The organism is Pseudomonas parafulva NBRC 16636 = DSM 17004 (genome assembly GCF_000730645.1).
Lineage (GTDB): Bacteria > Pseudomonadota > Gammaproteobacteria > Pseudomonadales > Pseudomonadaceae > Aquipseudomonas > Aquipseudomonas parafulva.
Map to the genome: position 1 here is coordinate 1 of NZ_BBIU01000029.1, position 55,439 is coordinate 55,439.

The following is a 55,439-nucleotide window of genomic DNA, read 5'->3' on the forward strand; positions in this document are numbered from 1 at the left end:
TCCTTGGGCCTGCCTAGACACAAGCGCCTCCCACAAACCCAGCCAAGGCCACTAGAATAACCCCACCCACCCAGTCAGAAGCACCCTATGCCCAACCCTGCCGAACCAGAAGCACTGGCCGACCTGCCGCTGGACGAACTGGTCGCCTGCCATGAATGTGATCTGTTGCTGCGCAAGCCTGTTCTACACAATGGTGAAAAGGCGTTATGCCCACGCTGTGGATACGAGCTATACGCCCACCGGCACAACGTGGTGAACCGCAGCCTGGCCCTGGTGCTCACTGCGCTGCTGCTGTTCATCCCGGCCAACTTTCTGCCGATCATGCAGTTGCACCTATTGGGTCAAACCTCGGATGACACGGTCTGGAGTGGCGTACTGGGCCTGTACGACTCGGGCATGCGTGGGGTGGCCATTGTCGTGTTCCTGTGCAGCATGGCGGTTCCGTTGTCCAAGCTGCTTTGCCAGTTGGCTGTATTGCTGGCCATTCGGCTGAACGTTGGGCGCAAGTTTGGGTTGCTGTTCTATCGCATCTATCACCACCTGCGAGACTGGGGCATGCTCGAGGTGTATTTCATGGGTGTATTGGTGGCCATTGTGAAACTCGTGGACCTGGCCGAGATTACCGTTGGCCTTGGCCTGTTCTGTTTCATCAGCCTGTTGCTGGTTCAGGTGTGGCTTGAAGTGGTGATGTCACCGCACCAGATCTGGAGTGCGTTAGCGGGGGAGGACCTGCATGCGGGCGATTGATGCAGGCATTGTTGTCTGCAATGAGTGCCATGAACTGAACCGGCAGGTGCCTGGCGACACCTCACAAACCTGCACCCGGTGTGGTGCCTTGGTGCACGCACGCAGGCCCAACAGCATCGTGCGAACCTGGGCGCTGCTGGTGGCGGCGTTCATTCTTTACATCCCTGCCAATGTGCTGCCGATCATGACGGTCAGCTCATTTGGCCAGGGCAGCCCCGACACCATCATGTCGGGCGTCATTGCCCTGCTCAAACACGGCATGGTGCCGATCGCTGCGGTAGTGTTCGTTGCCAGCATCCTGGTGCCGACGTTCAAGCTGGTGGGTATTGCCTTGCTGCTGTATTCGGTCCAGCGTCGCCAGCCACTGTCAGCACGGCAACGCATCTGGATGTACCGCTTCATCGAATTCATAGGGCGCTGGTCCATGCTCGATATCTTCGTCATTGCCATCCTGGTGGCAGTGGTGAATTTCGGGCGGATAGCCAGTGTCGAAGCCAATTTGGGCGCTGTCGCCTTTGCAACTGTGGTGATTCTGACGATGCTTGCTGCTTTGACCTTCGATCCCCGACTGATTTGGGACAATACGGAGTCGGATGACGACCATGAGTGACCTGCCAACGGCCAAAACCCGCCCCGCTTCCAACTGGTCGGCCATCTGGATCCTGCCCCTGATCGCCTTGATGATCGGCGGCTGGCTCGCGTGGCAGGCCTACCGCGAAGCTGGCGTGCAGATTGAAGTGCGCTTCGAGTCGGGCGAAGGCATCGTCGCCAACAAGACCGAGGTGATCTACAAGGGCATGCCGGTCGGTAAGGTGAAAAGCCTGGTGCTGGATGCCAAGGGTGAGAATCAGGGCGTTATCGCCACTATCGAAATGAACCAGGCGGCAGAGAACCACCTGAACAAAGGCACCCGCTTTTGGCTGGTGAAGCCGAGCGTCAGCCTGGCAGGTATTACCGGGCTAGAAACGCTGGTATCAGGTAACTACATTGCCGTCAGCCCAGGGGAGGGCGAGCCGACCAAGCGCTTCACCGCACTCAAGGTTGCGCCCCCGCTCTCAGACTCCGAACCGGGGCTGCACCTTGTGCTGAAGGCCGAGCGGCTGGGGTCACTCAACCGCGACAGCCCGGTGTTCTACAAGCAGATCCAGGTTGGGCGGGTGAAAAGCTATCGCCTGTCCGACGACCAGAGCACGGTCGAGGTAAAGGTCTTCATTGAACCTGCCTACGCCAACCTGGTGCGCAAGCATACGCGCTTCTGGAACGCCAGCGGCGTCAGCATCGATGCCTCGCTCTCTGGCGTGAAGGTGCGCAGCGAGTCGTTGTCCAGCATCGTTGCCGGCGGTATCGCCTTCGCGACGCCGGAGCATCGCAAGGACAGCCCGCCAACCGACCCGAGCCTGCCGTTCCGGCTTTATGAGGACTTCGATGCCGCCCAGGCGGGCATCCGTGTGAAGGTGAAGCTCAGCGACTACGAGGGCCTGCAGGCTGGCCGTACGCCGGTCATGTACAAAGGTATCCAGGTGGGGTCGCTGAAAACCCTGAAAATGGAAGACAACCTTTCCAGCGCCACCGCCGAGCTCACCCTGGACCCGCTGACCGAGGATTACCTGGTGGAGGGCACCCAGTTCTGGGTGGTCAAGCCGTCGATCTCGCTTGCCGGGATCACCGGCCTGGAAGCGCTGGTAAAGGGCAACTACATCGCCATTCGCCCTGGCGAGAAGGGTGCGAGGCCTGAGCGTGAATTCGAAGCGCGGGCCAAGGCGCCTCCACTGGACCTGAAAGCGCCCGGCCTGCACATGGTGCTGTTCGCCGATACCCTGGGCTCGCTCGAAGTGGGCAGCCCGGTGATGTACCGCCAGGTGAAAGTGGGCAGCGTGCAAAGCTACCAGTTCGCCCGCGACAGCAACCGTATCCTGATTGGCGTTCACATCGAAAAGGAATACGAAAAGCTGGTCAATGCATCGTCACGCTTCTGGAATGCCAGCGGCATTACCCTTACCGGTGGCCTCTCGGGTATCAAGGTGAAGAGTGAATCCCTGCAGACCTTGATGGCAGGGGGTATCGCCTTCGACACGCCACGGGCGAATGCACCGCTCAAGCGCCACATTCCGCGCTTCCGCCTGCATGAGAACCAAGAGGCGGTGAACCGAGCGGGCACCCTGGTTACCATCCGGGTGCAGCGGGCTGATGGGTTGAAGCCAGGTACCGCCATCCGCTTCCGTGGGCTGGATGTGGGTAGCATCGAGAGCGTCGACCTTACAGCAGACCTTCAGGCCGTGCTGTTGCGCGCGCGTATCACCGAGGCGGCTGACAAGATCGCCCGCGTCGGCACCCAGTTCTGGGTGGTCAAGCCGGCCCTGGGCCTGGTGCGTACAGAAAACCTTGATACCTTGATCAGCGGGCAATACCTGGAAGTGCAGCCTGCCGCCAAGGACCGGGGGCCGCAGCGGGATTTCATTGCCCTGGCTGATGCGCCGGAGGTGGCGGGCCCCGAAATAGGCCTGCCGTTGACCCTCAGTGCGCCGCGCCGTGGCTCTATCAAGGCTGGTGTGCCGGTGACCTACCGCGAGGTCGCAGTGGGCAAGGTTACTGGCTTCGAGCTTGGCCAGAGCGCTGACCGCGTGTTGATCCACATCCTGATCGAGCCCCGTTATGCCAGCCTGGTACGCAGCGGCAGCCGCTTCTGGAACAGCAGTGGCTTCGGTTTCGACTGGGGCCTGTTGAAAGGGGCGACCGTGCGTACCGAGTCGCTGGAAACCCTGATCGATGGCGGCATCGCCTTTGCCACGCCGGATGGCGAGCGTATGGGCAACCCTGCGCGGCCGCAGCAGACCTTCGCCTTGTTCGACAAGGCCGAGGATGACTGGCTGCAATGGGCGCCGAAAATTCAGCTGGGCAAGTGACCCATCGAGGGGCCGTTGGCAGCGGCCCCTTGATGAAAAAGGCTCACACGAAAACTGCAGGCAACAAAAAACCGACCCTAGGGTCGGTTTTTCGACTAGCACGTCGCTTAGGCAGCTGCAGTTTCTTTCAGCGCCTTGATGTGGCCATTCAGACGGCCTTTGTGACGAGCAGCTTTGTTCTTGTGGATGATACCCTTGTCGGCCATACGGTCGATTACAGGCACAGCCAGAACGTAAGCAGCTTGTGCTTTGTCGGCGTCTTTTGCGTCGATGGCCTTGACTACATTCTTGATGTAGGTGCGGACCATGGAACGCAGGCTGGCGTTGTGGCTGCGACGCTTCTCAGCCTGTTTTGCACGTTTCTTGGCGGAAGGTGTGTTGGCCACCGTCGAGCTCCTCGAAAGACTTTAGGTAAATAGCAAACAAAATAGGCCGCGAATCATGCCGATGAGTCGACCGGATGTCAAGGCCACTTGCAAGGTTCCGCCGAGCGGTGCACCAACAGGCGGGAAAGATTCCTTTCTGCTGCGCGACCTGTAAACTCGGGAATTTTTGGCTCCCCTGCGAAGGCGCGGGAGTATCGCACATTCGGACGCTGTCTGGCAGCGTCCTCTGTCATTGGCGTGAATCTTTTCGATGAACCTGCTCAAATCACTGGCTGCGGTCAGCTCAATCACCATGATTTCCCGGGTGCTGGGCTTTGTCCGCGACACCATCCTTGCGCGCATCTTTGGCGCCGGGGTGGCCACCGACGCCTTCTTCATTGCTTTCAAACTGCCCAACCTGCTGCGGCGCATTTTTGCCGAAGGCGCGTTTTCCCAGGCATTCGTGCCCATCCTGGCCGAGTACAAGAGCCAGCAGGGCGAAGAGGCCACGCGCACGTTCGTGGCTTATATCAGCGGGCTGCTGACGCTGGTGCTGGCCGTGGTCACCGCCATCGGCATCCTGGCCGCACCCTGGGTGGTGTGGGCCACTGCCCCAGGTTTCGTCGACAGCGCCGAGAAATACCAGCTCACCACCGACCTGCTGCGAGTGACGTTTCCTTATATATTGCTGATCTCGCTGTCGTCCTTGGTGGGGGCCATCCTCAATACCTGGAACCGCTTCACGGTACCGGCCTTCACGCCCACGCTGCTGAACGTGGCCATGATCGCCTTCGCCGTGTGGCTGACGCCGTACTTCAACCCGCCGATCATGGCCCTGGCCTGGGGTGTGCTGGCGGGCGGCCTGGCCCAGTTGCTGTATCAACTGCCGGCGTTGAAGAAGATCGGTATGCTGGTGCTGCCGCGGCTGAACCTGCGCGACGCCGGGGTGTGGCGAGTGCTCAAGCAGATGCTGCCCGCCATCCTTGGGGTGTCGGTGAGCCAGATCTCGCTGATCATCAACACGATATTCGCGTCGTTCCTGGTAGCCGGTTCGGTATCGTGGATGTACTACGCCGATCGCCTCATGGAACTGCCATCGGGCGTGCTGGGCGTAGCGCTGGGGACCATTCTGCTGCCGACCCTCGCCAAGACATACGCCAACCGGGACCGTGAGGAATACTCGCGGATTCTCGACTGGGGGCTGCGCCTGTGTTTCCTGCTGGTACTGCCCTGCACGTTGGGCCTGGCCTTGCTGGCTGAGCCGCTGACGGTTGCGCTGTTCCAGTACGGCAAGTTCAGTGCCGTAGATGCGGCCATGACTCAGCGTGCCTTGGTCGCCTATTCGGTAGGGTTGCTGGCAATCATCCTGGTCAAGGTGCTGGCCCCCGGCTTCTATGCCCAGCAGAATATCCGCACACCCGTGAAAATTGCCGTGTTCACCTTGGTGTGCACACAACTGTTCAACCTGGTACTGGTAGGCCCCCTGGCACACGCCGGGCTGGCCCTGGCGATCAGCCTGGGCGCCTGCCTGAATGCCGGCCTGCTGTTCTGGAAGCTGCGCAGCCATCAGCTGTTCCAGCCGCAACCGGGTTGGGTGTTGTTCCTGTGCAAGCTGGTGCTGGCGGTCAGCCTGATGTCGGCGGTGTTGCTGGCCGGCCTTCATTACCTGCCCGCCTGGGAGCAGGGCAACATGCTTGAGCGCCTGTTGCGGTTAGGGGCGCTGATCATGGCAGGGGTGGTGACCTATTTTGGCTGCCTGTACCTGTGCGGCTTCCGGCCCCGGCATTTCGCCCGCAAAGCCTTGCACTGAAGCACGGCCGGGCCAGGTGTCGGTTTTTCACATTCCATGCCGCCCTTGGGCGCTGTTGCCTGTTACCGGCGCCCGGGTGTGGTTATAATCGGCCACTTTATGAGCAAGAAGCGCGTTATGCAGCTGGTTCGAGGTCTTCACAACCTGCGCCCCGAACACCGGGGGTGTGTCGCCACCATTGGCAACTTCGACGGGGTTCACCGCGGCCACCAGGCTATCCTGGCGCGCCTGCGTGAGCGCGGCCAGGCACTGGGCCTGCCCACCTGCGTGGTCATCTTCGAACCGCAACCGCGCGAGTACTTTGCCCCCGATACCGCACCCGCCCGCCTGGCCCGCCTGCGCGACAAGGTCGAGCTGCTGGCCGGCGAGGGCATCGACCGGGTGCTGTGCCTGGCGTTCAACCAGCGCCTGGGTGAACTCGGCGCCGATGACTTCGTCAAGGCCATCCTGGTCGATGGCCTGGGCGTGCGGCACCTGGAGGTGGGCGACGACTTCCGCTTTGGCTGCGACCGCGCAGGTGACTTCGCCTTTTTGGTCCAGGCCGGCCAGCAGTACGGTTTTACCGTCGAGGCCGCCAATACGGTGATCCAGGACGGCCTGCGGGTCAGCAGCACCGAAGTGCGCAAGGCCTTGGCCGATGGCAACTTCGAACTGGCCGAACACCTGCTGGGCCGCCCTTACAGCATCACTGGCCGCGTGTTGCACGGCCAGAAGCTGGCCCGCCAGCTCGGTACTCCCACTGCCAACATCCAGCTCAAGCGCCGCCGCGTGCCGCTGTCCGGGGTCTACCTGGCCAGCATCGAGATCGACGGCAAGGCCTGGCCGGGTGTCGGTAATATCGGCGTGCGCCCCACCGTTGCCGGTGATGGGCGCCCGCACCTGGAAATTCATCTTCTGGATTATGCCGGCGACCTGTATGGCCGGCGCCTGACGGTGGTGTTCCACCACAAGCTGCGTGAAGAGCAGCGATTCGCCTCCCTGGAGGCGCTGAAGTCGGCGATCGATGCGGATATCGCCGCCGCACGTGCACATTGGCACGCTCAACCGCTAACCAAGAGCCTGAAATGACCGACTACAAAGCCACGCTAAACCTTCCGGACACCGCCTTCCCCATGAAGGCCGGCCTGCCTCAGCGCGAACCGCAGATCCTGCAGCGCTGGGACAGCATTGGCCTGTACCAGAAGCTGCGCGAAATTGGCAAGGATCGTCCCAAGTTCGTGCTGCACGACGGCCCGCCCTATGCCAACGGCAAGATCCACATCGGTCACGCGCTGAACAAGATTCTCAAGGACATGATCGTCCGCTCCAAGACCCTGTCCGGCTTCGATGCGCCGTACGTGCCGGGCTGGGACTGCCACGGCCTGCCGATCGAGCACAAGGTCGAGGTTACCCACGGCAAGCACCTGTCTGCCGATCGCACCCGCGAGCTGTGCCGCGAGTACGCTGCCGAGCAGATCGAAGGGCAAAAAACCGAGTTCATCCGCCTGGGCGTGCTGGGTGACTGGGGCAACCCGTACAAAACCATGAACTTCGCCAACGAGGCCGGTGAAATCCGCGCCCTGGCCGAGATGGTCAAGCAAGGCTTCGTGTTCAAGGGCCTCAAGCCCGTGAACTGGTGCTTCGACTGCGGTTCAGCCCTGGCCGAGGCCGAGGTGGAATACGCCGACAAGAAGTCCCAGACCATCGATGTGGCGTTCCCGGTCGCCGACGAAGCCAAGCTGGCAGCTGCCTTCGGCCTGCCGGCACTGGGCAAGCCCGCTGCCATCGTGATCTGGACCACCACCCCGTGGACCATCCCGGCCAACCAGGCGCTGAACATCCACCCGGACTTCACCTACGCCCTGGTCGACACCGGCGAGCGTCTGCTGGTGCTGGCTGAAGAACTGGTCGAGCCGTGCCTCGCCCGCTACGGCCTGGAAGGCGCGGTCATCGCCACTGCCAAGGGCCAGGCGCTGGAACTGATCAACTTCCGCCACCCGTTCTACGACCGCCTGTCGCCCATCTACCTGGCCGAGTACGTCGAGCTGGGTGCCGGTACCGGCGTGGTTCACTCCTCGCCAGCCTACGGTGAAGACGACTTCGTTACCTGCAAGCGCTATGGCATGGTCAACGACGACATCCTCACCCCCGTGCAGAGCAACGGCGTGTATGCCGAGTCGCTGCCGTTCTTCGGCGGCCAGTTCATCTGGAAGGCCAACCCGGCCATCGTCGAGAAACTGAGCGAAGTCGGTGCGCTGATGCACACCGAAACCATCAGCCACAGCTACATGCATTGCTGGCGCCACAAGTCGCCGCTGATCTACCGCGCCACAGCGCAGTGGTTCGTTGGCATGGACAAGCAGCCAAGCACCGGTGAGCCGCTGCGCGAGCGCGCCCTCAAGGCCATCGAAGACACCAAGTTCGTCCCGGCCTGGGGCCAGGCACGCCTGCACTCGATGATCGCCAACCGCCCTGACTGGTGCATCTCGCGTCAGCGCAACTGGGGTGTACCGATTCCGTTCTTCCTCAACAAGCAGACCGGCGAGTTGCACCCGCGCACCGTCGAGCTGATGGAAGAAGTGGCCAAGCGTGTGGAGCAGGAAGGTATCGAGGCCTGGTTCAAGCTTGATGGCAGCGAGCTGCTGGGCGCTGAAGCCGACCAGTACGAGAAGATCGCCGACACCCTGGATGTGTGGTTCGACTCCGGTACCACCCACTGGCACGTGCTGCGCGGCTCCCACGACATCGGCCACGCCACCGGCCCGCGCGCCGACCTGTACCTGGAAGGTTCCGACCAGCACCGTGGCTGGTTCCACTCGTCGTTGCTGACCGGTTGCGCCATCGACGGCCACGCGCCGTACCGCGAGCTGCTGACCCACGGTTTCACCGTGGACGAGAACGGCCGCAAGATGTCCAAGTCGCTGGGTAACACCATCGAGCCAGAGAAGGTCAACAACACCCTGGGTGCCGACATCCTGCGCCTGTGGGTTGCTGCTACCGACTACTCCGGTGAAATGGCGGTTTCCGAGCAGATTCTGCAGCGCAGCGCCGATGCCTACCGCCGCATCCGCAACACCGCCCGCTTCCTGCTTTCCAACCTGTCTGGCTTCGACCCTGCGCGCGACCTGCTGGCGCCGCAAGACATGCTGGCGCTGGACCGCTGGGCGGTTGACCGTACCCTGCTGCTGCAGCGTGAGCTGGAAGAGCACTACGGCGAGTACCGTTTCTGGAACGTCTACTCCAAGGTGCACAACTTCTGTGTGCAGGAGCTGGGCGGCTTCTACCTCGACATCATCAAGGACCGCCAGTACACCACCGGCGCCAACAGCGTGGCGCGTCGCTCCTGCCAGACCGCGCTGTACCACATCAGCGAAGCACTGGTGCGCTGGATTGCACCGATCCTGGCCTTTACCGCCGACGAAATCTGGCAATACCTGCCGGGCGAGCGTAACGAGTCGGTCATGCTCAACGGCTGGTACGAGGGCCTGAGCGAGCTGCCTGAAGGCACCGAGCTGGACCGCGCCTACTGGGGCCGCGTGATGGCGGTCAAGGCGTCGGTCAACAAGGAGCTGGAAAACCAGCGCACCGCCAAGGTCATCGGTGGCAACCTGCAAGCCGAAGTCACCCTGTACGCCGACGAAGGCCTGAGCACCGACCTAGCCAAGCTGGGTGACGAACTGCGCTTCGTGCTGATCACCTCAGCCGCCAGCGTGGTGCCGTTCGCTCAGGCACCGGCCGAAGCCGTGGCCACCGAAGTGGAGGGCCTGAAGCTGAAAGTGGTGAAGTCCGGCTACACCAAGTGCGGCCGTTGCTGGCACTTCCGAGCCGACGTTGGCAGCCACCCGGAGCATCCGGAAATCTGCGGGCGTTGCGTCGAGAACCTGACCGGCCAGGGCGAGGTGCGCCACTATGCCTAACCCTGCAGCGGGGCGCTTCGGGCGCCTTGCATGGCTGTGGCTGAGCTTGCTGGTGCTGGTTCTGGACCAGGCCACCAAGCTGTATTTCGACAACGCCCTGACCATGTACCAGCAAATCGTGGTAATCCCTGATTACTTCAGCTGGACGTTGGCCTACAACACCGGCGCTGCCTTTAGCTTCCTGGCAGACGGGGCAGGCTGGCAGCGCTGGCTGTTCGCCCTCATCGCCGTGGTGGTAAGTGCCGTGCTGGTGGTGTGGCTCAAGCGCCTTGGGCGTCACGAAACCTGGCTGGCCGTGGCGCTGGCGCTGGTGCTGGGTGGCGCTATCGGCAACCTGTGGGACCGTGTGGTGTTGGGCCATGTGGTCGATTTCATCCTGGTGCACTGGCAGAACCGGCATTACTTCCCGGCCTTCAACCTGGCCGACAGTGCAATCACGGTCGGTGCGGTGATGCTGGCGCTGGACATGTTCAAGAGCAAGAAGACCGAGGAGCCGGCCCATGACTGACATTCGTATCGGCCAGAACACCGAAGTCACGCTGCACTTCGCCCTGCGCCTGGAAAACGGCGACACCGTCGACAGCACCTTCGACAAGGCCCCGGCCACCTTCAAGGTGGGCGATGGCAACCTGCTGCCCGGTTTCGAAACCGCACTGTTCGGTTTCAAGGCCGGTGACAAGCGCACGGTGGTGGTGGCCCCGGAGAACGCCTTCGGCCAGCCCAATTCGCAGAACGTGCAAGTGATGCCGCGGTCCCAGTTCGAGGGCATGGAGCTGTCCGAAGGGCTGCTGATCATTTTCAAGGATGCCGCCAACGCCGAATTGCCCGGTGTGGTCAAAGCGTTCGATGATGACCAGGTGACCATCGACTTCAATCACCCACTGGCTGGCAAGACCTTGACGTTCGAGGTGGAGATCCTCGAAGTGAAGGCCCTGTAAGCCTGGAGCCGAGCATGCAAATCAAACTCGCCAACCCCCGCGGATTCTGCGCGGGGGTCGACCGGGCGATCGAAATCGTCAACCGTGCCCTGGAAGTCTTCGGCCCGCCGATCTATGTGCGTCACGAAGTGGTGCACAACAAGTTCGTGGTCGAAGACCTGCGCAACCGTGGCGCTATTTTCGTCGAAGAGCTGGACCAGGTGCCGGATGACGTCATTGTCATCTTCAGCGCCCACGGCGTTTCCCAGGCCGTACGCCAGGAAGCAGCAGGCCGTGGCCTGAAGGTGTTCGACGCTACGTGCCCGCTGGTGACCAAGGTGCACATCGAGGTGGCCAAGTACAGCCGTGATGGCCGCGAATGCATCCTGATCGGCCACGAAGGGCATCCGGAAGTGGAAGGCACCATGGGGCAGTACGATGCCAGCAATGGCGGTGCCATCTACCTGGTCGAAGACGAGAGTGATGTCGCCAGCTTGCAGGTCAGAGACCCTGACCACCTTGCCTTCGTGACCCAGACCACGTTGTCCATGGACGACACCAGCCGGGTGATCGACGCCCTGCGTGCACGCTTCCCGAACATTGGCGGGCCGCGCAAGGATGACATCTGCTACGCCACGCAGAACCGCCAGGACGCTGTGAAGCAACTGGCCGACGAGTGTGACGTGTTGCTGGTAGTGGGCAGCCCTAACAGCTCCAACTCCAACCGCCTGCGCGAGTTGGCCGAGCGCATGGGTACACCGGCCTATCTCATCGATGGTGCCGAGGACCTGCAACAGGGCTGGTTCACCGAGGCTGCGCGGGTTGGCATCACGGCGGGTGCGTCGGCCCCCGAGGTATTGGTACGGGGTGTGATCGAACAGCTCAAGGCCTGGGGCGCAACCGGTGCCGAGGAGCTGGACGGGCGTGCAGAGAACATCACCTTCTCCATGCCCAAAGAGCTGCGCGTGCGCTCGCTGCTTTAAAGCAAGCCTCAAGGCAGTGCAAGGCTCGCAGGACGGGCCTCAACTGCCGCCTTTGGTCAGGCGCCCCGGCACTGTGGCGTCTCATTCACTTCGGTCGCCACCCTGACCCTGCCGCTTGAAGCCAGCACCACCTGATGCCGGCTTAGCGCGGTGCCCCGCTCGCAAATGTCCAGCGTGCCCCCCAGCCAGCCGCCGCCAGGCCTCATGGGGATGCCCACCGCGCTGAACTTCAGGGTTGCGCCAATGTTGCCCGCAATGCGCAGTGGCCGTGGCAGGCGGTGTTCGCGCAGCACCTGCCCATTGTGATCGAGCATCACCACCCAACCATTGCCCCACGCGTTGTCCAGTGCCTGCACCCGTACCGGCTGGCCCTGCAGCATGGCGTGCCCGCGAGCGCTTCGCAGGGCTTGTGCCAGGTCCCGCGCGGCAGCGGCCCGGTGTAGGTCGTCGCTGAACGTGGCGTAGGCCGGCATGCCCAGCTGTGACAGCAGCATCGCGATGGCCAGTGCCGACAATATTTGTATCAGTGTTGCACCGCGTTGCTTCACCGTGCATTCCTCCCGGGAAGTGCTTGGCTGTAGCTTCACGGGCGTTGAGCAACCCTGCCAGTCGCAGGTGTACACCACACCTGCGCGAAAAGTCACAGGAGGTGCAAGGATGCACGCAAGGCAACAAGGCATGACCCTGCTGGAAGTGCTGCTGGCAGTGCTGGTGCTGGGCGCCGGCCTGTTCGCGGCAGCGGCGCTCCAGGTAAAGGCACTGCAGGCCACCGACAGGGCCAGGGTCGACGTGCAGGCGGCGCTGGCGGCTCACAGTGATCGTGAGCGGGCGCAACCATGAGGCGCGTCGAACGGGGCTATGGCTTACTGGAGCTGCTGCTGGCGCTGGCGATTGGGCTGATGTTGCTCACAACTGCCAGCCAACTGTTCGCTTCTGCCCATCAGGTGTGGCGGTTGCAGGGCGCTGCCTTGCGCATGCAGGAGGACGCACGCCTGGCGTTGCTGCGCATGGCCCAGGATATTCGCATGGCCGGCATGTTCGGTTGCCTGCGCTTACTGCCTGGCGACTTTCCCGACAGTGCCACCCGCCTGGCTTTCACCCGGCCAGTGGAGGTAGGCCCGTCGAGCCTGAACCTGATCGTGGCGGATGTGGCCGGCCATGTTCTGCACCCGGACTGGACCGTGCTTACCAATTGCCGGGACCACGCCCAGGTTGCCGTGGGGCAGGTGCAGGGCAGCGGTGAACTGGCTATTCCCATCAGCCGGCACCGTTATGAGCTAAGGGGCAGCACGTTGTATTTCACTCGCAGTAACAGCACCCAGCCGCTGATGGAGCACGTGCGGTCGTTGGATATCGCCTACCTCACAAGCGCTGGCAGCCCGCGTATCGACCTGGACCTTGCGCTGCATGACCCCGCCTTGCAGCTGCAGCAGCGGCACCGCTTGAGTGTTGCCCTGCGCAACCCAGTTTTGCCATGAAGCGTCAGCGCGGGGTGGTGCTGTTGTTGGCGCTGGTCATCAGCCTGTTGCTGGGCGTACTCGCAGCCTCGGCCTTGCGTGCCGCGCTGGTTGAGACGCAGATGGCCGGGGTGCTGCGTGATGGCTTGCTGGCGTTTGAGCAGGCCGAGGCAACGTTGCTGGCAGGGCAGGGGGCTTTGCATCACCAGGCGCCTGCACCGTGCCAACCGTGCGCCCCGCCTGAACGCCCCCATGCACTTGGGGGCCACTGGCACAAAGCGCCGGAGGGGTTCTATCAGATACAGCAGTTGGGTATCAGCATGCGTGCCGCCCATGTGCCGGAGGGGCTGCCTGTCACATTGTTCAGGGTCACGGCCGTAAGCCTGCAGGCGCGGCCGCGGCAGGTGCTGGAGGCGGTCTACGCCATCAACGGCGATCAAACCCGCCGCATCGCATGGCGGCAAAGAGTGCAGGGAGACTGACATGCAGCAAGGCTTGAGCTTGATCGAGCTGTTGATTGTGCTGGCCGTGACCGGCATTCTGGCAGCCATTGCCTACCCCGCCTACAGCGACCACCTTCGGCAGGCCGCCCGTAGCGAAGTGGCCGGCCTGCTGCACGACGCTGCGCTACGGCTTGAGCGGCATCGTATGCTCACCGGCCAGTATGCCGAGGGCGAGCTGTACCTGCCCGCCGGTAACCGTGACTACAGCCTGCAGGCCCTGCGTGGCAGCGATACCTTCACGCTGCGCGCCCTGCGGCTGCCGCAGGGGCGCATGGCCGACGACCGTTGTGGCGACTTCCAGCTTGACCATGCTGGGGTACGCGGCAACCCAGGTGCCATCGACAGCACGCATTGCTGGGGAAGCTGAAGGTTCAATGATGCCCGGTGCATCGCAGTTTAACTTCAGGTGTTGGATCTACACATGAGCAAGCAAGTAGTGGTGGTCGGGGGCGGGGTGATCGGCCTGCTGACCGCATACAACCTGGCGGCGAGCGTCGGGCAGGTAGTGGTGTGCGATCAGGGCGAAGTTGGCCGTGAGTCGTCCTGGGCCGGCGGTGGCATCGTGTCGCCGCTGTACCCGTGGCGGTACAGCCCTGCCGTCACCGCGTTGGCGCACTGGTCGCAGGATTTCTATCCACTGCTGGGCCAGCACCTGTTCGCCACCACCGGCGTTGACCCGCAAGTGCACACCACCGGCCTGTACTGGCTGGACCTGGACGACGAGGCCGAGGCACTGGCCTGGGCAGCGCGTCAGCAGCGGCCCTTGAATGCCGTGGATATTGCAGCGGTTTACGCTGCAGTGCCGGTGTTGGGGCCGGGCTTTGGCCGGGCCATCTACATGGCCGGCGTAGCCAATGTGCGCAACCCGCGCCTGGTGAAATCGCTTAAGGCAGCGCTACTGGCATTGCCCAATGTAACCCTGCGTGAACACTGCCAGATCTCAGGCTTCGTCCAGCAAGGCGGGCGGGTTACCGGTGTGCAACTGGCCGACGAAGTGCTGGCAGCGGATGATGTGGTGCTCAGTGCCGGTGCCTGGAGTGGCGACCTGTTGCGCACCTTGGGCCTGGCATTGCCGGTGGAGCCGGTGAAGGGGCAGATGATCCTGTTCAAATGCGACGAGCATTTTCTGCCGAGCATGGTGCTGGCCAAAGGGCGATATGCAATCCCCCGGCGAGACGGCCACATTCTGGTGGGCAGCACGCTCGAACACGCCGGCTACGACAAAACCCCGACGGAAGAAGCGCTGGCCAGCCTGAAGGCGTCGGCGGTGGAGTTGCTGCCCGAGCTGGAAGGGGCGCCCGTGGTGGCGCATTGGGCGGGGCTACGGCCCGGTTCGCCTGAAGGCATTCCGTACATCGGGCCAGTGCCCGGCCATGATGGGTTGTGGCTGAACTGTGGGCATTACCGCAACGGGCTGGTACTGGCGCCTGCGTCCTGCCAGCTGCTTGCAAACCTGCTGACCGGGGCCGAGCCCATCATCGACCCGGCACCGTATGCCCCGCAGGGGCGCTTGGGTTAGCAGCCCGGGCGCAGTTTCAGCCCTGACGGCCAGGCCCCTGTTGCAGATGGGCCTGGCTGCAATACCACTCGTTGCCTTGGGTGAGCGCACGGTCGGTGGGCAAGTGCACGCCGCAATGGGCGCACCGCACCATTTTCAGGGGCGCATCCAACTTCGTTTCGGGGCGGGGTTGCTGGCTGACTTTGAACTTGCGCCACAGCCAGAACGCGGCGGCGATCAGGACGATCCAGAAGAGTAGGCGAACCATGGTGTTCAGCTTGTCGAATGATGAAGCCGACAGTCTAGGACGGCGCCAGAGAAAAAGGGAGGCCTAATTCGGGGTCACCCCAGGCCTCCCTCTCGGCAGATCAGTCAAACATGCCGAAGGTCATGTAGCTGAACCACGAACGATCTTTCTCGGCTTCCTTCGGCCCTTGCGGCTCGATCGGGTCGCCGTTCTCGTCCTTGGGCAGCAGCTCTTTCGGGATTTCGTCGCGCGCGTCCTGGAACTGCTTGACCACGTCCTGGTTGGCGCGGGTTTCTCCTGGCGGCAGCGGCGTGTCGGTTTCGATCAGGCCCAACGTGGCCTTGGACAGCCAGCCGCGGCCGTCAGACTCGGTCTGCTTGGGCTGGAACTCGCCATCGGCCAGGCTCGGGTGGTCGGGGTAGTTGAGCTTGAGGGTTTCCAGGCTGGTGGCGGCCAGGTCGTCCAGGTGCATCTTCTGGTACGACTCCACCATCACTGCCAGGCCATCGCCAACCGAAGGGGTTTCCTGGAAGTTCTCGACCACGTAACGGCCACGGTTGGCCGCTGCCACGTAAGCCTGGCGGCTCAGGTAGTAGTCAGCCACATGGATTTCGTACGAGGCCAGCAGGTTGCGCAGGTAGATCATGCGCTGCTTGGCGTCTGGTGCGTAGCGGCTGTTGGGGAAGCGGCTGGTCAGCTGGGCGAACTCGTTGTACGAGTCGCGGGCGGCACCCGGGTCACGCTTGGTCATGTCCAGCGGCAGGAAGCGCGCCAGCAGGCCGCGGTCCTGGTCGAACGAGGTCAGGCCCTTGAGGTAGTAGGCGTAGTCCACGTTCGGGTGCTGCGGGTGCAGGCGGATGAACCGCTCGGCAGCCGACTTGGCAGCCTCCGGCTCGGCGTTCTTGTAGTTGGCGTAGATCAGCTCGAGCTGCGCCTGGTCGGCATAACGGCCGAACGGGTAGCGCGACTCCAGGGCCTTGAGCTTGTTCACGGCACTGGTGTAGCTGGAATTGTCGAGGTCAGCCTGGGCCTGCTGATACAGCTCGGCCTCGCTGAGGTTCTCGTCGATGACTTCCTTGTTAGAGGAACAGGCCGCGGTGAGCCCGAGGATGGCGATCAGCAGCAGGTGTTTCACTTGCATGGCGGCTTGCGTCCCTTTGACGGCCGCTGTCTTGGGCGGGGCCGTCCTGTTATGATGAGCGCCCCGGCCAACCCCGGGACAAAAGAAGCCGTATTTAACCACAAGCTCGCAGCCGAAACCAAAGGCTGTGCGCCCGCCGAATCGAGCATGTCCGAGATCATTCAACTTAGCGCAGAGGTACCGTCCGAACTGGGCGGTCAACGCCTCGACCAGGTCGCCGCCCAATTGTTCGACGAGTATTCGCGCTCGCGGCTGACTTCGTGGATCAAAGAAGGCCGTCTGACGGTCGATGGCGCTGTCCTGCGCCCGCGTGACACCGTCCATGGTGGCGCCGTTCTCGCCCTTGAGGCCGAACAGGAAGCCCAGGGCGAGTGGGAAGCCGAGGACATCGCACTCGACATCGTCTATGAAGACGACCAGATCATGGTCATCAACAAACCCGCCGGTCTGGTAGTGCACCCGGCTGCCGGGCATGCCAGCGGGACCTTGCTCAATGCCCTGCTGCACCATGTGCCAGACATCATCAACGTACCCCGTGCCGGTATCGTTCACCGCCTGGACAAAGACACCACGGGGCTGATGGTGGTGGCCAAGACCCTGCAGGCGCAGACCAACCTGGTCGACCAGCTGCAAAAGCGCTCGGTCAGCCGGATCTACGAATGCATCGTGGTCGGTGTGGTCACTGCAGGTGGCAAGATCGATGCCCCCATCGGCCGCCACGGCGGCATGCGCCAGCGCATGGCAGTAACCGACGGCGGCAAGCCTGCGGTCAGCCATTACCGGGTGCTCAAGCGCTTCCGCTCGCACACCCATGTGCGGGTAAAGCTGGAAACCGGGCGTACCCACCAGATCCGTGTGCACATGGCCCACGTCGGGTTCCCCCTGGTGGGTGACCAGACCTACGGCGGGCGCTTCCGCATTCCGCCGGCGGCCAGCCCGACCATGGTCGAGGCCGTGAAAACCTTCCCGCGCCAGGCGCTGCATGCACGCTTTTTGGCGCTGCACCACCCGACCACCGGTGAACGCATGGAGTGGGAATCGCCGCTGCCGGACGACTTCGTGTGGTTGCTGTCCCTGCTGAACCAGGACCGCGAGAGCTTCATCGGATGAGCGAATTGACGCAGGCGTTGCTGATACCTGACTGGCCCGCGCCAGCCTCGGTTCGCGCCTGCGTCACCACCCGTCGGGGCGGCATCAGCCTGCCACCCTACGACACGCTCAACCTGGGCGATCACGTGGGGGATGACCCTGCTGCGGTCGCCGAGAACCGGCGTCGCCTGAGCCGTGAGTTCGCCATTCAGCCAGCCTGGCTCAAACAGGTGCACGGGCTGGAGGTCGCCGACGCCGACCCCTCTGAGGTAGCCGAAGCGGACGCCAGCTGGACACACCAGCCCGGTATCGCTTGCACGGTCATGACCGCCGATTGCCTGCCTGCGCTGTTTTGCGACCGCGCCGGTACCCGTGTGGCCGCAGCCCATGCCGGCTGGCGCGGGCTGGCAGGTGGCGTGCTTGAGGCCACGCTGCAACGCCTGGCCCTGGCGCCTGAAGAGGTGCTGGTGTGGTTGGGCCCGGCTATCGGCCCGCAAGCGTTCGAAGTGGGGCTGGAAGTGCGTGATGCCTTCACCGCCGTGCACCCCGAGGCAGCGCGGGCCTTCGTCGAGGGCGCGCGGCCTGGCAAGTTGATGGCCGACATCTATGAGCTGGCGCGTATTCGCCTTGCAGCCAGCGGTGTAACGGCTGTTTATGGCGGCGGGCTGTGTACCGTCAGTGATGAGCGGTTCTTCTCTTACCGCCGTACACCGCAAGGTGGGCGTTTTGCATCGTTGGTCTGGCTCGATCAGCGCTAACCGCTCTGGCTTCATCGCCTGCACTAATCCATCACAATGACTTCGGTCAACCCCGCTAAGCTTGAATCTTCCAGAATCAGCCTTATCTATAAGGCATCTCAGGCAGGTTTCTTCATAACAGGCGCTGTCCATCGCTCCGACCTGCCCTTTTAAAGGAAGGTAACCCATGCGAATAGACCGTTTGACCAGCAAGCTGCAGCTTGCAATATCCGATGCGCAATCCCTCGCCGTTGGCATGGACCACCCGGCCATCGAGCCCGTGCACCTGTTGCAGGCACTGCTCGAGCAGCAGGGCGGCTCCATCAAGCCACTGCTGATGCAGGTGGGCTTCGATATCCACAGCCTGCGCCAGGCGCTGGTAAAAGAACTCGACCAACTGCCGAAAATCCAGAACCCCACTGGCGACGTGAACATGTCCCAGGACCTGGCGCGCCTGCTCAACCAGGCCGACCGCCTGGCCCAGCAGAAAGGCGACCAGTTCATCTCCAGCGAGCTGGTGGTGCTGGCGGCCATGGACGAGAACAGCAAGCTCGGCAAGCTGCTGCTGAGCCAGGGCGTGAGCAAGAAAGCCCTGGAAAACGCAATCAATAACCTGCGCGGCGGCGCTGCCGTCAATGACGCCAACGCCGAAGAGTCGCGCCAGGCGCTGGACAAATACACTGTCGACCTGACCAAGCGCGCCGAAGAGGGCAAGCTGGACCCTGTGATCGGCCGTGACGACGAGATCCGACGCACCGTACAGGTACTGCAGCGCCGCACCAAGAACAACCCTGTGCTGATCGGTGAGCCCGGCGTGGGCAAAACGGCCATCGCCGAGGGCCTGGCCCAGCGCATCATCAACGGCGAAGTGCCCGATGGCTTGAAAGGCAAGCGCCTACTGGCGCTGGACATGGGCGCGTTGATCGCCGGTGCCAAATACCGGGGCGAGTTCGAAGAGCGCCTGAAAGGCCTTCTGAACGAGCTGTCCAAACAGGAAGGGCAGGTGATCCTGTTCATCGATGAGCTGCACACCATGGTCGGTGCCGGTAAAGGCGAGGGCGCCATGGACGCCGGCAATATGCTGAAACCGGCACTGGCCCGTGGTGAACTGCACTGCGTGGGCGCTACCACGCTGAACGAGTACCGCCAGTTCATCGAGAAAGACGCAGCCCTGGAGCGCCGCTTCCAGAAAGTACTGGTGGAAGAGCCCAGCGAGGAAGACACCATTGCGATTCTGCGTGGCCTTAAAGAGCGCTATGAAGTGCACCACAAAGTTGCCATCACCGACGGTGCAATCATCGCCGCCGCCAAGCTCAGCCACCGTTACATCACCGACCGGCAGTTGCCCGACAAGGCCATCGACCTGATCGACGAGGCGGCCAGCCGCATCCGCATGGAAATCGACTCCAAGCCGGAAGTGCTGGACCGCCTGGACCGTCGCCTTATTCAGCTGAAGGTTGAATCCCAGGCGCTGAAGAAGGAAGAAGACGAGGCTGCGAAGAAGCGCCTGGAAAAGCTGACCGAAGAAATCGAGCGGCTTGAGCGCGAATATTCCGACCTGGAAGAGATCTGGGCATCGGAAAAAGCCGAAGTGCAGGGTTCGGCGCAGATCCAGCAAAAGATCGAGCAGGCCCGCCAGGAGCTGGAAGCCGCACGCCGCAAAGGTGACCTCAGCCGCATGGCCGAGCTGCAGTACGGGGTAATCCCGGACCTGGAGCGCAGCCTGCAGATGGTCGACCAGCATGGCAAAACCGATAACCAGCTGCTGCGTAACAAGGTCACCGAGGAAGAAATCGCTGAAGTGGTCTCCAAGTGGACCGGCATCCCTGTGTCGAAGATGCTGGAGGGCGAACGCGAGAAGCTGCTGAAGATGGAAGACCTGCTGCACCAGCGTGTGATTGGGCAAGGCGAGGCGGTTACCGCGGTGGCCAACGCCGTGCGCCGTTCCCGCGCGGGGCTGTCCGACCCCAACCGGCCAAGCGGCTCGTTCCTGTTCCTTGGCCCTACCGGTGTGGGCAAGACCGAGCTGTGCAAGGCCTTGGCCGAGTTCCTGTTCGACACCGAAGAGGCCATGGTGCGCATCGACATGTCCGAGTTCATGGAGAAACACTCCGTGGCTCGCCTGATCGGCGCCCCACCAGGCTATGTGGGCTATGAAGAGGGCGGCTACCTGACCGAAGCCGTACGGCGCAAGCCTTACTCGGTGGTGCTGCTGGACGAAGTGGAGAAGGCGCACCCAGATGTGTTCAACGTGCTGCTGCAGGTGCTGGAAGATGGCCGCCTGACGGACAGCCATGGCCGCACCGTGGACTTCCGCAACACGGTCATTGTGATGACCTCCAACCTGGGCTCTGCACAGATCCAGGAACTGGTGGGCGACCGTGAAGCCCAGCGTGCGGCGGTGATGGATGCAGTAGGGGCGCACTTCCGCCCCGAGTTCATCAACCGTATCGACGAGGTAGTGGTGTTCGAACCGCTGGGCCGCGAGCAGATCGCCGGCATTACCGAGATCCAGCTGGGCCGCCTGCGCAGCCGCCTGCTGGAGCGCGAGCTGTCGCTGAGCCTGAGCCCAGAGGCGTTGGACAAGTTGATTGCGGTCGGTTACGACCCGGTGTACGGCGCACGGCCGTTGAAGCGTGCGATTCAGCGCTGGATCGAAAACCCCTTGGCGCAGCTGATCCTGGCCGGCAAGTTCATCCCCGGGACGGCGATTACCGCCAAGGTGGAAGGCGACGAGATCGTCTTCAGCTGATTACCTCGTTTGAAAGCCCCGCTTCGGCGGGGTTTTTTTTGGGTGATAGCGCCATTTCCCCGGGCTGGGCAGTACCTGTGGGGGTGGGTTTGATCGCGATGCGGCCAGCACAACCCCAGTAAAATCGGGCCTTTCCGGGCGGGTTTGTTAACTTGCTGAAAATTTTGAAATTTTTGCTTGCATCAATTCTAGAGTGCCCCTAATATACGCCGCGTTGTCAGGCACTAAGCGAATCACCAGCAACACCGGTGACCGCAAAACAACTTACAAATCAGTAAGTTGAATGAAAAAAAGTGGTTGACAAGCAAAACGAAGACTGTAGAATAGCCGGCGCTCAGCAGCGACAACGCGAAAGCGGATAGCCAAAGAGACCGAAGCTAACACAAGCTTCGAAGTAGCAAAAAAGTTGTACCGAAGTTCAGTTCCGCGATAGCTCAGTCGGTAGAGCAAATGACTGTTAATCATTGGGTCCCTGGTTCGAGTCCAGGTCGCGGAGCCAATCTCGGGGTGTAGCGCAGTCCGGTAGCGCGCCTGCTTTGGGAGCAGGATGTCAGGAGTTCGAATCCCCTCACCCCGACCATTTTCCGGGTCGTTAGCTCAGTTGGTAGAGCAGTTGGCTTTTAACCAATTGGTCGTAGGTTCGAATCCTACACGACCCACCATGTAAAAAGGGCATCTCAAATGAGATGCCCTTTTTCTTTTGTCCCGATTTTTCCAAACCCTTGGTTGTGCCGTAAATCCGCTATCCTGCCTCGTGTCACTGGGCGGTATAAGGACGATTTGGCATGGTAGCCAATACATCAAGCGTCGTGGTTGTAGGCGCGGGCATCATGGGGGCCTCCGTTGCCTGGCACCTGGCCAGGCTGGGTGCCAGGGTCACGGTGCTGGAGCAGGGGGCCAGGCCCGCAGCAGGTGTTACCCGGTGGTCGTATGGCTGGGTGGGTACTGCCAGCGCCTCTGCCTCTGAAAACCCGGTTGCGCTTAACGCAACGCTGCAGGCCATCGCCGACTTCCGCCGCCTGGCACTCGACCTCGGGCCCCTGCCTGTCGCTGCCCGTGGGGCGCTGGTATGGCTGGACAGCGACGAGCAAACCGCTTGCCTCATCGACCAGCAGCAGGCCGCGGGTGTACGGCTGCACCCCTTGGATGCCCAGCAGGTCAGTGCTCTGGAGCCCTGCCTGGTAACCCCGCCCAGGCTGGCCGCCTGGGCCCCTGACGATTTTGCGGTCGAGCCCGTCGCGCTGACCCGCCAGTTGCTCCATGGCGCCAAGCAAGCGGGTGCGCAGGTGCTGTATGGCCGTTGCGTTGATGGGCTGGAGCTGAACAACGGGTGTGTCACGGCAGCACTGTGTGCCGGTGAACGCTTCGCCGCACGCACCGTGGTATTGGCCAATGCCGATGCGGCCATTGGCCTGGCCGGGCAGCAGGCATTTCAATTGCCCATCCTCACCAAGCCTGCAGTGTTGATGCGCTTCTCGGCGCCTGCCGGGGTAGTCAGGCACCTGGTCTACGGCAATGGCCTGGAACTGCGCCCGGCGCTGGAAGGTGGTGTGGCCTGCGCGGAAGATGCCCCTGCAGAAGGCGAGGCAGGCTTGCCGGCCCTTGCCGAACACACCGCCGAGGCGATCAAGCGCATGTTCATCGGCACCTCTGGGCTGTCGCTGCGTGCCGTCAGCATCTGCCAGCGGCCAATGACCCAAGGGGGCGAACCCGTGCGGGGTTACTTGCCGGGGGCGCATGGGGTGTATGCGCTGATAGCCCACCCCGGGGTCATCCTGGCGCCGTACCTGGGCCGCCTCGCTGCCGAGGAAATCGTTCAGGCCGGGTGCTAGGCCGTGTTTTAACTGGACGTGGCCGATGTGCAACTGCTGCAATGGGTGTTGAGGGTTTCCATGCCCTCATGAGGCTGCTTCCCCAACACCCCTCGCAGGAGCGCAGTAATGCAGTGGCAACGTAACCTGGCAATCTGTTTTTTTGGATCGTTCGTCAATATCGTTGCCATGACCGTGCTGCTACCGTTTCTGCCGGTGTACGTGGAGCATCTAGGTGCCGTGGGCGATGCAGACATTGCCCGCTGGTCAGGCATCGCCTATGCCGCGACCTTTTTCAGCGCCGCGTTGGTAGCGCCGTTATGGGGGCACCTGGCAGACCGCTACGGCAGCCGGCAAAACCTGATCCGGGCCAGTTTCGGCATGGTTGTCAGCATGGCGCTGATTGGTCTGGCGCAGACTGTGGAGCAGTTGGTGGTATTGCGCTTGCTAGTCGGTCTTGCCGGTGGCTATACCTCGGGGTCGTACGTGCTGGTGGCGGCGCAAACGCCGAAAGAGCGCTCCGGCTGGGCGCTTGGCATGCTCTCGTCGGGCATCATGGCCGGTGGGTTGGTGGGGCCGCTGCTCGGCGGCATTCTGCCGACCGTCATGGATATCCGCACCATCTTCCTGGGCGCCAGCGGGCTGATCTTCTTCAACTTCCTGGCGACGTGCCTGTTCATTACCTCGCCACCCCGTCAGGGCAAAGCCGACAAGGCCCGGGCCGACAGCGCGCCTGCGCCCCGGCCAGACATGTCTGTCGTCTTCACCATGCTGTTCGTTGCCATGATCCTGATGATGGCCAACATGTCGATCGAACCGATCGTTACGCTGTATATCCGCAGCCTGGACGTGGGCGCGCAGTCTGTCACCTGGCTGGCGGGGTTGTGCATGGCAGCCTCGGCGCTGGGCAGCATCATCTCGGCACCCAGGCTGGGCAAGCTGGCCGACCGCCTCGGCGCTTTGAAGGTAGTGGTGGTATGCCTGGGCATCGCCGGGTTGCTGTTGATTCCCCAGGCGCTGGTCACCCAGGCCTGGCAACTGATCGTGTTGCGCCTGGCCATGGGCTTGGCATTGGGCGGTTTGATCCCCTGTGTGTCGGCTGTCATCCGGCAGAACGTCGGCGCCAACAGGGTGGGCAAGATGCTGGGCTATTCCACCTCGGCTCAATACCTGGGCCAAGTCGCCGGCCCGGTGCTTGGCGGCTTTGCGGCTGGCTCATTGGGCCTGCGGTTTGTGTTCGGCGTTACCAGCGTGGTGCTGCTGGCAACGGCTGGTTGGTGCCTGTTGCTACTGCTGCGTGGCCCGGCGGCGGCCAACAACGCATCGCTTGACGACGGCTGAATGGGCACCACCGGGCATGTGCAGCTCGGGTCAGTGCAGCTTCAACCGCGGCTCTGTACCTCGGCCAATCTTGCTGCCCAGCATCATCAGTGCCGTGCGGAAAAACCCGTACAGGGCCATCTGGTGCATGCGGTACAGCGACACGTAGAACATGCGCGCCAGCCAGCCTTCCAGCTTCACACTGCCCATCAGGTTACCCATGAGGTTGCCCACTGCCGAGAAGCGTGACAGCGAGACCAGTGAGCCGTAGTCCTTGTACGCATAGGTCGGCAGCGGTTTGTTCTCCAGCCTTGCCTTGATGCTTTGCGCCAGCATCGACGCCTGCTGGTGCGCGGCCTGTGCACGTGGCGGCACATTGCGGTCGGTGCCTGGCTGCGGGCAGGCGGCGCAGTCGCCGAAGGCAAAGATATCGTCGTCGCGGGTGGTCTGCAGGGTAGGGCGCACCACAAGCTGGTTGATGCGGTTGGTCTCCAGCCCGTCGATGTCCTTGAGGAAGCCCGGTGCACGGATGCCCGCCGCCCATACCTTCAGGCTGGCCTGGATCACCTCGCCGTCCTTGGTCTTCAGGCAGTCGCCCGTCACCTCGCTCACCGCCGCATTGGTCATCACCTTGACCCCCAGTTTTTCCAGGGTCTGGTGCACCGGCACGCTGATGCGCTCGGGCAGCGCCGGCAGCACGCGCGGGCCGGCCTCGATCAGGGTGATGTGCATGTCCTTGGGCTGGATGCGGTCCAGGCCATAGGCCGCCAGCTCGTGGGCGGCATGGTGCAACTCGGCGGCCAGTTCCACACCCGTGGCGCCGGCCCCGACGATGGCAACGCTGATCTTCTCGCTGGCTACATCTCCGGCGTGAGCGCGCAGGTAGTGGTTGAGCAGTTGCTGGTGGAAACGCTCGGCCTGCTTGCGGGTATCCAGGAATAGGCAGTGCTGCGCCGCGCCCAAGGTGCCGAAGTCGTTAGTGTTGGACCCCACGGCAATCACCAGGGTGTCGTAGCCCAGCGTACGGGCCGGCAGCAGTTCACGGCCCTCTTCATCAAGGGTAGCGGCCAGCTGGATCTGCTTGCCTTCGCGGTCCAGGCCGCTCATGCGGCCCAGCTGGAAATTGAAGTGGTTCCACTTGGCCTGGGCCACGTAGTTCAGTTCGTCTTCCGAGGAGTTCAGCGAGCCGGCCGCCACTTCGTGCAGCAGGGGCTTCCAGATGTGCGTGAGGTTGGCGTCCACCAGGGTGATGTAGGCCTGCTTGCGCTTGCCCAGGGTTTTACCCAGGCGGGTCGCCAGTTCCAGGCCGCCGGCGCCGCCGCCGACAATCACGATGCGATGAGTCATGGGGGTATCTCATAAGGTTTACGGAATTCTTGGCCCAATGGGCCGGCCGCACCGTGCACGAGGGGAGGGCGAGCGCCAGGCAGCTCATAGCACCAGTCCACTCAGCAGGCGGCTGACAAGGCCCAACCCGATGGTTACCGCCAGCACCACCACCAGCAGCAACCATGGCCGAAAGGGCCGGCGCTGCACCTGGTGTTGCGGGGCTTGCAGGTATTCATCGACGCGACGCTGATCTTCAGGGTTCAGGCGGCTGGTCATGGTGGGCCTCGTCAGATAGACGTTTGTGACTGCGCAAACGCTACAGTGTTCGTGCAGGCGCATGAAACAAATGATAATGCTTTCTATCTTGGCCGCCGAGTGTACGGCATCCTGATCAGCGGCGGCACAGGATCAAAGGCTGATACCCACATCGAACACGATGCTGCGGCCCAGGTTGCCGCGCAGAAAATCCGGGGCATCGGGGTGGGCGAACAGCACCCGGGCAAAGGTCGGCCCCACCAGCGACAGCGAGCGCCAGCCCTGGCGCAGGTATTCGGTGGGTGGCGGGAAGTGCGTGTTCAGGTCCAGCACTTCGCGTTTGAGGCTGGCGAAGGCAATGATGTCCAGCTCGTTCAGCTCAAGCCCGCGCTCACGGTAATTGTGCGCCTTCTTGCGCAACGTGGGCGCCAGCCGCCCCAGCAGCTCGGTGGCACTGATACGCCGGGGCCGGGCTTCGCGGCGTACCAGTTGCGCCAGGGAAAAAGCACTGCGCCGGCGTTGCAGCTCTTCACGCCATTCATCGTTCAGCCGGCGCCCCTCGTCCAGTACGAAAAACACCTCGAACGCCGCATCACGGAACAATACGTCAGGTGGCTCCTGCCCGGCGGGGGTGAAGTCGTCAGTGCGGTAGGGGATGTTCAGGCCCTGCAAAAGGCGCTGGCACACCCAACGCTCACGCTCCCATTTACGTGCATTGGAAAGAAAGGCATTGGCTTGTTCGGCCTGGATGGTAAGCAGGCGCAGGTAGTCTGAGTCATCCATGTAGCTAGCTTAGCTGCTATTCGATGACGATAAGATGCTGTTTGTGCGCAGAAATCGGTTTGGCCGGGGCCAGCCGCCTGGGCAGGCGTGGAATGGGTGTAGACTCAGGTTTGTCCATGCTTTTTTCAGGGGTATTTGGCAGGTGATCAGCGCACATGTTTTGTCCGGCACCACCCTGACACTGGGTTGGCTCGGTTATGTGCCATTGCTGGTGTGGGCTGCGGGCCGGGTGTACTGGGTAGAGCTGGTCACGGACCGGCGCCGCCAGCACCTGCTGTTTGGCACAGTGGTCTGCCTGTTTGCCTTGTGGTTGGTGCGGCGTGATTTTGATACCGGCGTGTCGTACCACTTCATTGGCATGACGGCCGTGACCCTGATACTGGACTGGCCGCTGGCGGTGGTGGGCGGGTTCATGGCCCAGCTAGGCCTGCTGGCGCTGGGGCGGCAGGACCTGGCGGCGCTAGGGGTAAACGGCCTGCTGCTGGTGGGCCTGCCGGTGTTGATTACCGAGGCCTGCGCCCTGTGGGTAGAGCGCGCCCAACCCAAGAACCTGTTCGTGTATATCTTCTGTTCCGGGTTTTTCCCGGCAGCCTTGACGGTGGTCGCCTGCCTGGCCGCTGCGTTGGGTGTATTGTGGCTGGACGGCATTTTCGCCATGCCCGAGTGGCTCAGCGATTTTGCCGGCTTCTTGTGGTTGATGATGTTCCCAGAGGCATTTATCAACGGCACCATTATCAGTGCGCTGGTGGTGTTCTGCCCGGAGTGGTTGGAAACCTTCAACCGCACCCGCTATTTGCAGGCGCCGTGGAAGGAAGAGGACCGCTGAGTATCAGGATGGGCTTAGTGGCGTGGCTCCAGGTCGCCGGAATACAGCTCATCTTCCGACTCTTCTGCCCCCGGGATCTTGTGTTCCTCCGAAGCCCAGGCCCCCAGGTCGATCAGTTTGCATCGGTCCGAGCAAAACGGCCGAAAAGCGCTTTTCTCATTCCATTCCACAGGTGCGCCACAGGTTGGGCAATCCACGGTCATTGGCTGGCTCATGGCTGGCCTCCTCGTAAAGTCAGGTAAAAATGGTGCAGGCGGTCAATCTGCTCGTGCAGCGCGGCCAGGTCGCCGTCGTTCACCACCACATCGTCGGCATGGCGCAGGCGATCCTCCCGGCTCAGTTGCGCCTTGAGAATGGCCTGGACCTGCTCGGCGCTGGTGTTGTCGCGGGCCAGGGTGCGGGACACCTGCAGGTGGTGCGGTGCATCGATCACCAACACCCGCTGGGTTTTCTGATACTGCCCCGACTCGATCAGCAAAGGTGATACGTACACCGCATAGGGCGATTGCCCCTTGGCCAGGTAACTGAAAATCTCCTGCCCGATCAGCGGGTGCAGCAGCTGCTCCAGCCATTTGCGCTGTACCGGGTCGGCAAAAATCAGCTGCCGCAGCGCGGCGCGGTCCAGTTGCCCGTCTGCCTGCAACACGCCGGGCCCGAAGTGCTCGACGATGCTGGCCAGGGCAGGGCGGCCGGGCTCCACCACCCAGCGCGCCGCCTGGTCGGCATCAACCAAATGCACGCCGAGCTCGACAAATCGCTCTGCAGCCGCGCTCTTGCCGCTGCCAATACCGCCGGTAAGGCCAAGAATCCAGGGGGTGAAGGCCGCAGTGGTCATCGGTATCCAAGCAGTTGCATGTAGGAGAGGTGTATTTCATCACCCCAGAGCACAGCAATCCACCCCGCGATGGCCAGATAAGGCCCAAAGGGGATGGGCGTACCCAGCGCATGCCTGCGCAAACCCACCAGGCACAGGCCAACCACAGCACCCACCACCGACGACAACAGCAACGTCAACGGCAGTACCTGCCACCCGCCCCAGGCCCCAATCAGCGCCATCAGCTTGAAGTCGCCAAAGCCCATGCCCTCTTTGTTGGTGAGCAACTTGAACGCCCAGTACACCGCCCACAGGCTCAAGTACCCCGCCACCGCACCCCACAGCGCATCGGAGAGCGGCACATAGAGCCCGGCGCAGTTCACGATCAGCCCCAGCCACAACATTGGCAGCACCAGCACATCCGGTAGCAGCTGGTGCCTGGCGTCGATCAGGCTCAGCGCCAGCAGGCACCAGGTCAGCAGCAGTGCCATCAAAGCCTGGGCCGAGGGCCCAAAGCGCCACGCCACCGCCAGCGACAACAGCGCGCAGGCCGCTTCAACCAACGGGTAGCGCAGGCTGATGCTGGCCTTGCAGGCCCCGCAGCGCCCACCCAAGGCCAGGTAACTGAGCAGCGGAATGTTCTGCCACGCCCGAATGCGCTGCCCGCACCCCGGGCAGTGCGAGGCCGGCAGGCACAGGTCGAAACGCTGGTAGAGCGTAACGGGCAGGTTCAACACCGCTTGCGCTTCACGCCGCCACTGCCGCTCCAGCATGATTGGCAGACGGTGCACCAGAACGTTCAGAAAGCTACCCGCCAACAAGCCAAGCAGGGCCACCAGGGTAATGAAGTACGCCGGCTGCATCGCCAGCAAGTTCCACACAGTCATCGTCAGATCAAACTACCCAGCTGGAAAATCGGCAGGTACATGGCCACCACCAGGCCACCGACCAGCACCCCCAGCACCAGCACGATGGCGGGTTCCAGCAGGCTGGTCATCTGGTCCAGCGTCTGGCTGACCTGTTCTTCATAATGGCTGGCGGCCTTGTCCAGCATCTGGTCCAGCGTGCCGCTGGATTCGCCGATAGCCGTCAACTGCACCAGCAACGGCGGGAACAGCACCTCCCCAGCCATCGCCCGATGCAGCCCCAGCCCATTGGCCATGCCCTGGCGCAGCCGCAGCACCGCCTGCTCATGCAGCTCACCGCCGCACACTTTGGCCACCGTGCCCAGCGCATCCAGCAGCGGCACGCCCGCCGTGTACGATGTCGCCAGGCTGCGCGCAAACCGCGCCAGGGCCGCCTGCCCCATCAGCGCCCCGAACACCGGCACCTGCAGCACCCTGTGCGCCCACCATAAACGCACCGGCAGATGCCGCCGATACAGCTGCCGCAAAGCCACACCCAGCCCCACTGCCACCAACAGCAGCCAGGGGGCATGCCGCCCAAACCCCGCCGCCAGGTCGATCACAAATTGCGTGAACGCAGGCAACGCAGTATTCATGCCCGCGAACAAAGACTCGAACTGCGGAATCACCTCCAGCAACAACACCGCCGACACCCCCAGCCCCGTCAGCAACAGCAACAACGGGTAGATCATCGCCTTACGCACCTTCTTCTGCAGCGCCCGCCGCTGCTCCAGCATGCCGGCAAGCTGTTCCAGTTGCCGGTCGAGCGTGCCCGACTGCTCACCCACCCGCACCAGGTTGCAGTACAGCGCATCGAACCACCCCGGGTGGCGCTGCAGTGCATCCGCCAGCCCAAGCCCCGCGTGCAAATCCTGTTTCAATTTACCCAGCAACTGCGCCTGCCCCGCCTCGCAACCACTGCGGCCCATCACCTCCAGTGCCTGCAACAGCGGCACGCCGGCCTTGAGCAACGTCGCCAATTGCTGGCTGAAACCCGCCGGGTCCGCCTTCGCCTGCCGCTTGGGCAACCCCAGGGCCAGCCCGCCAGCAGGCCGCAAACTCACCACGTTGATGCCTTGGCGTATAAGCCCCGCCCGCACATAGGCAGGGCTGCGCCCCGCCGTTTGCCCAGTGACAGGCGTGCCGTGGGCATCCGTGCCACGCCAGGTGTAGCGCTGTGTTGTCGCGTTCATAAAAAGGCCTTTTCTGCCCGTGGGACAAGCCTGGAAACAGCTTGCCCCGTCCATGGAAGGGCGCGCGTCCGTGTTGCTCACTAGAGTAGATCAGCGATGGCGAAGCCCACGCAGGCAGGGGTGACAAAAGGTGTCTGTTCAGGCCTACTGCGCCGCTGCCGGTGGGGCGCGCCGGTTTTCTAAGTGCATGCGTATCGAAAAGGAAACTGTTCATGAAAGGGCAACGCGGTATCACCCTGATCGAACTGATGATCGTTGTCGCGATCATCGGCATTCTGGCGACCATCGCCTTACCGATGTACACCAACCACCAGGCCCGCTCCAAGGCCGCCGCCGGCCTGCTGGAAATCAGCGCGCTCAAAACCCCGATGGACCTGCGGCTGAACGATGGCCGCGACGTCACCGACGTCGCCAGCCTGGGCGGCCAGCCCACCACCGCACACTGCGCCATCACCGCCAGCGGCAAGGCCGCAGACGCCAGCGCCAGCATCGTCTGCACCCTGGTCGATGCCCCGGCCAATGTGCTGGGCAAGGGCCTGACGCTGACCCGTTCTCCTAGTGGTTGGGCGTGCAGTACTGACATCGAGGAAGAGCTGGCGCCCAAGGGGTGCAAAGCGCCGTGAGGGGAGGGGAATAAGCCAGCGGAAACAGAGGTTTGCGTAACGGGTGCGGCAGTGGTACGTTGCGCTACACGCCGGTGTAGCTCAGTCGGTAGAGCAGCGCACTCGTAACGCGAAGGTCGTAGGTTCGATTCCTATCCCCGGCACCAGAAAAATCAAGGCATCCAGCCGAATTACCGTGACAGCAGCGAGCGGTGTGACAGCAGGGTGACAGCAAAGAGAAGCCCCGCACATAGACGATCTGGCGGGGCTTTTTCATGGACGCGACGAAATAAAGATTGCGGATTTCGTGGCGCTGATCGGGTTTACCTCCAATTAATAAACCTGATCCGCAAAGCCATAGAGCTTGGCAGCCCGATCGAGCTCGGCTTGTGCCTCAGCCGGGCCGGCCGGGCTGAGCACGTAGCCGCTGGCCTGCAGAATCGCAATACAGCAAGCTGATTTGGCCTGGCTCTCGCAGTTAGGTTTTATCGATCTGAGTAGGCGCGTCAGCTCATCAGCCTGGCTCAGAAACTGAGTAGCAGTGAGTGATTGTGTCATTGGTGAGACCTCCGCCGAGGGGCTATGAATCTCGGCACCGATTCAAGATGCCGTCACCATGCCTCCGACTGGCAGAAGATCATTAGGCTGACTAAGCAATACGAAGCTGGCCATGCGCTGCCTGCCTGGAAGTGAGCCAAGCTCAAATCTAACGGCGTCGCCAGTCGTGCGCTTTTTCCAGTCGCGCCCACCCTGGGGCATGGGCACAATTGGAAAAAAGGGCACGACTGGGTATTCTTATTAACCAATGATTCCCGTCACAGGACAAGTAGAAAGGGCCATGGATGAAAAGTTTTTCGAAGTAAAGAAGAAACATCACCATGTTTGGCGGAGTTACATAAAACGTTGGTCTCTGGATGGGGTGAATGCATTTCATACAACTAAAACCGGAAAGATCGCAAAACACGGCATCCTTGGTATTGGCATGGACCTGCATTTTTATAAGCTGACATGCTTAAGCGAGTTTGATGTGCAGCTAATAAAAATGGCTTCTAAGAAAAGCGCTCCCGATCAACACGAGCTGCACATGAGCTATCTATCAGATTTTTTGCTTTTTCAAACAGTCTCTGACCTTTATAGCGAAATAGGTCGCCATCATCCTGAGGCAGATAGATCTATCCAAGCTCTTGAAAGCAAAATGATGGAAAATCTTCACTCATCGCACGAAAACTCAGTGCTCCCGATATTTGAATGCCTTGCTGCCGGGGGATTGGAAGTTCTTAATGAGAATGCCAATGTGCTGGAGTTTCTGAGTTTCGTTGGTCACCAGTTCTCTAGAACAAAAGCCTTCAAGGAGAAAGCGCTTGCGAGTTTAAACCGAAGCACGCCCGATTTTTTGAGAGTGGCACAAAGCATGGAGAATAGCTGGTGGTTCATTAGCTACATGCTGGGTATGAATCTAGGTCGGGAACTGTACCTGAATCGAACTGGCTATACTCACTCGCTTTTACAAAGCGATGGAGAGGTTGAATTTATAACGTCGGATCAGCCAGTCATAAATATCCATGAGCAGGTATGGCGCGCTGAATATAAGACTGCTGAGCATGTAGATTTCTATTACCCGATCTCGCCGACTTATGCGTTTGTGGCTGCTGAATCTGGAAAGTTCGGCGGCGGGCTTGTGGTAGTTGGAAAACAAATAGTCAATGAACTTAACGCAAAGTTGGCGATCCGGGCTGCTTCTACAATCATAGGTTCGAGCCCTCAGTCTATCCAGCCCCTGCTCAATTTAGTTGGCAAAGACAAGACTAATATAGGGTGTATTTACTAAGCTCTTTTCCAAAGCTCACGTCCCAAGGGCACGACTGGGTATCCTTAAAACTGAGGACACCCCCGGTTACTGCTTCAGCCAAACATGCTGATTTAGCTCGTCGGCGAATTTTGTTGGTCGAGACCGGGAAGGTCAACGGCCGAGAGCCTTACACGTGGCTGCGCCATGTACTTGAACGGCTGCCGCACGCCTCGTCAGTAGCAGACTACGAAGCGCTGCTGCCGTGGAACTGCTCGCCAGAGATGCCATGGTAAACTGTTAACCCACTGTAAGGCAGGTGGGGTTTAGAAATCGCATACTTACCAGGCAGACAGCTTCGAGCTCGAACTCAGGGGTAAAGGTACGACGTTGCCTAGTCAGCAGACACTTCTCTGTGACGAGCGTTCTCGCCTAAATGGGGGGCGGTTTCATTGAACCACTGCACTAGACTCTATGATGGAGTTGAGTTTTTGTAAGCGTCGTCGTATTCGCGGAACCGATGATTCCTCAATGACTTCACACCATTTACGTACCAGCATACCTCACCTTCCTGAGTTCCAACGTCATGCATCCAAGGGGAGCTGGAGCACAGGTTTGGGTCTGCTCTATTATTCTTTAATGGGCAAATTTTAATATAAGGGCAGGACAGATTATTTTGACTGTTTTGGAGTTCAGAAGTATTATTGAAGCCGGCGCTGCTAGACAAGTGGAGTTGAGAAAACTGAAGGGCACTCTGTAGAATAGAGATTGATCCGATTTCAGTGTCGCTTAGGTCGGAAACATTGCTTCCTGTCCAGTAGTAATCAGCCGTGCCATCAGGCTTGTTTTGTAGAATGCATCTAGGAGGAAAATTACCGGTCATAATTATATGTGTAAAATTTTCTAAGGTTAGTTTATGACTTAAAAAAATCAACTCGTAAAACGGGTCTGCTTTTCGTTTTTGAATGGCGCAAGTGGTGATGGTATTTAAAGTTGATAGGCCTGTTTTTAGTGCGGTACTTGAAAATACAGTCCTCTCGAGCTGGTCTATAGTTTCTTGGTATTCCGACACTGCTGCCTCAAATTCCAGCATCATGTCTTTACTGAAGTCCTCGAAATAGGAGCTTCCTCGCTTGAGCGCCGATGTGGATACAATCAGTCCATGAGAGGGGATTTTATGCTGCAGGGCGATGGTACCGACCTTTACCAATTCAGATAAATCGCACTCGCGGCCAACTAAGTGCTCTACTATAGGGCGATATAATCTATAAGGCATTGGCGGAGTATAGTACTCTAACTCGGCGCCAGTTTTGCCTGTGATATTGTTGCGGACCTGCTTTTCTATTTCATAAGCTATCCCCTCTGTGATCATGCTATAACCAATATTATCTATCTCGACTTCCTTTTGAGATCCTGCAATTTTGAATTTTAATTTCATGCCGGCAATGGTGAAGGGCTCGTCATAGTCGTTAGTTTTCTCGTGCATTAAAGTCTCTTCAAAATGAAACTCTGTTAAGTATCCTTGCTCACGAATTTTCTCTGTGCAACCGATAATCCTAAAGTAGTCTTCCTCAAAGTTTCTCAGTAGGTCGTCATTGACATTCTTGTAGACTGAACCTTGACGAATGTAGTGGCCATTGTCGTCAGTTCCAGTCGCGAATATCTGTAAGGCTGTCAGTCTGCTTTGTAGTAACTGAAGTCCAGCTGTAGTGGATAAGTTATGAAGTTGGTGGATGAATTCATGGATGTGTAGTCCCATCGTATCCTCCAAGACACCGGCTTTGATATCTTTTTTCTCTATTAGAGTCGACAAGTCTGCCGTTTCTGGGAGTGTTGTAAATAGTGCGTTATTTATATAGCTTGCGAGTGCACTAAACATAGTGTTTTTGTTGTTTGTAAATTGATCTTTCTCTGCTTTCATTGCATGAATTCCTCAAGCTCACGAGTCAGTAAAATTATGTTGGTTACGGTAGCTGCAGGCAATATTTTTAATAATGTTTCTCAGGCTGCTCGCAGTTGGCAAGTGGACGTCTCCCTCATGTATAAGTCGGATGGCCGGTTAGCATCGTATGTTTGGCTAAGTCCATGTGAATCCGTATATTACTCATAATGCTCATTGCTTTATTTGTGCGATTGTGAGCTTTCCCGTTTGTGAAAAAACGATTCACCCACCGCTTTCGCTCTAGTCTCCGTTGACCAGCGTAATTTAAGCTCACGCGAGAAATCTTCGCCATCATTAATCAAGGCATATACTTCTTTGCTTATTGCTGAGAAAAACGAACCGAGGTCACACCACCTGACGTTAGGCAGAACGGCTGATGTGCAGCGCATTGTCCCAAACAGGCAATCCAGCATCTCTAGGATGCTCATATTGGCACGTGGAGCCGACGATAAAATTTACGGCGCTCGTGGAAGAGTGCAGTGCCCATTGACTCACTAACCTCATGCGCATCCGAGGTAAGCCAGGCATTCGGGTTTGTAGCGAAGATCACTGACACTTCGACATGGTGGGAGGAGGCTTCGCGATTTCCGATTCGATTCCACTGAAAACCATAACTAGCTGATATGTTTAGAGTCACGGTAGGAGGTACATGAAAAAATCCACGAAATTCCAGCCCCGCGAAAACCGGGCCCTGACGGCCAACAACCGTCTTTCTATGCCTGCACTATGCACATACCTTATGGCGATTTCTCGCTATCCAGCCCTCCTTGGAACCCGCTTCATGCGGGTTTTCTGTACTGCTGGCCCATCACTTCGTCTCGCCACCGACTAGTGTTATTGAGTAACTATCCCTTAAAGCCCAGTTCGAAGCGCAAAGCCAACCCCGACGCTGTGCTTCCGATACCTATCTGCAGCCCATCCCGCCCCAACCCTGCTACCCCACATGACGATTCCTTCACAGACCTAACCGAACACCCCCCACCCCACGCCTGTCTCTATTCCCATCGATCACTTCTTCCCGTTCGCACCAGGAGTTCTCATGGCAAAGATCAACATGGCCCAGCAACTGGCCTCAACCCTCGAACAGGCCGGTATCAAACGGATCTGGGGCCTCACCGGCGACAGCCTCAACGGCCTTACCGACGCCCTGCGCAGCATGGACAGCATCGAGTGGATGCACGTGCGCCATGAGGAAGTCGCAGCCTTCGCCGCCGGTGCAGAGGCTGCGGTCACCGGCGAGCTGACGGTGTGCGCAGGCAGTTGCGGGCCGGGTAACCTGCACTTGATCAATGGCCTGTTCGATTGCCACCGCAACCGGGTGCCGGTGCTGGCCATCGCCGCGCAAATCCCGTCCTCGGAGATTGGCCTGAACTACTTCCAGGAAACCCACCCGCAGGAACTGTTCAAGGAATGCAGCCATTTCATCGAGCTGGTCAGCAACCCGGCGCAGATGCCGCAGGTGCTGCACCGGGCGATGCGCTCGGCCATTCTCAACCGCGGTGTGGCGGTGGTGGTGATACCCGGTGATGTATCGCTGTTGGAGGTGGAGGAAAAGCCGGCAGCCTGGCCTGCATTGCAGCATCCGCGCATCCTGCCAGCCGAAGCCGACTTGCAGCGCCTGGCCGAGTTGCTGGAAGACAGCCACAAAGTGAGCCTGCTGTGCGGCAGTGGCTGCGCGGGGGCTCATGACCAGGTGGTGGCGCTGGCCGATGCGCTTGGTGCGCCGGTGGTCCATGCGCTGCGGGGTAAGGAGCACGTGGAGTGGGACAACCCTTTCGACGTTGGCATGACGGGGTTGATCGGCTTCAGCTCCGGTTACCACGCGATGTTGGGCTGCGACACGCTGGTGATGCTGGGCACCGACTTCCCTTACCGGCAGTTCTACCCGAGCGATGCCAAGATCGTACAGGTTGACCGTGACCCGCAAGCGCTGGGGCGCCGTGCCACCCTGTCGCTTGGCATCGCTGCTGATGTGGGCGAAACCCTCAACGCGCTGCTGCCGCGCCTGACGCGCAAAACTGATCGCCGTTTCCTGGAGGACTCACTGAAAGCCTACGGCAAGGCGCGCCAGGGCCTGGACGACTTGGCGGAGCCATCCAAAGGCGATCGGCCAATCCATCCGCAATACGTCACGCGTCTGCTCAGCGAACTGGCCACCGAAGACGCGATATTTACCGCTGACGTGGGTTCGCCCACTGTCTGGGCAGCGCGTTACCTGAAGATGAATGGGCAGCGTCGCCTGGTTGGCTCGTTCAACCATGGCTCGATGGCCAATGCCATGCCTCAGGCCATGGGCGCGCAGGCAGCCTTCCCGGGTCGCCAAGTCATCTCGATGAGTGGTGACGGTGGGTTCAGCATGTTGATGGGGGACTTCATCTCGCTCTCGCAGCTGAAATTGCCTGTGAAGGTGGTGGTGTTCAACAACGCCTCACTGGGTTTCGTCGCCATGGAAATGAAGGCGGCTGGCTATCTCGACACCGGCACCGACCTGCACAACCCTGATTTCGCCGCCATGTCCAATGCCATGGGCATCCTGGGGATTCGCGTAGAGCGCTCGGAAGACCTGGAAGACGCCCTGCGCCGTGCACTGGCGCACGATGGCCCGGTGCTGGTCGACGTGGTCACCGCTACTCAGGAGTTGGTCATGCCACCGGCGATCAAGCTGGAGCAGGCCAAGGGCTTCAGCCTGTACATGCTAAAAGCGGTAATGAGCGGGCGTGGTGACGAGGTGTTGGACTTGGCGAAGACCAACCTGCTGCGCTAACGACTGCGCGTGGGAGACATTCACGGTTCAGGCCGATGGGTATACATTCAGAGCCTGTGCCGTGAGTCTTCAAGTTAGTTTCCTAGACTAGAGAAACGCCATGAGTGATGAAAAAAGCGATGATCGCCCTGTTTACCAAGCAGCCTGCCATTGCGGGACAGTGCGGTTTTCGCTGCGCCTGACCGACGGCCTGCGAACTGCACGCAGGTGCAACTGCTCGCTCTGCCGTATGCGAGGCGCTGTGGCGGTATCGGCCAATCTGGGGGATATCACTGTTACCCAAGGGCAAGAGGCGCTGACGCTTTATCAGTTCAACACTCGCGAAGCCAAGCACTACTTCTGTTCGAAATGCGGCATCTATACCTTCCACCAGCGCCGCTCTTCGCCCGACCAGTACGGGGTCAATGTTGCGTGCATTGAGGGCATGAGCCCGTTTGATTTTGCAGAGGTGCCTGTTAATGAAGGGCGTGTTCATCCCAAGGATCGCGTAGGGGGAGGCTCCAATATTGCGGGATGGTTGCGGTACGAAAGCAATCCAGACTCTGTTCAGGAGAAGGGCTAGAAGGGGAGGGCCCATGTCTGGTCAAATCCTTCCAGACATGGATCATGGTGAGGAGTCCTCCGCTCCTTCAAAGTTTCTGACGTTCCTGAACGAGCGGCTGTTTGCGATCTGTCATGGCATCTGCGTCGACGCCAATCCCGTCGAACCAAGCGTCCCATGTCCCGTTACCGATGGCTGTAATCTGGTCTCGATCAGCGTTGATCCCACCATCCAGCCCTAAATCATCAATCAGCGAAACCACATCGGACTGGTTCAGTGCTTGGTCCTCGCCACTCGCCATTACTTTTGACTTTTCCATAGTGCACCTCGCATAAGTCCTCAGCCCCCGCACCCCCGTTGCCAAACGGTTAAGGTGGCCGCTGTACGCAGGTTGGCGAACCGAGGAAAAGGAACCCGGCAGACCCTAAGGTCTCCCACGCACAGCCGCCATTGCTCGAAACAGCACCCTAAAAAAGCGCCTGCCGTCGTGGTTGTAATGCTGTCGCGCCTTCTCGTTCAGGTCGCCGAGCGCGATCAAGCAATATACGTCGACTAAAGCAACGTATGGCTGGCTGTGGCTGTTCGCAAGTCGCGCTCCTGTAAGGCTTCTCGCTGGATCACGTAGGGGCAATCCGCACGAGCTCAGTCGTTCGCCTAATGAAACATGATGGCCTGCCGATATCATTGCAACACCCACGCCCGGCAGGACGCCCCCATGGTTTCGATAACAGCAACCTATCGCCTAGACCAAAGCGCCACCCTTTCGCATTCATCTCCAGCGATCGCGAGCAAGCAGGCCGCTACCCCAATCGCCGATACGCCACCCTCGCCGAGCAGCCACGTCGTTCTCGGCCAGTCCCCCACTGGCAATGATCCAGACATCTATTCCCGCCATAGCCTGCTCTCAGCCCGCACCCGCTATGCCTGGGAAAGTGACAGCCAGAATACGTTATCCACAACCCTGCAAACTGCGTTCGAGTCGTCCAGAACCGCCAGCCGCTTCAAGGGTATCGGCGGCGCGCTCATGCAGCAGCTGGCGCTGAATGGCGGCAACAGCATTTCCCAGTCGCTATTCACCTACACAGATAACGCGCCGCTCATTGCGGATGAGCTCAAGCTCCAGCAACAGAACCTGCGCAACCACCCGGACAACGGCGTTACGTTCAACCTCACCACTGCCTCCGGGGCCACTGTAAAGCTGTTGTTGGCCAGCAGCGAAAAGGGCTTGGCTGTCAGCGCCGAAGTTGAAGGTGCTGAACTCACTGCGGATGAGCTGAAGGGGCTAGGCGAACTGGCTGATTCATTCCAGTCCGCTATCGATGGCTTGTATGAAGTACCGCCGCAACTGAAATTGAGCAGCCTGGTAAAGCTTGATCCAGCGGTGTTCACGTCACTGCAAATGACGGCAAAGCTGGAAACCCCGAGCGGCGAGCAGGCCTTTGATCTGGCACTCAATGACAAGGCGCGAAGCCTCAGCCTCGAGGGCCCATCCGGCCAGGTGAAACTTAGCCTGGACACACAGGATGCCGAATTACTGGGTAACGGCGCCCAACGCAAAGCCGCAATCGACAATTACCTGAACCAGTTTGACGCGGCGCAAAGCCGTGGGCATGGCGACAGGCACCTGGTGGGCCTGCTCAAGGATGCATTCACCGCGCTCAACAGCATGGATGACAACCGCCAGCCGGTTACTCAGCGGCCGTTGTCGCTGACCGATAAGGACCGTGCTCTGTTGAGTGGCTTGGCAGACTTCAAAGCATCGATCAGCGAGAACGCACGCAGTTCAAACCCGATGCGGCCAGATGAAGTGGACAGTTTCAGCTTCAACCTGTCGCAGACCACGTCTATCAAAGGGCGGGCCTTGCAGAACTTGTCTGTTGAGCAGCATCAGCAGAGCAAACTGCAGGCTTCGTTCCATCGCGCCATTGGCCAGCAGGGAGCCCTTAACCTGGATAACGACCGCAAGTCGCAGAACTACACCTATCACCTGATCGATGACCAGGCGAGCAGCAGCACGCGCCTGGCCTACGATGAGGGGATTCTGGTAGAGGCCAGCGCCACTCAGCAGGCAAGCCAGAAAGAGCGAGTGCTTACTTACATCCAGGGCGATCTCAAGGACGATGTGACCACGCCCAAAGCTGTTACTCAGTCGCGTAACTTGCTGAAGGTTCTGAACGATACATTTGAGCAGAGCCGCGATGCCCAGGACGGTTGGGAAGCCTCGGGGCTTGAAGAGGCGCTTCAGTCCCAGCGGAGCCGCTGGATGCTACAGGTGGATCCCGCGAAGGTTGCTCCCTGATAAGGATGGCTAGTGCGTGCGGGCAGGGCATGGGAGGGGTATCGTTCATGCCAAGCCCACTGCACTACGGACCGTACCATGACCAACAGCATCGTCTACGCGCTGGGCGCCGCATTACTGTTCGGTGCGAGTACCCCACTGGCCAAGTTCCTGGGGCTGGGCATGTCTCCGGTCCTGCTGGCCGGCTTGCTCTACCTGGGTAGCGGCGCAGGGCTGACCATCACCCGGCTTGTTCGCGACCGAGGCTGGACGCCTCCCGGCCTGGCAGCAGCAGAGTGGCAATGGTTTTTGGGCGCAATCGCCTTTGGTGGCGTGCTGGGGCCGGTCGCATTGATGTTTGGCTTGGCCCTCACCTCAGGGACTACCGCGTCGCTGCTGCTCAACCTTGAGGCCGTGCTGACGGCGGTTCTGGCCTGGATCGTGTTCAAGGAAAACGCCGACCGCCGGATTGTCGCTGGCATGGTGGCCATTGTCGCGGGGGGCGTGCTGCTGGCCTGGCCGCAGGGCCCCACTGGCGCCCAAGACTGGTTGGGGTCTGTAGCGGTGGCGATCGCGTGCATGTGCTGGGCTGTGGATAACAACCTGACGCGCAAGATCTCGGCGTCCGACGCGTTGTTCATTGCGGGCACCAAAGGCGTGGTAGCGGGTGTGGTGAACACAGTGCTGGCCATTGCGCTTGGCGCGCATCTACCAGAGCTGGCGCGGCTTGGGCCGATCCTGATCGTGGGCTTTTTGGGTTATGGTTTCAGCCTGGTGCTGTTTGTGCTGGCATTGAGAGGGCTCGGGACTGCACGTACGGGGGCGTACTTCTCGATTGCGCCGTTCCTTGGGGCTGCCATCTCGATTCTGTTCATGGGCGAGGCTGTGACCGGGTTGTTCTGGATAGCTGCCGCGCTGATGGCGCTCGGCGTCTGGATACACCTGACCGAAAGCCATGCCCACGGACATCAGCACCTGCGCCAGCTACATGCTCACCGGCATGTGCATGATGAACACCATCAGCACGACCATGACTTCGAATGGGATGGGACGGAGCCTCACAGCCATCGGCATGAGCATCTGCCGATGCGCCACAGCCATGCGCACTTTCCGGATATTCATCATCGGCATCAGCATTGATGAAGCAATGAGTTCTTGCACTGCATTCTTGCCTCCTACGCCAAGGCGGGCTTTATCCGACCTTTGGGATGTTGCCTCCACAGCCGCGCCCCAATAGAGTCTTCAGTCGCCATCGCAGGCGCCGCTGTGTGCAGGATGTCACTCTAATGGTGGCTGTGTGTGGGCAGGCCTCGGCCTGGCCGGGTTTCCAAGCTTCCCGGTATTCCTACCCTGCACACAGCTGTCACCCAATCTCGTGGGAAGGATCGTGGCAGTTCCAACCTGAACTTGGTACCTCATGGATGCTTGTTTCAAGTGCACACACGATGCTCATCAGCCAGAGCGTCAGCGGACATTGCGGCAAGCTCTTGTGCGGGCGAAGCGTAGCAACCAAGGGCTGCCGTTCCCGCACCGACATCAACAACACCCCCCATTAGAAAAGGAGTTCACGTGCAAAGGGTCATGATCGTCGGCCAACCCGGCGCCGGTAAAAGCACATTGGCCCGCCAACTGGGCGAGCGCACGGGCCTGCCGGTTATCCACATCGATACCATCCATTGGCAACCTGGCTGGGTAGAACGCAGCCGGGACGAGAAAACCCGCCTGTGCCATGAAGTAGAAGCCGGTGAGCGATGGATCTTCGAAGGCGGTCATTCGCAAACCTGGGATACCCGCCTGGCCCGTGCCGACGTTCTCATCTGGGTCGACCGCTCCCTGGCGCTCAGGTGCTGGCGCGTGGTTTTCAGAACCTTGTCGAACCGGGGCCACACGCGCCCAGACTTGCCGGAGAACTGCCCGGAATTGCTCGGCAACCTTCCCGAGTTCTTCAAGTACATCTGGTCATCGAGAAACACTGCGCGTGCCAAGATGGAACAGTTGGCGGCCACCGCGCCTGCGGGGTGCCGGGTGGTGCGCCTGCGTTCCAACCGGGAAACCACAAAGTTTCTAGCGTCAGTAGGGCCAGTGCTCACTTAACACCGACCCGCCTTCCGGCCCACCCTCACACCCTGTACTATCGCCCCCAGGCCAATGCTGCCTGCCGCTCGCTCCGTCCCGGAAAGGTGAAAGCATTTCAACACATCATTCCTGCACATCCTCTCTTCAGCCGAGGTTTGGCAATGCGAGCACCGGTCTGCTTCGGCTTCAGGAGGCAAGATGTCGACTATTGATACCGCCAAGCGCATGGCCAAGGCACTGCGTGCATCCCTGGCAACCCGGGACCAGAACCTGCCCCATTCCGCGGCGCTGGAAATCGTGGCGCAGCAGTTGGGTTACAAGGACTGGAACACCGCTTCGGCAATGCTCCCCACGGCACCCGACCCTTCAGCAATCCGGTTCGAAACCGCCATCCCCATTCTGCGCATGTTCGATGAAGCGAAAGCCCGAGAGTTTTACCTGGAGTTTCTCGGCTTCACGGTCGAGTTCGAACACCGCTTTGAAGCGGACCTGCCGTTGTATATGGGTATTCAGCGCGACGGGCTGAAAGTGCATCTGTCCGAGCACCATGGGGATGCCAGCCCGGGGAGCACGCTGTTTGTACCGATGGTGAACATCGAACGCCTGCGCGATGAGTTGGCCGCCAAGCGGTATGGGTATGGGCGGCCGGATATTGTCGAGCAAGGGTGGGGCAAGGTGCTGGAGGTTTACGACCCGTTTGGCAACCGTATTCGGTTTTGCCAGGGGTAGGCCGCGCAGCCTGCGAGTGATCGAGCGATGGCGCCCTGCGCTCACGGTTGGGTTGTGGTGTTCGCCTCTGTAAACATGCCTTCCACACAGGCCTTGAACTGCTGCAGGGTAAAGGGCTTGGGCAGCAGACGGGTGCGGTCCTGGCGCTCTGCCAGTTCGGCGGCACCGTCGATCAAGCCGGAAATGAACAGCACCCGCAACCCCGGCACCCGTGCCCGGGCGCCTTCGGCAATGCGGTCACCGGCCAGGCTGCCAGGCAGCACCAGGTCGGTCACCACCAGCTGCAGGTCTGGGCGCTGGTCGATGTGCTGCAAGGCCTCAGCAGGGGCGGTCACCTCGATCACCTCGAAGCCGAGTTCCTTCAAGGACTCGGCAACCAGTTCACGGATCGCTACCTCATCCTCGATCACCATGGCGCACCCACGCTGGCTGGCGGGTTCACCTGCTGATTCGTCTACAGGCGCAGCAACAGCAGCAGGTACCGGGTCACGGTAAATCGGCAGCAGCAAACTGACGGACGTCCCTTCGCCCATCACCGAGTCAATCAGTGCCGTGCCCGACGCCTGGCGGGCGAAGTCCTTGACCATCGACAGCCCCAGCCCGGTACCCGAGCCGAGCGGCTTGGTGGTGAAGAAGGGCTCGAACGCTCGTTCCGCCACGCTGGCTGGCATGCCCATGCCCGTGTCGGTCACACAGATTTCCACGTATTCGCCGGCGGCGAGCTCGGCATGGCCCGCCCCGATCGCCACCTTGCTCACCCGCACCTGCAATCGGCCCCCCTGTGGCATTGCGTCGCGGGCGTTGATGCAGAGGTTCAGCAGGGCGTTCTCCAGCTGATGCGCATCGCAGTAGCACAGCGTCGAGCCCTGCAAGGGCTCGAACTGGAATTCGATGCGCGGGGTAAGCGTTCTGGACAGCAGGTCTTTCATGTCCTCGATCAACAACACCGCATCCACGGTCGCGCTGGCCAGCGGCTGCCTGCGGGCGAACGCCAGCAGCCGGTGGGTAAGGGTGCTGGCCTTGCGCGTGGCCGTTCTGGCCAGCGCCAGGTAGCGGTCCAGCTCGCCGTGGCGGCCTTGGGCCAGGCGCTGCTCGATCATGTCGTGGCTGCCGCTGATCACGGTCAGCAGGTTGTTGAAGTCATGGGCCAGGCCACCGGTCAGTTGCCCCAGCGACTCCATCTTCTGGCTTTGCTGCAGTTGCGAACTCACCCGCTCGAAGGCCTGTTGGCGCTCGCGGTACTGGGTAACGTCCCGGGCTACGGCGCAATACAGGCCGGCAAGGCTGGTGATGCGCCAGTTCAGCAGCAAAGGCTGGCCGTTGCTGCGCACGCTTTGCGTGTCCAGTTCGGCGATGGGCTTGCCGTTGAGTTCGCGCAATGCATCTGCCAGCTGCGCTGGCGAGATAAAACTGTAGAATGCGCCGGCTTTGAGCTGCTCCTCACTCCAGCCTGTCGCCAGCTGCCACGTCGGGTTCATGGCCAGTAGCTGGCCGTTGTCGGACAGGGTGCAGATCAGGTCCGGGGATACGTTCCAGATACTGTCCCGTTCATCGGTACGGCGTTCCACTTCGTCTTCCAGGGTTCTGTTCAAGTGGTCCACGGCGTTGAGGTTGCTGCGCAGCAGCGAGCAGATCGTCGCCATGCCCAGCGTCACCAGGCCAAAACTCAGGCTGTTGGCCCAGGCTGTCCAGTCTGCGGCGAACCCTGGTGGGCCGATGAAAAAGTACTGCGCAGCCAGCACCGCCAGGGTGCAACCCAGTACCGAAGGCCCGGCGCCGAACCAGAAGCCGATCAGCATCAGGCCGGGTATGAAGAACAGGTAGGGGAGGGCGGCAGGCGACATCTGCGCACGGGCGGCGCAACACAAGGCCACTACCAGCACGGCGCCGAGGTAACGGCTGGCAACACTCAGTTGCACCCGTTCCAGGCGCTGCAAAAGGGCGACGATTACACGTTTCAACCAGGTCAAGAATCACTCCGGAATAGTCTGGAATTCATCAGTACGAACCTGCAACACAACAGCAGAGCCTCAGGGACTCATAGGCGAGATAACAGGCACCGTCCAATAGATTTTTTTGGCCGCAGCCCCCTCGGGCTTTCATTGTCCTTAACAATAAACACCAGATAAGCTGGCATTGTGCCTTATAGGCTACGATTCAAAGGTACTTCAACCGGAGTTTTCATGGACAATCTAACGATCCTGCAAGATGAGCGCTTGCGCCTGGTTGAAGTGGACCGCCTTACTTCCGAGCTGGCGGGCGGCTCCGACCCGGTACTCAACAGCATAGTCAACATGCTGTGTGCCTACTTCGACGTGCCCACCGTACTGGTCAGCGTGGTAGACCGCGACTATCAGGTGTTCAAGGCCAAGATCGGCCTGGCGGATGACCGCACCCCCCGGGACGTGTCGATTTGTGCTCACGGGCTTTGGCAGGAGTCGGTGCTGGAAATCTGCGACACCTTGCAGGACGCCCGCACTGTGGATAACCCGCTGGTACAGGCCAGCCCGCATATTCGTTATTACGCAGGTGCCCCCTTGGTGATTCGCCCCGGGGTGAGCCTGGGTGGCCTTTGCATCATCGACCATGAGACCCGGCCGGCCTTGTGCGAGCGGGACCGCAACCTGCTCAGCAACGCCGCCAGGGTTGTGGTCGAGCGCTTGCAGTCGATCCACCAGCAGAACTTCTACGACCCCATGACCGGCCTGCCCAACCGCCGCCGATTCGAAGCCGACTTCAAGGATGCGGCGGCGCTGACGGGCCAGGTGGCTATCTTCATCGAGCCGATATCGGCCGCCGGCATGGACGGCCTGTTCAAGGCACTGGGTATCGAGTTCTTCACCAATTTCATGCTGGCGGTGAAAGAGGTACTGGTGGCGGCGCTACCGGAGGGTTGCCGCCTGTACCGGCCCAGCACCCTGGGCTTCATGACCGTGGTGGGTACCTGTGACGCGTCCGTGTTGGGCGCCCGGCTGGGTGAACTGGTGCGTTCCCTGAGCGGCCCGCTGCACAGCGGTAACGTGCCCGTTGTGCCGGACGTGGGCATCAGCGTGCTCGCACTGGGCGTGGATGTCGACCCGTCGCTGGACATTCTGCGGCTGATGGCGAGCATGACGGACGCCGCGCGCAAGGCCGACCAGCGCTGGCTTGCCTACGACCCGGTGGTGGATGCCAGCCTGCGGCGCAACACCGCCATTCTCAACGCCCTGGAAGCGGCACTTGCCGCGCCAGATCAGCTCAGCCTGGTGTACCAGCCGCGCATGGACCTCAACAGCAACCGCTGCGTGGCGGTGGAGGCGCTGTTGCGCTGGGTGCACCCAACCCTGGGCCAGATCAGCCCGGCAGAGTTCATTCCGCTGGCAGAAACCACGGCGTCCATCCGCGGTATTACGCGCTGGGTCATCAGGCAGGTGTGCCAACAGATCGCTGACTGGCGGGCCCACCAGATCACCCTGCAGGTGTCGCTCAACATCTCGGCGCTCGATCTCGGTGACGGGCAATTGTATGACGACCTGAACAAGGCGCTGGCTGAATATGACGTCAGCCCTGCGCAGGTCGAGCTGGAGTTCACCGAAAGCGCATTGGTCACCGACTTCGACACGGTGCATGAGCAGCTTCAGCGTTTCCGCGCCCTGGGCGTCGCGATCGGCATCGATGACTTCGGCAGCGGTTACAGCAACTGGATCTACCTGCGCAAAATCCCCGCCACCAGCGTAAAGCTCGACCGCTCCCTGCTGGTGGAACTGCAACCGGGCGGCAATGACTGGCACATCGTACGTGGCCTGGTCAGCCTGTTGCGAGACCTGCGCCTGACCGTGGTTGCCGAAGGCGTAGAGACCGACCTGCATCACCATGTATTACGTGGATGGGGCTGCGATCAGGGGCAGGGCTATTATTACGCCAGGCCCATGCCGGCAGCGGACCTTGCCGCGTGGTTACAGCAGGGGCGGCAAACCTGAGGCTTGTTCCCAGTGTCCTACCATTACCGGGGCTGTTCAGGCCCGAGAGTTGCTGCCCAACAATGCGAGGTGTTCCATGTTCAACCAACGGCTTAAGGAAGAGGTCGAGGCGCTCAGGCAGGAACTGTCCAGGCTGCGCGCTGCAGAACAGAGCAGGTCCAGCGAGATGCTTGAAATCACCGTGGACCGGGGCATGCAGATCACCGCAGTCAATGAACGCTTTGCACAGTTCATCGGCATCGACGCCTCGCGGCTGGTAGGCAGTTCACTGGGTACGCTGGCGCCCAGCTACGTCAAGGAGCTGCCGTGTTACAGGAACTTCCAGGCGGCGATTGCCAAAGGTACCGGTGTAAGCGACGCCTACCGTTACTTTGCCGCCGATGGCCGCATGGTGTGGATGCGTGCAGCCTGGTGCCCTGTGAAGTCGCCCACAGGTGAAGTCACGCACATGTCTGCCTACGGCATTGACGTCACGGCTGGCATCGACCAGGCCCGCGAGAATGAAGAGCTGATCAAGGCGCTGTCCCGCTCGACGGCGGTGATCGAGTTCAAGCTCGACGGCACTATCCTCACGGCCAACGAGAACTTCCTCAACACCGTGCATTACACCCTGGCGGAAATCGTCGGCAAGCACCACAGCCTGTTCTGCGACCCGGTCTACACCAGGTCTGCGGAGTATCAGCAGTTGTGGGCCAGCCTTAATGACGGCCGCTTCGTTGCCGAGCGGTTCAAGCGGCTTGACAAGCACGGGCGTGAGCTGTGGCTGGAGGCGTCGTACAACCCGGTGCGCGACACCCGGGGGCAGCTGTACAAGATCGTGAAGTTTGCCGTGGATATCACCGAGCAGGTGGAACACGAGCAGCAGGTCAACTCGGCGGCAGACGTTGCCTACGAGATTTCCCGGCAAACCGACAGCTCCGCCCAGCGCGGCGCCGAGGCTGTGCGCGATACGGTCGACACCATGAACCGCATCGTCACCCAGGTTACCAGCGTGTCCACGGGCGTCGAGGCGCTGGGGCACCAGTCGCACCTGATCACATCCATCGTTTCCACCATCGGTGGCATTGCCCAGCAAACCAACCTGCTGGCGCTTAACGCCGCTATCGAAGCGGCACGTGCCGGCGACCAGGGCCGTGGGTTCGCGGTGGTGGCGGACGAAGTGCGCAAGCTGGCTGGCCGCACCAGCGCCGCTACCCAGGAAATCGTCGAAGTGGTGCAGAAGAACAACGCCTTGGTGGAAGAGGCGGTGGTCAGCATGGGGGAGAGCCGAAAACAGGCAGAAATTGGCCTGAGCCTGGCCCAGCAGGCTGGCAGCGTGATCAGCGAGATCCAGTCCGGGGCGCAGCAGGTGGTGACGGCGGTGGGGCAGTTTTCTTCGAAGTTGGTGGCGGATGGGCCGCGTTGAGGGTTTGAGGGCAGACGACACATCGTGTGTCAGTGCGCATTTGACCCAGTCTGCTTGACTTGTGCAGAATCCAGCCTCATTTTCAAAACACCACCATCTTCGACAGGAGGCCGTATGGAGTACCGCACTGCAAACGACGTCCTGCATGCCCACTGGGACGGGCGGTTGCCTGTTAACCCCCTCGCTATTGCTCACGCGATGGGCATCGAGGTTAAACCGTTGAATCCTTTTGACCAGGCCAACTGGCGGCCCAACGAGAGTGGTCATTACTCCTACCGCGACGGCAATCCTCTCATCACCTACAACCTCGGCGACGCGCCAGTTCGCCAGCGCTTCACCATTGCTCACGAAATCGGCCATCACGTTCACGGTGATCTGGATGCCCCTCGTGATACCACCGAGCAATTCAGTGCCAGGGCGCGTGACCCCAAGGAGGTTGCCGCCAACAGATTTGCTGCCGCCTTGTTAATGCCAGCAGCGCTGGTCAAGCACATGATCCTCGAGCAGCGAGTGACGGACCTCACCCGTTTGGCCAAAGCCTTTGGGGTCTCCACCGCTGCAATGGAATTCAGGCTGAAGGCCATCGGGTTTCTATGACCAGCACCAGTGACGATCTGTCCCTTGGCGAAGCGGACAATGCAGGGATTGTCAGTGACTACCTGAGGCGAGAGTCTTGGCGTTTTAGATGGGAGAAGCGCCTGACCACCGTGACGGTGGTACTTGTGATCATTTTCTACGTAGCGCTGCTTGGTTTTGTGTTTCTGGGCAACATTCGCATCAGCCTGGGCAGTTGGTATCTCTTCACATCGATACGGCCCCACGCCACAGGTGATGTCCCTATCATCGTAGCGCTATCGACCGTTCCCACCTTGCTTTTGATCGCCCTGCTTCGTTATTTCCATCATCGACCCAAGCCCGAGCAGGATGATGCCCAGGCTCCGCTGCCAATCAGCGTCGAAGCAGCCAGAGAGATCATCAAGGCTACCACCGATGCCATGAAGGCTCCTTAACGCTGATACGCCTTCCCGTAATGCCCCTCCAACCGCGCCTGCACCAGTTCCAACACAATCGACAGCACCCAGTAGATCACCGCCGCCGTGGTCAGCATTTCCAGGTAGCGGTAGCTGGAGCGGCCGTAGGACTGGGCAAGGAACATGACTTCCCATACCCCCATCACCGAGATCAGCGACGAATCCTTCAGCATCGAGATGAACTGGTTGGCCGTGGGCGGGATGATCACGCGCATGGCTTGGGGCAGCACGATGCTGCTGAAGATTTGCGGCGGGCGCATGCCCAGGGCCAGTGCGGCCTCACGCTGGCCCCGGGCCACGCCCAGAATGCCGGCGCGGAAGATTTCGCTGAGGTAGGCGCCGTAGTTCAGCGACAGGGCGATGATGCCGGCACTGATGGCGCCTGGCACCAGCCCCACCTGGGGCAGGCCCAGGTAGATGAGCAGGATCTGGATCAGCAGCGGCGTACCGCGGAATCACGAGGTATAGAAGCTGGCCACGCCCACCAGCACCGCGCTGCCCGACAGCCTGGCCAGGGCCGCAGCAAAGCCCAGCAGCACCGACACCACCATCGAGCACAGGCACAGGAACAGCGTCAGTGCCGCCCCTTGCAGAAACCCGTTTGGCCCAAGCGTGAAGCCCGCCAGGTTGGGAAACTTCTCCACAATGATCGAGAACTTCAGGTCAAAGCTGAGAAAGAACCCGATAAACAGCGCGAACATCGCCAGCCAGGTCAGCAGCAACCGGGTTTTGAAGCCCAGCAGACGGGGGGCCGTGGGTTTGGGGGCGGAAGGGAAGGTACTCATTTGCTGATATCGGCGCCGATCCATTTCTGCGACAGCTTGCTCAGGGTGCCATCCGCTTTCAGCTCGGCGAATACCTGGCGTACCTTGGCATCCCACTCGGTGTCGCCTTTTTCGATGGCTACGGCGTTCGGCTCTTCATAAAGCGGCGCACCGGCCAGCTTGAAGCGCTTGTCCTGGTTCAGGCGCGGTTGTGCGGTTACCAGGTTGGTGAGGATGGCATCCAGGCGCACGCCGGCACCCAGCCCCAGGTCCTGGAAGGCGACGTTGTCGGTGTCGTAGGGCGCGATCTGCACGAAGTCGAACGGGTATTCGATCTTGCGCCCCTCGTCACCTTCAATCACCAGGTTCTTGTTCAGGTAGCTTTCATAGCTGGAGGCGCTGGTCAGGCCTACCTTGCGCCCGTCCAGGTCCTTGGCGCCGTGAATGCGATCGTCCTTGGCGTTGACCACGATCACCGCAGGCGATGCGTAGTATTCAACCGGGAAGTCGAACACCTCGGCGCGGGCCTTGCTCGGGGTCATGGAGCAGATACAGATGTCGTAGCGGCCGCTCCAGCGCCCTGCGGCGATCACGTCCCAGGACGGGGTTTCGAGGCGCAGTTTCACGCCCAGCTTGGCGGCCACGGCCTTGGCCACATCCACGTCGAAGCCATCCAGCTGGTTCTGGTCGTTCAGGAAGGAAAACGGCGGGTAGCTCTCCATCAGCACATTGACCAGTTCCTTGCGCGATTCGACTCGCTCCAGCGTGGCACCGGCAAAAGCCTGGGAGGCGGTGGCAAGCAGCACGAGGCCCGCGCCGAGCAATGCAGAAAATCGCATGTTCATACCTGAAAAGTTGGCCAAAAAAGGGATTGGGTATTTAATAGTTATATATGTGGTCAACATAATGAATTTTATTCATAAGCACCTTTAGAGTAGTTATATGAAACAGCGAGCGATGGTGATTCTTGACGGTGGCATGGGCCGTGAACTGCAACGCAGCGGGGCGCCGTTCCGCCAGCCCGAGTGGTCGGCACTGGCCCTGAGCGAAGCGCCGGAGGCCGTGGTGGGTGTGCATGCGGCGTTCATTGCTGCAGGTGCCCAGGTGATCACCAGTAACAGCTACGCGGTGGTGCCTTTCCATATTGGCGAAGCGCGCTTCGCTGAAGAGGGGCGCCAGCTCGCCAATATTGCCGGACAACTGGCCCGTCACGCCGCCGACAGCGGTGCGCACCCGGTGAAGGTGGCAGGCTCCTTGCCACCGCTGTTCGGCTCCTACCGCCCCGACCTGTTCCAGCCTGAGCGCGTGGCCGAGGTGCTGCTGCCACTGCTGCAAGGCCTGTCACCCCATGTGGACCTGTGGCTGGCAGAAACCCAAAGCGCCATTGCCGAAGTGCGGGCCATTCATCAGCACCTGCCTGCAGACGGCCGCCCGTTCTGGGTGTCGTTCACCTTGCAGGACGAAGACGTGGACGCCGTGCCACGCTTGCGCTCAGGTGAACCGGTAGCCGATGCCATCGAGGCCGTGGTTGCCCTCGGTGCTGCGGCGGTGCTGTTCAACTGCAGCCAGCCCGAAGTGATTGGCGCTGCAATCGATGTGGCCCGCCAGGTGATCGAACAGCACGGGGCCGAGGTGGCAATAGGGGCGTACGCCAACGCCTTCCCGCCGCAGCCGAAGGAGGCCACGGCCAATGATGGCCTGGATGAACTGCGTGAAGACCTCGACCCACCGGGCTACCTGGCCTGGGCCACCGACTGGCGCGAGCGGGGCGCCAGCATGGTAGGGGGCTGCTGCGGCATCGGCCCGGAACACATTGCCGCGCTCAAACGCGACCTGGGCTGACCTGCTGGCGAATGCCTGGCGGTAAAACACAGCGGTTAAGTTTGGGAAATGCCGGAACTGACGGTAAGGTTTCAGCATCTCTCATTCATCACGCGCCGAGGGTGGTCGTGTCCTGACCACCCATTCACGATGCGCAGCGCTGAACGCCAGGAGTAATACTGCCTATGACTGCAGAGCAAAAACGCAGGAGCACCATCAACCCGCCCGTCTTCTTCACCAGTGCCATACTCGTATTGTTGCTGGTGCTGTATGCCACCGTTTTCCAGGAACACGCCCAGCGCGTATTCGAACATGTCCAGCAATGGATCATCACCAACGCCAGCTGGTTCTACATCCTCACTGTGGCGCTGGTACTGATCAGCGTGGTGTTCCTGGCGGTCAGCCGTTATGGCGACATCAAGCTGGGGCCGGACCACAGCGAGCCGGATTACCCCAACAAAAGCTGGTTCGCCATGCTGTTCTCCGCAGGCATGGGCATCGGCCTGATGTTCTTCGGCGTTGCAGAGCCGGTGATGCACTTCATCAACCCGCCGGTGGGTGAGCCCAACACCATCGCGGCAGCGCGCGAAGCGATGAACATCACGTTCTTCCACTGGGGCCTGCATGCCTGGGCCATCTACGCCATCGTGGCGCTGATCCTGGCCTACTTCAGCTTCCGCAACGGGCTGCCGCTGACCCTGCGTTCGGCGCTGTACCCGTTGATTGGCGAGCGTATCTACGGCCCCATTGGGCATGCGGTGGACATTTTTGCCATTCTGGGCACGGTGTTTGGCGTCGCCACTTCGCTAGGCTACGGCGTGCTGCAGATCAACAGCGGCCTGCACCAGCTGTTCGGTTTGCCCATCAGCACCACCATTCAGGTCATTCTGATTGCTGTCACCTGTACCCTTGCCACCCTGTCGGTGGCCAGTGGGCTGGATAAAGGCATCCGTATCCTCTCCGAGCTCAACCTGGGCCTGGCGGTGATCTTGATGCTGTTCGTGCTGATTGTGGGCCCGACCGTGTTCCTGTTGCAGGCCTACGTACAGAACACGGGCGCGTACCTGTCCGACATCGTCAATAAAACCTTCAACCTGTTTGCCTACGAACCCACCGACTGGATCGGTGGCTGGACGTTGCTGTACTGGGGCTGGTGGCTGTCCTGGTCGCCCTTCGTCGGGCTGTTCATCGCGCGTATTTCCCGCGGCCGCACCATTCGCGAGTTCGTCTGCGGCGTGTTGTTCGTACCGGCCGGCTTCACCCTGCTGTGGATGACCGTGTTCGGCGATACCGCCATTCACATGATCCTACACGGCGGCATCAAGGACCTGGCGACGGTCGTCGACCAGGACAGTTCGCTGGCGCTCTTCGCATTCCTTGAGCACTTCCCGTGGTCAACGGCCGTGTCGATGCTGGCGGTGCTGATGGTGGTGGTGTTCTTCGTGACCTCTGCCGACTCCGGGGCACTGGTGGTCGACATGCTCGCCTCGTCGGGCAAAGGCCATTCGCCCCTGTGGCAGCGGGTGTTCTGGTCGGTCACCATGGGCGCCGTGGCCATCGCCCTGTTGCTGGCCAACGGCCTCAAAGCGCTGCAGGCGGCCACTATCGCCAGCGCCTTGCCGTTTGCGGTCATTCTGCTGGTGGCGATGTGGGGGCTGTTCAAGGCGCTTGGGCTGGATGCCACCCGGCGCGGCCTGCGCACCCAGGCCCTGCCAGGCCAGCGCCAGCACCGGCAGAATCACGGCGGCTGGCAGCGGCGCCTGCGCAACATTGCCATGATGCCGCGCCGGGCTCACGTGACCCGCTTCATCAACGATGTGGTGAAACCCGCCTGTGAGGAAGTGGCCCAGGAACTGCGCAAGCAGGGTTACGACGTCACGGTAGATGAGCGCGACGACGGCCGTGTCACCCTGGAGTTGTCCCATGCGGGTGAAGGCCGCTTCAAATACGAAGTTCGCCCCCGCGCGTTTAATACCCCCAGTTTTGTCATCCGCGAGTCGGACGACAACAACGATGCACGCAAGTACTTCCGCGCCGAGGTGTACCTGCGTGAAGGTGGCCAGGACTACGACGTCATGGGCTGGAGCCGTGAGGATGTGATCGGCGATATCCTTGACCAGTACGAGCGCCACCTGCACTACCTGCACGTGGTCAGCTGAGCCCTTTACGTGCGGGTGAGCCTCGGGATCGCCCGCACGTAGATCAGCTCGCACACCAGCTCCACCAGTGTTTGCGTAATCACCGCCGCCGCTGCCAGGGTGCGTAACGGCTCTGGCAACGCCAGTGCCAATGGCAGCACTACCAGTGAATTACGGGTGGATGCACTGAACATCATCGAGCGTTGCTGGGGCACCGGAAGCCGCATCAGCCGTGCGGTCGCCCAGCCGATCAGCGGTGCCAGCACTGCAAAGGCCAGGTACACCGGTACCACGGGTAGCAACTGGCCCAAGTCCCTCAGCACCACGCTGATCTGCGGTGCGATCACCACGAACAGCACCAGCGCCATTGCCGGCACTGGCATCCATGCCCAGGCATCATTCCACGCAGCCACCGCACTGGACCGTTTGACGCTTGCGCTGGTCAGCACCGCCAGCCCCAGCGGCAGCACGATCAGTAACAGAAATGCCTGCAGAAACGGCCTGATCGCCAGGTCTACCTGTGCGCTGTCCCCCAGTAATACCGCCAGGTAAACCGGCAGCAGCACTATTTGCAGCAACAGCAGTATGGGCGTGGCCGCCAGGGTCAACCGTGCATCGCCCTTGCCCAGGTGGGTGAACACCACCACGTAGTCGATACAGGGCGTCAGCAGTACCAGCAATGCGCCTACCAGCAGTGCTGGGTGGTGCACCAGGCCACGGGTAATGGTCGCGACCAGCAACGGCACCAGAATGAAATTGGCCAGCAGCAAGGCAGCCATGAAGCGGCGATTACTCAGGCCCTCGCGCAGGCTCAGAAACGGAATCTGCAGGAACATGGCGTACATCAGTACGGCAATAGCGGGGGTGGCCAGTGCTTCCAGGTGACGCGCGGTGGTGCTGGACAGCAAGCCAAACACGATGGCCGCCAGCACGGCGGCGAAGTAGATCAGGGTCTGGTGGGTTTCGAGTTGGTCTCTGGTCAAGGGGGCTGCCTGGAAAGGTTGTAACGAGTGTGCACAGCTGCTGCAGGCATCGCTTTTAAGATTCGTCTGAGAGCATGCTTGGTAGAGCTGCTTCATCCTGCCTGATTGTATAAAACAAGCACAGGAAGTTTTGAATGAACGTTTGCGCCGCCGTTCTGGCGATCACGGCAGTTGCTATTACACCCAGTATTGCGTTTGCGGCCAACACCATAAACTTCAACGGTGAGGTCACTTCGCAAACCTGCTCGGCGGTGATCAATGGCCTTGCTGATCCAACGGTACTGCTTGACAGCGTTTCTGTTGACGCGCTCCACGGCAACGCTGGCAGTGTGGCAGGCG

51 protein-coding genes, 4 tRNA genes and 4 pseudogenes (1 of these 59 running past the window's edge) are annotated in these 55,439 nt (G+C 60.9%); 41 read left to right on the forward strand and 18 right to left on the reverse strand.

Translation table 11 applies throughout. The features are described 5' to 3' along the window. Nucleotides 1-87 precede the first annotated feature (87 nt). The 3 genes from PPA02S_RS17830 to PPA02S_RS17840 are packed head-to-tail and all read left to right on the forward strand — an operon-like array spanning nucleotide 88 to nucleotide 3,650. On the forward strand, nucleotides 88-747 hold the full coding sequence (locus tag PPA02S_RS17830; RefSeq protein WP_028631794.1) for a paraquat-inducible protein A: 660 nt from the start codon (nucleotides 88-90) through the stop codon (nucleotides 745-747). Continuing rightward, on the forward strand, nucleotides 734-1,357 hold the full coding sequence (locus PPA02S_RS17835; protein ID WP_028631793.1) for a paraquat-inducible protein A: 624 nt from the start codon (nucleotides 734-736) through the stop codon (nucleotides 1,355-1,357). Before PPA02S_RS17830 ends, PPA02S_RS17835 begins: the two co-directional genes overlap by 14 nt. Beyond that, a complete protein-coding gene (locus PPA02S_RS17840; protein ID WP_028631792.1) occupies nucleotides 1,350-3,650 on the forward strand; it encodes a PqiB family protein in 2,301 nt (766 codons plus the stop codon). Before PPA02S_RS17835 ends, PPA02S_RS17840 begins: the two co-directional genes overlap by 8 nt. A 107-nt stretch (nucleotides 3,651-3,757) precedes the next feature. Here PPA02S_RS17840 and rpsT read toward each other — a convergent pair whose 3' ends face one another. After that, on the reverse strand, nucleotides 3,758-4,036 hold the full coding sequence (rpsT, locus tag PPA02S_RS17845) for a 30S ribosomal protein S20 (protein WP_028631791.1): 279 nt from the start codon (nucleotides 4,034-4,036) through the stop codon (nucleotides 3,758-3,760). 250 nt (nucleotides 4,037-4,286) lie between these two features. On the opposite strand from rpsT, the gene murJ reads away from it, so the two are divergent. From murJ to ispH, 6 genes are all read left to right on the forward strand, one after another. Continuing rightward, on the forward strand, nucleotides 4,287-5,825 hold the full coding sequence (gene murJ, locus PPA02S_RS17850; RefSeq protein ID WP_028631790.1) for a murein biosynthesis integral membrane protein MurJ: 1,539 nt from the start codon (nucleotides 4,287-4,289) through the stop codon (nucleotides 5,823-5,825). A gap of 117 nt (nucleotides 5,826-5,942) precedes the next feature. Next, complete coding sequence (gene ribF / locus PPA02S_RS17855) at nucleotides 5,943-6,893, forward strand: bifunctional riboflavin kinase/FAD synthetase (protein WP_028631789.1); 951 nt, start codon at nucleotides 5,943-5,945, stop codon at nucleotides 6,891-6,893. After that, nucleotides 6,890-9,721: an isoleucine--tRNA ligase gene (gene ileS / locus PPA02S_RS17860; RefSeq protein ID WP_028631788.1), complete on the forward strand. Its 2,832-nt coding sequence runs from the start codon at nucleotides 6,890-6,892 to the stop codon at nucleotides 9,719-9,721. Before ribF ends, ileS begins: the two co-directional genes overlap by 4 nt. After that, on the forward strand, nucleotides 9,714-10,229 hold the full coding sequence (gene lspA, locus PPA02S_RS17865; RefSeq protein WP_028631787.1) for a signal peptidase II: 516 nt from the start codon (nucleotides 9,714-9,716) through the stop codon (nucleotides 10,227-10,229). Before ileS ends, lspA begins: the two co-directional genes overlap by 8 nt. Beyond that, entirely contained in the window at nucleotides 10,222-10,659 is a 438-nt protein-coding gene (locus tag PPA02S_RS17870) for an FKBP-type peptidyl-prolyl cis-trans isomerase (protein ID WP_028631786.1), read from the forward strand. Before lspA ends, PPA02S_RS17870 begins: the two co-directional genes overlap by 8 nt. Nucleotides 10,660-10,673: 14 nt before the next feature. Further along, entirely contained in the window at nucleotides 10,674-11,621 is a 948-nt protein-coding gene (ispH, locus tag PPA02S_RS17875) for a 4-hydroxy-3-methylbut-2-enyl diphosphate reductase (RefSeq protein WP_028631785.1), read from the forward strand. A gap of 56 nt (nucleotides 11,622-11,677) precedes the next feature. On the opposite strand, the gene PPA02S_RS17880 is transcribed toward ispH, so the two are convergent. Then, nucleotides 11,678-12,169, reverse strand: coding sequence for a GspH/FimT family pseudopilin (locus PPA02S_RS17880; protein ID WP_028631784.1), 492 nt, complete (start codon nucleotides 12,167-12,169; stop codon nucleotides 11,678-11,680). 109 nt (nucleotides 12,170-12,278) lie between these two features. Here PPA02S_RS17880 and PPA02S_RS17885 point away from each other — a divergent pair, with 109 nt between their 5' ends. The 5 genes from PPA02S_RS17885 to PPA02S_RS17905 are packed head-to-tail and all read left to right on the forward strand — an operon-like array spanning nucleotide 12,279 to nucleotide 15,100. Beyond that, complete coding sequence (locus PPA02S_RS17885) at nucleotides 12,279-12,461, forward strand: prepilin-type N-terminal cleavage/methylation domain-containing protein (RefSeq protein WP_028631783.1); 183 nt, start codon at nucleotides 12,279-12,281, stop codon at nucleotides 12,459-12,461. Next, nucleotides 12,458-13,099 (forward strand): PilW family protein, encoded by a 642-nt coding sequence (locus tag PPA02S_RS17890; RefSeq protein ID WP_028631782.1) that lies wholly within the window; start codon nucleotides 12,458-12,460, stop codon nucleotides 13,097-13,099. Before PPA02S_RS17885 ends, PPA02S_RS17890 begins: the two co-directional genes overlap by 4 nt. Next, nucleotides 13,096-13,560 (forward strand): hypothetical protein, encoded by a 465-nt coding sequence (locus PPA02S_RS17895; protein ID WP_028631781.1) that lies wholly within the window; start codon nucleotides 13,096-13,098, stop codon nucleotides 13,558-13,560. Before PPA02S_RS17890 ends, PPA02S_RS17895 begins: the two co-directional genes overlap by 4 nt. A 1-nt stretch (nucleotide 13,561) precedes the next feature. Further along, entirely contained in the window at nucleotides 13,562-13,948 is a 387-nt protein-coding gene (locus PPA02S_RS17900; protein WP_028631780.1) for a type IV pilin protein, read from the forward strand. Between the two features lie 54 nt (nucleotides 13,949-14,002). Beyond that, on the forward strand, nucleotides 14,003-15,100 hold the full coding sequence (locus PPA02S_RS17905) for an NAD(P)/FAD-dependent oxidoreductase (RefSeq protein ID WP_028631779.1): 1,098 nt from the start codon (nucleotides 14,003-14,005) through the stop codon (nucleotides 15,098-15,100). A 16-nt stretch (nucleotides 15,101-15,116) separates the two neighbouring features. Here the strand turns inward: PPA02S_RS17905 and PPA02S_RS17910 are convergent, their stop codons facing one another. Next, nucleotides 15,117-15,347, reverse strand: a complete 231-nt coding sequence (locus tag PPA02S_RS17910; protein WP_028631778.1) for a PP0621 family protein — start codon at nucleotides 15,345-15,347, stop codon at nucleotides 15,117-15,119. 100 nt (nucleotides 15,348-15,447) lie between these two features. Then, the gene (locus PPA02S_RS17915; protein WP_028631777.1) at nucleotides 15,448-16,467 is read right to left on the reverse strand and encodes an outer membrane protein assembly factor BamD; all 1,020 of its coding nucleotides are present in this window, start codon (nucleotides 16,465-16,467) and stop codon (nucleotides 15,448-15,450) included. A 147-nt stretch (nucleotides 16,468-16,614) separates the two neighbouring features. On the opposite strand from PPA02S_RS17915, the gene rluD reads away from it, so the two are divergent. From rluD to PPA02S_RS17955, 8 genes are all read left to right on the forward strand, one after another. Continuing rightward, complete coding sequence (gene rluD, locus PPA02S_RS17920) at nucleotides 16,615-17,577, forward strand: 23S rRNA pseudouridine(1911/1915/1917) synthase RluD (RefSeq protein ID WP_028631776.1); 963 nt, start codon at nucleotides 16,615-16,617, stop codon at nucleotides 17,575-17,577. Then, entirely contained in the window at nucleotides 17,574-18,314 is a 741-nt protein-coding gene (gene pgeF, locus PPA02S_RS17925) for a peptidoglycan editing factor PgeF (protein WP_028631775.1), read from the forward strand. The genes rluD and pgeF overlap by 4 nt, the downstream gene beginning before the upstream one ends. Nucleotides 18,315-18,480: 166 nt before the next feature. After that, nucleotides 18,481-21,045 (forward strand): ATP-dependent chaperone ClpB, encoded by a 2,565-nt coding sequence (clpB, locus tag PPA02S_RS17930; RefSeq protein WP_028631774.1) that lies wholly within the window; start codon nucleotides 18,481-18,483, stop codon nucleotides 21,043-21,045. Between the two features lie 423 nt (nucleotides 21,046-21,468). Then, nucleotides 21,469-21,544: transfer RNA gene (locus PPA02S_RS17935), tRNA-Asn, on the forward strand. A 4-nt stretch (nucleotides 21,545-21,548) separates the two neighbouring features. Beyond that, nucleotides 21,549-21,625, forward strand: a tRNA-Pro gene (locus PPA02S_RS17940). A gap of 6 nt (nucleotides 21,626-21,631) precedes the next feature. Then, nucleotides 21,632-21,707: transfer RNA gene (locus PPA02S_RS17945), tRNA-Lys, on the forward strand. A gap of 123 nt (nucleotides 21,708-21,830) precedes the next feature. Further along, nucleotides 21,831-22,877 carry an NAD(P)/FAD-dependent oxidoreductase gene (locus PPA02S_RS17950; protein ID WP_028631773.1) on the forward strand — a complete coding sequence of 349 codons (1,047 nt, stop codon included), beginning with the start codon at nucleotides 21,831-21,833 and terminating at the stop codon, nucleotides 22,875-22,877. A 108-nt stretch (nucleotides 22,878-22,985) separates the two neighbouring features. Continuing rightward, the gene (locus tag PPA02S_RS17955; protein WP_042141837.1) at nucleotides 22,986-24,197 is read left to right on the forward strand and encodes an MFS transporter; all 1,212 of its coding nucleotides are present in this window, start codon (nucleotides 22,986-22,988) and stop codon (nucleotides 24,195-24,197) included. Nucleotides 24,198-24,227: 30 nt separating this feature from the next. Here PPA02S_RS17955 and PPA02S_RS17960 read toward each other — a convergent pair whose 3' ends face one another. The 3 genes from PPA02S_RS17960 to PPA02S_RS17970 all read right to left on the reverse strand — a co-directional run bounded on the left by PPA02S_RS17960 (nucleotide 24,228) and on the right by PPA02S_RS17970 (nucleotide 26,543). After that, nucleotides 24,228-25,523: an NAD(P)/FAD-dependent oxidoreductase gene (locus PPA02S_RS17960; protein ID WP_028631772.1), complete on the reverse strand. Its 1,296-nt coding sequence runs from the start codon at nucleotides 25,521-25,523 to the stop codon at nucleotides 24,228-24,230. Between the two features lie 84 nt (nucleotides 25,524-25,607). Further along, nucleotides 25,608-25,781, reverse strand: a complete 174-nt coding sequence (locus PPA02S_RS17965; protein ID WP_033727895.1) for a DUF3094 family protein — start codon at nucleotides 25,779-25,781, stop codon at nucleotides 25,608-25,610. Between the two features lie 132 nt (nucleotides 25,782-25,913). After that, entirely contained in the window at nucleotides 25,914-26,543 is a 630-nt protein-coding gene (locus PPA02S_RS17970; RefSeq protein ID WP_028631771.1) for a DUF1780 domain-containing protein, read from the reverse strand. 142 nt (nucleotides 26,544-26,685) lie between these two features. On the opposite strand from PPA02S_RS17970, the gene PPA02S_RS17975 reads away from it, so the two are divergent. Continuing rightward, entirely contained in the window at nucleotides 26,686-27,369 is a 684-nt protein-coding gene (locus PPA02S_RS17975) for an energy-coupling factor ABC transporter permease (protein WP_028631770.1), read from the forward strand. A 14-nt stretch (nucleotides 27,370-27,383) separates the two neighbouring features. Here PPA02S_RS17975 and yacG read toward each other — a convergent pair whose 3' ends face one another. The 4 genes from yacG to PPA02S_RS17995 are packed head-to-tail and all read right to left on the reverse strand — an operon-like array spanning nucleotide 27,384 to nucleotide 30,281. After that, nucleotides 27,384-27,584 carry a DNA gyrase inhibitor YacG gene (gene yacG, locus PPA02S_RS17980; protein WP_028631769.1) on the reverse strand — a complete coding sequence of 67 codons (201 nt, stop codon included), beginning with the start codon at nucleotides 27,582-27,584 and terminating at the stop codon, nucleotides 27,384-27,386. After that, the gene (gene coaE / locus PPA02S_RS17985; RefSeq protein WP_028631768.1) at nucleotides 27,581-28,204 is read right to left on the reverse strand and encodes a dephospho-CoA kinase; all 624 of its coding nucleotides are present in this window, start codon (nucleotides 28,202-28,204) and stop codon (nucleotides 27,581-27,583) included. Before coaE ends, yacG begins: the two co-directional genes overlap by 4 nt. Beyond that, nucleotides 28,201-29,070 carry a prepilin peptidase gene (locus tag PPA02S_RS17990; RefSeq protein WP_028631767.1) on the reverse strand — a complete coding sequence of 290 codons (870 nt, stop codon included), beginning with the start codon at nucleotides 29,068-29,070 and terminating at the stop codon, nucleotides 28,201-28,203. Before PPA02S_RS17990 ends, coaE begins: the two co-directional genes overlap by 4 nt. A gap of 2 nt (nucleotides 29,071-29,072) precedes the next feature. After that, nucleotides 29,073-30,281 carry a type II secretion system F family protein gene (locus PPA02S_RS17995; protein WP_028631766.1) on the reverse strand — a complete coding sequence of 403 codons (1,209 nt, stop codon included), beginning with the start codon at nucleotides 30,279-30,281 and terminating at the stop codon, nucleotides 29,073-29,075. A gap of 212 nt (nucleotides 30,282-30,493) precedes the next feature. On the opposite strand from PPA02S_RS17995, the gene PPA02S_RS18000 reads away from it, so the two are divergent. Then, nucleotides 30,494-30,904: a pilin gene (locus tag PPA02S_RS18000; protein WP_028631765.1), complete on the forward strand. Its 411-nt coding sequence runs from the start codon at nucleotides 30,494-30,496 to the stop codon at nucleotides 30,902-30,904. A gap of 70 nt (nucleotides 30,905-30,974) precedes the next feature. Further along, a tRNA-Thr gene (locus PPA02S_RS18005) sits at nucleotides 30,975-31,050 on the forward strand. Between the two features lie 166 nt (nucleotides 31,051-31,216). Here the strand turns inward: PPA02S_RS18005 and PPA02S_RS18010 are convergent. Continuing rightward, on the reverse strand, nucleotides 31,217-31,441 hold the full coding sequence (locus tag PPA02S_RS18010; RefSeq protein WP_028631764.1) for a hypothetical protein: 225 nt from the start codon (nucleotides 31,439-31,441) through the stop codon (nucleotides 31,217-31,219). A gap of 280 nt (nucleotides 31,442-31,721) precedes the next feature. On the opposite strand from PPA02S_RS18010, the gene PPA02S_RS18015 reads away from it, so the two are divergent. Together PPA02S_RS18015 and PPA02S_RS22785 are read left to right on the forward strand one after the other, a co-directional pair. Further along, on the forward strand, nucleotides 31,722-32,711 hold the full coding sequence (locus PPA02S_RS18015) for a DUF4238 domain-containing protein (protein WP_028631763.1): 990 nt from the start codon (nucleotides 31,722-31,724) through the stop codon (nucleotides 32,709-32,711). A 113-nt stretch (nucleotides 32,712-32,824) separates the two neighbouring features. Next, nucleotides 32,825-32,965 (forward strand): annotated as a pseudogene (locus PPA02S_RS22785) (transposase domain-containing protein); the annotation flags it as partial. A gap of 176 nt (nucleotides 32,966-33,141) precedes the next feature. Here the strand turns inward: PPA02S_RS22785 and PPA02S_RS18020 are convergent. Next, nucleotides 33,142-34,590, reverse strand: a complete 1,449-nt coding sequence (locus tag PPA02S_RS18020; RefSeq protein ID WP_028631762.1) for a hypothetical protein — start codon at nucleotides 34,588-34,590, stop codon at nucleotides 33,142-33,144. Between the two features lie 1,060 nt (nucleotides 34,591-35,650). Here PPA02S_RS18020 and poxB point away from each other — a divergent pair. Both poxB and PPA02S_RS18030 read left to right on the forward strand, forming a co-directional pair. Beyond that, complete coding sequence (gene poxB / locus PPA02S_RS18025) at nucleotides 35,651-37,375, forward strand: ubiquinone-dependent pyruvate dehydrogenase (RefSeq protein ID WP_033727894.1); 1,725 nt, start codon at nucleotides 35,651-35,653, stop codon at nucleotides 37,373-37,375. 100 nt (nucleotides 37,376-37,475) lie between these two features. Beyond that, nucleotides 37,476-37,937, forward strand: coding sequence for a GFA family protein (locus PPA02S_RS18030; protein WP_028631760.1), 462 nt, complete (start codon nucleotides 37,476-37,478; stop codon nucleotides 37,935-37,937). Nucleotides 37,938-38,004: 67 nt separating this feature from the next. Here PPA02S_RS18030 and PPA02S_RS18035 read toward each other — a convergent pair whose 3' ends face one another. Next, complete coding sequence (locus tag PPA02S_RS18035) at nucleotides 38,005-38,235, reverse strand: AbrB/MazE/SpoVT family DNA-binding domain-containing protein (protein WP_154660043.1); 231 nt, start codon at nucleotides 38,233-38,235, stop codon at nucleotides 38,005-38,007. Nucleotides 38,236-38,631: 396 nt separating this feature from the next. On the opposite strand from PPA02S_RS18035, the gene PPA02S_RS18040 reads away from it, so the two are divergent. From PPA02S_RS18040 to PPA02S_RS18055, 4 genes are all read left to right on the forward strand, one after another. Further along, nucleotides 38,632-40,215, forward strand: coding sequence for a hypothetical protein (locus PPA02S_RS18040; protein WP_028631759.1), 1,584 nt, complete (start codon nucleotides 38,632-38,634; stop codon nucleotides 40,213-40,215). 78 nt (nucleotides 40,216-40,293) lie between these two features. Continuing rightward, nucleotides 40,294-41,334, forward strand: coding sequence for a DMT family transporter (locus PPA02S_RS18045; RefSeq protein ID WP_028631758.1), 1,041 nt, complete (start codon nucleotides 40,294-40,296; stop codon nucleotides 41,332-41,334). Between the two features lie 429 nt (nucleotides 41,335-41,763). Continuing rightward, nucleotides 41,764-42,288, forward strand: a complete 525-nt coding sequence (locus PPA02S_RS18050; RefSeq protein WP_028631757.1) for an AAA family ATPase — start codon at nucleotides 41,764-41,766, stop codon at nucleotides 42,286-42,288. Nucleotides 42,289-42,468: 180 nt separating this feature from the next. Continuing rightward, the gene (locus PPA02S_RS18055; RefSeq protein ID WP_028631756.1) at nucleotides 42,469-42,999 is read left to right on the forward strand and encodes a glyoxalase superfamily protein; all 531 of its coding nucleotides are present in this window, start codon (nucleotides 42,469-42,471) and stop codon (nucleotides 42,997-42,999) included. 41 nt (nucleotides 43,000-43,040) lie between these two features. Here the strand turns inward: PPA02S_RS18055 and PPA02S_RS18060 are convergent, their stop codons facing one another. After that, a complete protein-coding gene (locus tag PPA02S_RS18060; protein WP_050577075.1) occupies nucleotides 43,041-44,969 on the reverse strand; it encodes an ATP-binding protein in 1,929 nt (642 codons plus the stop codon). A 213-nt stretch (nucleotides 44,970-45,182) separates the two neighbouring features. Between PPA02S_RS18060 and PPA02S_RS18065 the strand changes: the two genes are divergently transcribed. The 5 genes and pseudogenes from PPA02S_RS18065 (at nucleotide 45,183) to PPA02S_RS18080 (ending at nucleotide 49,373) form a co-directional block, all read left to right on the forward strand. Further along, nucleotides 45,183-46,958 carry a sensor domain-containing phosphodiesterase gene (locus tag PPA02S_RS18065; RefSeq protein ID WP_033727893.1) on the forward strand — a complete coding sequence of 592 codons (1,776 nt, stop codon included), beginning with the start codon at nucleotides 45,183-45,185 and terminating at the stop codon, nucleotides 46,956-46,958. A 76-nt stretch (nucleotides 46,959-47,034) separates the two neighbouring features. Further along, a pseudogene (locus tag PPA02S_RS23700) lies at nucleotides 47,035-47,811 on the forward strand (PAS domain-containing protein); the annotation flags it as partial. Between the two features lie 102 nt (nucleotides 47,812-47,913). Further along, nucleotides 47,914-48,363: pseudogene (locus tag PPA02S_RS23705) on the forward strand (methyl-accepting chemotaxis protein); the annotation flags it as partial. Between the two features lie 114 nt (nucleotides 48,364-48,477). Beyond that, nucleotides 48,478-48,960, forward strand: coding sequence for an ImmA/IrrE family metallo-endopeptidase (locus PPA02S_RS18075; protein WP_028631753.1), 483 nt, complete (start codon nucleotides 48,478-48,480; stop codon nucleotides 48,958-48,960). Then, complete coding sequence (locus PPA02S_RS18080) at nucleotides 48,957-49,373, forward strand: hypothetical protein (protein ID WP_028631752.1); 417 nt, start codon at nucleotides 48,957-48,959, stop codon at nucleotides 49,371-49,373. The genes PPA02S_RS18075 and PPA02S_RS18080 overlap by 4 nt, the downstream gene beginning before the upstream one ends. Here the strand turns inward: PPA02S_RS18080 and PPA02S_RS18085 are convergent. Continuing rightward, nucleotides 49,370-50,179 (reverse strand): annotated as a pseudogene (locus tag PPA02S_RS18085) (amino acid ABC transporter permease). The gene PPA02S_RS18080 and the pseudogene PPA02S_RS18085 sit on opposite strands and share 4 nt — an antisense overlap. Beyond that, nucleotides 50,176-50,997: an ABC transporter substrate-binding protein gene (locus PPA02S_RS18090; protein ID WP_028631751.1), complete on the reverse strand. Its 822-nt coding sequence runs from the start codon at nucleotides 50,995-50,997 to the stop codon at nucleotides 50,176-50,178. Before PPA02S_RS18090 ends, PPA02S_RS18085 begins: the two are co-directional and overlap by 4 nt. A 118-nt stretch (nucleotides 50,998-51,115) precedes the next feature. Between PPA02S_RS18090 and PPA02S_RS18095 the strand changes: the two genes are divergently transcribed. Further along, the gene (locus PPA02S_RS18095) at nucleotides 51,116-52,000 is read left to right on the forward strand and encodes a homocysteine S-methyltransferase family protein (protein ID WP_028631750.1); all 885 of its coding nucleotides are present in this window, start codon (nucleotides 51,116-51,118) and stop codon (nucleotides 51,998-52,000) included. Between the two features lie 164 nt (nucleotides 52,001-52,164). Then, nucleotides 52,165-54,138: a BCCT family transporter gene (locus PPA02S_RS18100; protein WP_028631749.1), complete on the forward strand. Its 1,974-nt coding sequence runs from the start codon at nucleotides 52,165-52,167 to the stop codon at nucleotides 54,136-54,138. 5 nt (nucleotides 54,139-54,143) lie between these two features. On the opposite strand, the gene PPA02S_RS18105 is transcribed toward PPA02S_RS18100, so the two are convergent. Continuing rightward, nucleotides 54,144-55,100 carry an arsenic resistance protein gene (locus PPA02S_RS18105; RefSeq protein WP_028631748.1) on the reverse strand — a complete coding sequence of 319 codons (957 nt, stop codon included), beginning with the start codon at nucleotides 55,098-55,100 and terminating at the stop codon, nucleotides 54,144-54,146. Between the two features lie 134 nt (nucleotides 55,101-55,234). Between PPA02S_RS18105 and PPA02S_RS18110 the strand changes: the two genes are divergently transcribed. Next, a protein-coding gene (locus PPA02S_RS18110) for a fimbrial protein (RefSeq protein ID WP_028631747.1) crosses the window boundary here: on the forward strand, nucleotides 55,235-55,439 show its beginning. It continues 341 nt past the right edge of the window; the window shows 205 of its 546 coding nt (coding positions 1-205); it begins with the start codon at nucleotides 55,235-55,237; the stop codon falls past the right edge of the window.

Coding starts and splice junctions, on each gene's coding strand:
- yacG (WP_028631769.1), bottom strand. CDS start 27,584: ATGAGCCAGCCAATGACCGTGGATTGCCCAACCTGTGGCGCACCTGTG.
- PPA02S_RS18100 (WP_028631749.1), top strand. CDS start 52,165: ATGACTGCAGAGCAAAAACGCAGGAGCACCATCAACCCGCCCGTCTTC.
- PPA02S_RS18040 (WP_028631759.1), top strand. CDS start 38,632: ATGGTTTCGATAACAGCAACCTATCGCCTAGACCAAAGCGCCACCCTT.
- PPA02S_RS18065 (WP_033727893.1), top strand. CDS start 45,183: ATGGACAATCTAACGATCCTGCAAGATGAGCGCTTGCGCCTGGTTGAA.
- PPA02S_RS17995 (WP_028631766.1), bottom strand. CDS start 30,281: ATGAACGCGACAACACAGCGCTACACCTGGCGTGGCACGGATGCCCAC.
- PPA02S_RS18090 (WP_028631751.1), bottom strand. CDS start 50,997: ATGCGATTTTCTGCATTGCTCGGCGCGGGCCTCGTGCTGCTTGCCACC.
- ribF (WP_028631789.1), top strand. CDS start 5,943: ATGCAGCTGGTTCGAGGTCTTCACAACCTGCGCCCCGAACACCGGGGG.
- PPA02S_RS18030 (WP_028631760.1), top strand. CDS start 37,476: ATGAGTGATGAAAAAAGCGATGATCGCCCTGTTTACCAAGCAGCCTGC.
- PPA02S_RS18095 (WP_028631750.1), top strand. CDS start 51,116: ATGGTGATTCTTGACGGTGGCATGGGCCGTGAACTGCAACGCAGCGGG.
- PPA02S_RS18045 (WP_028631758.1), top strand. CDS start 40,294: ATGACCAACAGCATCGTCTACGCGCTGGGCGCCGCATTACTGTTCGGT.
- coaE (WP_028631768.1), bottom strand. CDS start 28,204: ATGACCACTGCGGCCTTCACCCCCTGGATTCTTGGCCTTACCGGCGGT.
- PPA02S_RS17960 (WP_028631772.1), bottom strand. CDS start 25,523: ATGACTCATCGCATCGTGATTGTCGGCGGCGGCGCCGGCGGCCTGGAA.
- PPA02S_RS17835 (WP_028631793.1), top strand. CDS start 734: ATGCGGGCGATTGATGCAGGCATTGTTGTCTGCAATGAGTGCCATGAA.
- ileS (WP_028631788.1), top strand. CDS start 6,890: ATGACCGACTACAAAGCCACGCTAAACCTTCCGGACACCGCCTTCCCC.
- PPA02S_RS17990 (WP_028631767.1), bottom strand. CDS start 29,070: ATGACTGTGTGGAACTTGCTGGCGATGCAGCCGGCGTACTTCATTACC.
- PPA02S_RS18020 (WP_028631762.1), bottom strand. CDS start 34,590: ATGAAAGCAGAGAAAGATCAATTTACAAACAACAAAAACACTATGTTT.
- PPA02S_RS17885 (WP_028631783.1), top strand. CDS start 12,279: ATGCACGCAAGGCAACAAGGCATGACCCTGCTGGAAGTGCTGCTGGCA.
- PPA02S_RS17950 (WP_028631773.1), top strand. CDS start 21,831: ATGGTAGCCAATACATCAAGCGTCGTGGTTGTAGGCGCGGGCATCATG.
- PPA02S_RS17915 (WP_028631777.1), bottom strand. CDS start 16,467: ATGCAAGTGAAACACCTGCTGCTGATCGCCATCCTCGGGCTCACCGCG.
- PPA02S_RS18015 (WP_028631763.1), top strand. CDS start 31,722: ATGGATGAAAAGTTTTTCGAAGTAAAGAAGAAACATCACCATGTTTGG.
- murJ (WP_028631790.1), top strand. CDS start 4,287: ATGAACCTGCTCAAATCACTGGCTGCGGTCAGCTCAATCACCATGATT.
- PPA02S_RS17840 (WP_028631792.1), top strand. CDS start 1,350: ATGAGTGACCTGCCAACGGCCAAAACCCGCCCCGCTTCCAACTGGTCG.
- PPA02S_RS17895 (WP_028631781.1), top strand. CDS start 13,096: ATGAAGCGTCAGCGCGGGGTGGTGCTGTTGTTGGCGCTGGTCATCAGC.
- PPA02S_RS17970 (WP_028631771.1), bottom strand. CDS start 26,543: ATGGATGACTCAGACTACCTGCGCCTGCTTACCATCCAGGCCGAACAA.
- PPA02S_RS18035 (WP_154660043.1), bottom strand. CDS start 38,235: ATGGAAAAGTCAAAAGTAATGGCGAGTGGCGAGGACCAAGCACTGAAC.
- PPA02S_RS18080 (WP_028631752.1), top strand. CDS start 48,957: ATGACCAGCACCAGTGACGATCTGTCCCTTGGCGAAGCGGACAATGCA.
- clpB (WP_028631774.1), top strand. CDS start 18,481: ATGCGAATAGACCGTTTGACCAGCAAGCTGCAGCTTGCAATATCCGAT.
- PPA02S_RS18000 (WP_028631765.1), top strand. CDS start 30,494: ATGAAAGGGCAACGCGGTATCACCCTGATCGAACTGATGATCGTTGTC.
- PPA02S_RS17870 (WP_028631786.1), top strand. CDS start 10,222: ATGACTGACATTCGTATCGGCCAGAACACCGAAGTCACGCTGCACTTC.
- PPA02S_RS17965 (WP_033727895.1), bottom strand. CDS start 25,781: ATGACCAGCCGCCTGAACCCTGAAGATCAGCGTCGCGTCGATGAATAC.
- PPA02S_RS17955 (WP_042141837.1), top strand. CDS start 22,986: ATGCAGTGGCAACGTAACCTGGCAATCTGTTTTTTTGGATCGTTCGTC.
- PPA02S_RS18010 (WP_028631764.1), bottom strand. CDS start 31,441: ATGACACAATCACTCACTGCTACTCAGTTTCTGAGCCAGGCTGATGAG.
- PPA02S_RS17910 (WP_028631778.1), bottom strand. CDS start 15,347: ATGGTTCGCCTACTCTTCTGGATCGTCCTGATCGCCGCCGCGTTCTGG.
- PPA02S_RS18055 (WP_028631756.1), top strand. CDS start 42,469: ATGTCGACTATTGATACCGCCAAGCGCATGGCCAAGGCACTGCGTGCA.
- rluD (WP_028631776.1), top strand. CDS start 16,615: ATGTCCGAGATCATTCAACTTAGCGCAGAGGTACCGTCCGAACTGGGC.
- PPA02S_RS17830 (WP_028631794.1), top strand. CDS start 88: ATGCCCAACCCTGCCGAACCAGAAGCACTGGCCGACCTGCCGCTGGAC.
- ispH (WP_028631785.1), top strand. CDS start 10,674: ATGCAAATCAAACTCGCCAACCCCCGCGGATTCTGCGCGGGGGTCGAC.
- poxB (WP_033727894.1), top strand. CDS start 35,651: ATGGCAAAGATCAACATGGCCCAGCAACTGGCCTCAACCCTCGAACAG.
- lspA (WP_028631787.1), top strand. CDS start 9,714: ATGCCTAACCCTGCAGCGGGGCGCTTCGGGCGCCTTGCATGGCTGTGG.
- PPA02S_RS17900 (WP_028631780.1), top strand. CDS start 13,562: ATGCAGCAAGGCTTGAGCTTGATCGAGCTGTTGATTGTGCTGGCCGTG.
- PPA02S_RS18075 (WP_028631753.1), top strand. CDS start 48,478: ATGGAGTACCGCACTGCAAACGACGTCCTGCATGCCCACTGGGACGGG.
- pgeF (WP_028631775.1), top strand. CDS start 17,574: ATGAGCGAATTGACGCAGGCGTTGCTGATACCTGACTGGCCCGCGCCA.
- PPA02S_RS17890 (WP_028631782.1), top strand. CDS start 12,458: ATGAGGCGCGTCGAACGGGGCTATGGCTTACTGGAGCTGCTGCTGGCG.
- PPA02S_RS17905 (WP_028631779.1), top strand. CDS start 14,003: ATGAGCAAGCAAGTAGTGGTGGTCGGGGGCGGGGTGATCGGCCTGCTG.